This is a genomic window from Collimonas sp. OK307, assembly GCF_900113705.1.
Classification (GTDB): domain Bacteria; phylum Pseudomonadota; class Gammaproteobacteria; order Burkholderiales; family Burkholderiaceae_D; genus Collimonas.
Genome location: NZ_FOQI01000013.1, coordinates 114,339 through 165,456 on the forward strand (window position 1 = coordinate 114,339; position 51,118 = coordinate 165,456).

Annotated in this window: 47 protein-coding genes and 1 tRNA gene (1 of these 48 running past the window's edge); 32 read left to right on the forward strand and 16 right to left on the reverse strand. The window is 56.3% G+C overall.

Annotation, left to right across the window (positions count from 1 at the left end):
* Positions 1-989, forward strand: the 3' portion of a protein-coding gene (locus BM205_RS17055; RefSeq protein ID WP_092416061.1) for an N-acetylmuramoyl-L-alanine amidase. 367 nt of this gene lie to the left of the window's left edge; 989 of the gene's 1,356 nt are visible here — the last part of the coding sequence; the start codon falls outside the window, past its left edge; its stop codon occupies positions 987-989.
* A 108-nt stretch (positions 990-1,097) separates the two neighbouring features.
* Here the strand turns inward: BM205_RS17055 and BM205_RS17060 are convergent, their stop codons facing one another.
* Positions 1,098-1,742 (reverse strand): VTT domain-containing protein, encoded by a 645-nt coding sequence (locus tag BM205_RS17060; RefSeq protein WP_092416062.1) that lies wholly within the window; start codon positions 1,740-1,742, stop codon positions 1,098-1,100.
* A gap of 142 nt (positions 1,743-1,884) precedes the next feature.
* Here BM205_RS17060 and mutL point away from each other — a divergent pair, with 142 nt between their 5' ends.
* From mutL to BM205_RS17075, 3 genes are all read left to right on the forward strand, one after another.
* A complete protein-coding gene (gene mutL, locus BM205_RS17065; protein WP_092416063.1) occupies positions 1,885-3,753 on the forward strand; it encodes a DNA mismatch repair endonuclease MutL in 1,869 nt (622 codons plus the stop codon).
* A 5-nt stretch (positions 3,754-3,758) separates the two neighbouring features.
* The gene (miaA, locus tag BM205_RS17070) at positions 3,759-4,739 is read left to right on the forward strand and encodes a tRNA (adenosine(37)-N6)-dimethylallyltransferase MiaA (RefSeq protein WP_092416064.1); all 981 of its coding nucleotides are present in this window, start codon (positions 3,759-3,761) and stop codon (positions 4,737-4,739) included.
* A gap of 86 nt (positions 4,740-4,825) precedes the next feature.
* Positions 4,826-4,902: transfer RNA gene (locus tag BM205_RS17075), tRNA-Met, on the forward strand.
* Positions 4,903-5,427: 525 nt separating this feature from the next.
* On the opposite strand, the gene BM205_RS17080 is transcribed toward BM205_RS17075, so the two are convergent.
* From BM205_RS17080 to BM205_RS17110, 7 genes are all read right to left on the reverse strand, one after another.
* Positions 5,428-9,657, reverse strand: a complete 4,230-nt coding sequence (locus BM205_RS17080; protein ID WP_092416065.1) for a PilC/PilY family type IV pilus protein — start codon at positions 9,655-9,657, stop codon at positions 5,428-5,430.
* 12 nt (positions 9,658-9,669) lie between these two features.
* Positions 9,670-10,272: a pilus assembly PilX family protein gene (locus BM205_RS17085; protein ID WP_092416066.1), complete on the reverse strand. Its 603-nt coding sequence runs from the start codon at positions 10,270-10,272 to the stop codon at positions 9,670-9,672.
* Complete coding sequence (locus tag BM205_RS17090) at positions 10,269-11,564, reverse strand: PilW family protein (protein ID WP_217646054.1); 1,296 nt, start codon at positions 11,562-11,564, stop codon at positions 10,269-10,271. Before BM205_RS17090 ends, BM205_RS17085 begins: the two co-directional genes overlap by 4 nt.
* 31 nt (positions 11,565-11,595) lie before the next feature.
* A complete protein-coding gene (locus BM205_RS17095) occupies positions 11,596-12,003 on the reverse strand; it encodes a type IV pilus modification PilV family protein (RefSeq protein WP_092416068.1) in 408 nt (135 codons plus the stop codon).
* Between the two features lie 7 nt (positions 12,004-12,010).
* On the reverse strand, positions 12,011-12,631 hold the full coding sequence (locus BM205_RS17100) for a GspH/FimT family pseudopilin (protein WP_092416069.1): 621 nt from the start codon (positions 12,629-12,631) through the stop codon (positions 12,011-12,013).
* The gene (locus tag BM205_RS17105; protein WP_092416070.1) at positions 12,601-12,999 is read right to left on the reverse strand and encodes a type IV pilin protein; all 399 of its coding nucleotides are present in this window, start codon (positions 12,997-12,999) and stop codon (positions 12,601-12,603) included. Before BM205_RS17105 ends, BM205_RS17100 begins: the two co-directional genes overlap by 31 nt.
* Positions 13,000-13,193: 194 nt before the next feature.
* Positions 13,194-13,880 (reverse strand): hypothetical protein, encoded by a 687-nt coding sequence (locus tag BM205_RS17110; protein ID WP_139227302.1) that lies wholly within the window; start codon positions 13,878-13,880, stop codon positions 13,194-13,196.
* Positions 13,881-14,434: 554 nt separating this feature from the next.
* Between BM205_RS17110 and BM205_RS17115 the strand changes: the two genes are divergently transcribed.
* The 15 genes from BM205_RS17115 to gloA all read left to right on the forward strand — a co-directional run bounded on the left by BM205_RS17115 (position 14,435) and on the right by gloA (position 28,739).
* Positions 14,435-14,785, forward strand: a complete 351-nt coding sequence (locus BM205_RS17115) for a hypothetical protein (protein ID WP_092416072.1) — start codon at positions 14,435-14,437, stop codon at positions 14,783-14,785.
* Positions 14,786-14,832: 47 nt separating this feature from the next.
* Positions 14,833-16,173: a tRNA (N6-isopentenyl adenosine(37)-C2)-methylthiotransferase MiaB gene (miaB, locus tag BM205_RS17120; RefSeq protein ID WP_092416073.1), complete on the forward strand. Its 1,341-nt coding sequence runs from the start codon at positions 14,833-14,835 to the stop codon at positions 16,171-16,173.
* 59 nt (positions 16,174-16,232) lie between these two features.
* Positions 16,233-17,402: a PhoH family protein gene (locus tag BM205_RS17125; RefSeq protein WP_092416074.1), complete on the forward strand. Its 1,170-nt coding sequence runs from the start codon at positions 16,233-16,235 to the stop codon at positions 17,400-17,402.
* The gene (ybeY, locus tag BM205_RS17130; RefSeq protein WP_092416075.1) at positions 17,386-17,862 is read left to right on the forward strand and encodes an rRNA maturation RNase YbeY; all 477 of its coding nucleotides are present in this window, start codon (positions 17,386-17,388) and stop codon (positions 17,860-17,862) included. The genes BM205_RS17125 and ybeY overlap by 17 nt, the downstream gene beginning before the upstream one ends.
* Positions 17,863-18,154: 292 nt before the next feature.
* Positions 18,155-18,760: a cytochrome b/b6 domain-containing protein gene (locus BM205_RS17135; protein WP_092416076.1), complete on the forward strand. Its 606-nt coding sequence runs from the start codon at positions 18,155-18,157 to the stop codon at positions 18,758-18,760.
* A 10-nt stretch (positions 18,761-18,770) separates the two neighbouring features.
* Positions 18,771-19,544: a molybdopterin-dependent oxidoreductase gene (locus BM205_RS17140; protein ID WP_092416077.1), complete on the forward strand. Its 774-nt coding sequence runs from the start codon at positions 18,771-18,773 to the stop codon at positions 19,542-19,544.
* A gap of 75 nt (positions 19,545-19,619) precedes the next feature.
* Positions 19,620-19,904, forward strand: a complete 285-nt coding sequence (locus tag BM205_RS17145) for a pentapeptide MXKDX repeat protein (RefSeq protein WP_092416078.1) — start codon at positions 19,620-19,622, stop codon at positions 19,902-19,904.
* A 178-nt stretch (positions 19,905-20,082) separates the two neighbouring features.
* Positions 20,083-20,964 (forward strand): HlyC/CorC family transporter, encoded by an 882-nt coding sequence (locus tag BM205_RS17150; RefSeq protein ID WP_092416079.1) that lies wholly within the window; start codon positions 20,083-20,085, stop codon positions 20,962-20,964.
* An 85-nt stretch (positions 20,965-21,049) separates the two neighbouring features.
* Positions 21,050-22,606, forward strand: a complete 1,557-nt coding sequence (lnt, locus tag BM205_RS17155) for an apolipoprotein N-acyltransferase (protein ID WP_092416080.1) — start codon at positions 21,050-21,052, stop codon at positions 22,604-22,606.
* 129 nt (positions 22,607-22,735) lie between these two features.
* On the forward strand, positions 22,736-23,716 hold the full coding sequence (gene glyQ / locus BM205_RS17160) for a glycine--tRNA ligase subunit alpha (RefSeq protein WP_092416081.1): 981 nt from the start codon (positions 22,736-22,738) through the stop codon (positions 23,714-23,716).
* Between the two features lie 11 nt (positions 23,717-23,727).
* On the forward strand, positions 23,728-25,836 hold the full coding sequence (gene glyS, locus BM205_RS17165) for a glycine--tRNA ligase subunit beta (RefSeq protein WP_092416118.1): 2,109 nt from the start codon (positions 23,728-23,730) through the stop codon (positions 25,834-25,836).
* Between the two features lie 99 nt (positions 25,837-25,935).
* The gene (gmhB, locus tag BM205_RS17170; protein ID WP_092416082.1) at positions 25,936-26,493 is read left to right on the forward strand and encodes a D-glycero-beta-D-manno-heptose 1,7-bisphosphate 7-phosphatase; all 558 of its coding nucleotides are present in this window, start codon (positions 25,936-25,938) and stop codon (positions 26,491-26,493) included.
* A 65-nt stretch (positions 26,494-26,558) separates the two neighbouring features.
* Positions 26,559-27,302, forward strand: coding sequence for a lysophospholipid acyltransferase family protein (locus BM205_RS17175; protein ID WP_092416083.1), 744 nt, complete (start codon positions 26,559-26,561; stop codon positions 27,300-27,302).
* A 19-nt stretch (positions 27,303-27,321) separates the two neighbouring features.
* A complete protein-coding gene (locus BM205_RS17180; protein ID WP_371326507.1) occupies positions 27,322-28,269 on the forward strand; it encodes a M48 family metallopeptidase in 948 nt (315 codons plus the stop codon).
* 59 nt (positions 28,270-28,328) lie between these two features.
* Positions 28,329-28,739, forward strand: coding sequence for a lactoylglutathione lyase (gloA, locus tag BM205_RS17185; protein ID WP_092353637.1), 411 nt, complete (start codon positions 28,329-28,331; stop codon positions 28,737-28,739).
* Positions 28,740-28,789: 50 nt separating this feature from the next.
* On the opposite strand, the gene rsmA is transcribed toward gloA, so the two are convergent.
* The 4 genes from rsmA to BM205_RS17205 all read right to left on the reverse strand — a co-directional run bounded on the left by rsmA (position 28,790) and on the right by BM205_RS17205 (position 34,587).
* Complete coding sequence (rsmA, locus tag BM205_RS17190; protein WP_092416085.1) at positions 28,790-29,563, reverse strand: 16S rRNA (adenine(1518)-N(6)/adenine(1519)-N(6))-dimethyltransferase RsmA; 774 nt, start codon at positions 29,561-29,563, stop codon at positions 28,790-28,792.
* Positions 29,564-29,657: 94 nt separating this feature from the next.
* Positions 29,658-30,743 carry a 4-hydroxythreonine-4-phosphate dehydrogenase PdxA gene (gene pdxA / locus BM205_RS17195; protein WP_092416086.1) on the reverse strand — a complete coding sequence of 362 codons (1,086 nt, stop codon included), beginning with the start codon at positions 30,741-30,743 and terminating at the stop codon, positions 29,658-29,660.
* Between the two features lie 56 nt (positions 30,744-30,799).
* The gene (locus tag BM205_RS17200) at positions 30,800-32,224 is read right to left on the reverse strand and encodes a peptidylprolyl isomerase (RefSeq protein WP_254783931.1); all 1,425 of its coding nucleotides are present in this window, start codon (positions 32,222-32,224) and stop codon (positions 30,800-30,802) included.
* Positions 32,225-32,259: 35 nt separating this feature from the next.
* A complete protein-coding gene (locus BM205_RS17205; protein WP_254783932.1) occupies positions 32,260-34,587 on the reverse strand; it encodes an LPS-assembly protein LptD in 2,328 nt (775 codons plus the stop codon).
* Between the two features lie 182 nt (positions 34,588-34,769).
* Here BM205_RS17205 and BM205_RS17210 point away from each other — a divergent pair, with 182 nt between their 5' ends.
* The 5 genes from BM205_RS17210 to BM205_RS17230 all read left to right on the forward strand — a co-directional run bounded on the left by BM205_RS17210 (position 34,770) and on the right by BM205_RS17230 (position 39,807).
* A complete protein-coding gene (locus BM205_RS17210; protein WP_092416089.1) occupies positions 34,770-35,807 on the forward strand; it encodes an aminoglycoside phosphotransferase family protein in 1,038 nt (345 codons plus the stop codon).
* A gap of 32 nt (positions 35,808-35,839) precedes the next feature.
* Positions 35,840-36,547 carry an N-acetylmuramate alpha-1-phosphate uridylyltransferase MurU gene (murU, locus tag BM205_RS17215; protein ID WP_092416090.1) on the forward strand — a complete coding sequence of 236 codons (708 nt, stop codon included), beginning with the start codon at positions 35,840-35,842 and terminating at the stop codon, positions 36,545-36,547.
* Positions 36,548-36,609: 62 nt separating this feature from the next.
* Positions 36,610-37,950 carry a Xaa-Pro aminopeptidase gene (pepP, locus tag BM205_RS17220; protein ID WP_092416091.1) on the forward strand — a complete coding sequence of 447 codons (1,341 nt, stop codon included), beginning with the start codon at positions 36,610-36,612 and terminating at the stop codon, positions 37,948-37,950.
* 55 nt (positions 37,951-38,005) lie between these two features.
* A complete protein-coding gene (locus BM205_RS17225) occupies positions 38,006-38,638 on the forward strand; it encodes an HAD family hydrolase (protein WP_092416092.1) in 633 nt (210 codons plus the stop codon).
* Positions 38,635-39,807 (forward strand): UbiH/UbiF/VisC/COQ6 family ubiquinone biosynthesis hydroxylase, encoded by a 1,173-nt coding sequence (locus tag BM205_RS17230; RefSeq protein WP_092416093.1) that lies wholly within the window; start codon positions 38,635-38,637, stop codon positions 39,805-39,807. The genes BM205_RS17225 and BM205_RS17230 overlap by 4 nt, the downstream gene beginning before the upstream one ends.
* Positions 39,808-39,884: 77 nt before the next feature.
* Here BM205_RS17230 and BM205_RS17235 read toward each other — a convergent pair whose 3' ends face one another.
* From BM205_RS17235 to BM205_RS17250, 4 genes are all read right to left on the reverse strand, one after another.
* A complete protein-coding gene (locus tag BM205_RS17235; RefSeq protein ID WP_092416094.1) occupies positions 39,885-41,321 on the reverse strand; it encodes an NAD(P)(+) transhydrogenase (Re/Si-specific) subunit beta in 1,437 nt (478 codons plus the stop codon).
* The gene (locus BM205_RS17240) at positions 41,318-41,644 is read right to left on the reverse strand and encodes an NAD(P) transhydrogenase subunit alpha part 2 (protein WP_092416095.1); all 327 of its coding nucleotides are present in this window, start codon (positions 41,642-41,644) and stop codon (positions 41,318-41,320) included. The genes BM205_RS17235 and BM205_RS17240 overlap by 4 nt, the downstream gene beginning before the upstream one ends.
* A gap of 48 nt (positions 41,645-41,692) precedes the next feature.
* Positions 41,693-42,055: an aspartate 1-decarboxylase gene (gene panD / locus BM205_RS17245; protein WP_061541468.1), complete on the reverse strand. Its 363-nt coding sequence runs from the start codon at positions 42,053-42,055 to the stop codon at positions 41,693-41,695.
* Positions 42,056-42,154: 99 nt separating this feature from the next.
* A complete protein-coding gene (locus BM205_RS17250) occupies positions 42,155-43,270 on the reverse strand; it encodes a Re/Si-specific NAD(P)(+) transhydrogenase subunit alpha (RefSeq protein WP_092416096.1) in 1,116 nt (371 codons plus the stop codon).
* 250 nt (positions 43,271-43,520) lie between these two features.
* Between BM205_RS17250 and BM205_RS17255 the strand changes: the two genes are divergently transcribed.
* The 8 genes from BM205_RS17255 to BM205_RS17290 form a co-directional block, all read left to right on the forward strand.
* On the forward strand, positions 43,521-44,006 hold the full coding sequence (locus BM205_RS17255) for an NUDIX hydrolase (RefSeq protein ID WP_092416097.1): 486 nt from the start codon (positions 43,521-43,523) through the stop codon (positions 44,004-44,006).
* Entirely contained in the window at positions 43,999-45,138 is a 1,140-nt protein-coding gene (gene mnmA / locus BM205_RS17260; RefSeq protein ID WP_092416098.1) for a tRNA 2-thiouridine(34) synthase MnmA, read from the forward strand. Before BM205_RS17255 ends, mnmA begins: the two co-directional genes overlap by 8 nt.
* Positions 45,139-45,484: 346 nt before the next feature.
* A complete protein-coding gene (locus BM205_RS17265) occupies positions 45,485-45,757 on the forward strand; it encodes a DUF4148 domain-containing protein (protein WP_092416099.1) in 273 nt (90 codons plus the stop codon).
* Between the two features lie 169 nt (positions 45,758-45,926).
* Positions 45,927-47,438 (forward strand): efflux transporter outer membrane subunit, encoded by a 1,512-nt coding sequence (locus tag BM205_RS17270; protein ID WP_092416100.1) that lies wholly within the window; start codon positions 45,927-45,929, stop codon positions 47,436-47,438.
* A 12-nt stretch (positions 47,439-47,450) separates the two neighbouring features.
* Complete coding sequence (locus tag BM205_RS17275; RefSeq protein WP_092416101.1) at positions 47,451-49,547, forward strand: FUSC family protein; 2,097 nt, start codon at positions 47,451-47,453, stop codon at positions 49,545-49,547.
* 2 nt (positions 49,548-49,549) lie between these two features.
* Positions 49,550-49,753 carry a DUF1656 domain-containing protein gene (locus BM205_RS17280; RefSeq protein WP_092416102.1) on the forward strand — a complete coding sequence of 68 codons (204 nt, stop codon included), beginning with the start codon at positions 49,550-49,552 and terminating at the stop codon, positions 49,751-49,753.
* A 30-nt stretch (positions 49,754-49,783) separates the two neighbouring features.
* Entirely contained in the window at positions 49,784-50,677 is an 894-nt protein-coding gene (locus BM205_RS17285; protein WP_092416103.1) for an efflux RND transporter periplasmic adaptor subunit, read from the forward strand.
* A gap of 150 nt (positions 50,678-50,827) precedes the next feature.
* The coding region (locus tag BM205_RS17290; RefSeq protein ID WP_139227217.1) for a transposase at positions 50,828-51,118 on the forward strand (291 nt) is incomplete at its 3' end.

The following is a 51,118-nucleotide window of genomic DNA, read 5'->3' on the forward strand; positions in this document are numbered from 1 at the left end:
TGAAGGAAGAAGTCAAACCGCAGGTGTTTACACTGGATCCGGTGGGTGGTTACCAGCATCGCCTGGTCTTCGATTTGTATCCGGTCAACCCGCCCGACCTGATCGCCGCCATGATTGAAAAGGGTGAATGGCCGTCCTCCAACCCGGGCGAAGTCGCGCCGCCTGTCGCGCAAACCAAACCGCCAGAACAAAAACTGCCGCTGCAGGCACAACCTGAACCACCGCAACAGATCGCCCGCATCGATCCCAAAGCCGACAAAACCCCAACCCCGACATTAACGCGCATGATCACCATCGCCCTCGATCCGGGGCATGGCGGTGAAGACCCTGGCGCTACCGGGCGTGGCGGCAATCGTGAAAAGGACGTCGTGCTGTCGATTGCCAAGCGGCTCAAGGCCAAGATCGAGCAACAACCGAACATGCGTGTGATGCTGACGCGCGACGCCGATTACTTCGTACCGCTCGGCGTGCGTGTGCAAAAAGCCAGGAAGGTGCAAGCCGACCTGTTTGTTTCCATCCATGCCGACGCCTTCGTAACGCCGACCGCGCGCGGTTCGTCCGTATTTGCGCTGTCGGAAAAAGGCGCCAGTTCAACCGCTGCGCGCTGGCTGGCCAACAAGGAAAACTCGGCCGACTTGATTGGCGGCATCAACATCAAGAGCCATGATCGTCAACTGGCGAGCGTGCTGCTGGATTTGTCGACCACGGCACAGATCAACGACAGCATGAAACTGGGCAGCGCGGTATTGAATGAAATCGGCGGCATCAACAAATTGCACAAGGGTGCGGTCGAGCAAGCCGGTTTTGCGGTGTTGAAAGCTCCGGATATTCCAAGCATCCTGATTGAAACCGCCTTCATTTCAAATCCGGAAGAAGAAGCGAAACTGACTGACAATGCTTATCAGGATCAGATGGCGGATGCGGTCCTGAAAGGGATCAAGAAGTATTTTGCCCATAATCCGCCGCTGGCAAGGAATCGCTTGACCTGAACGACTGAAAACCAGGCCTTAAAGCCGGATTTTTAAACATTAAGGGCGCGCAGCAAATCTTGCAGCGCGCCCTTATTTCATGGTGCTTCGACTGTGCTTGGATTGTATTTAAGCTCCGCGCATTTTCCGGTAGAACTTCCACAAGCCGCCTAGCGCCACCGGCACCACTGCTGCGCCAACCCCGATCAACACAATCGTGTTCAGGTGATCGCGAATGATCGGGATATTGCCGAAGAAATAACCGGCCGAAACCAGGCCGACCACCCATATCAAGGCGCCGGTAATATTAAAGAACTGGAACTTGGAGAAAGTCATTTCGGACACCCCTGCCACAAACGGTGCGAAAGTCCGCACAATCGGCACGAAACGCGACAGGATGATGGTCTTGCCGCCGTGATGCTCATAAAACGCATGCGTCTTTTGCAAGGCTTTCTTGTCCAGCCATCGATAATCGTGGGTATAGACCTTATGCCCTATCAAGCTGCCTATCCAGTAATTCAACGTGTTGCCGGTAGTTGCCGCAACGATCAGCATACCCATCAGCAACCAGATATTCATCTCACCGGTTGCGCAAAACGCACCACCGATAAATAACAAGGTATCGCCAGGCAAAAACGGCAATACCACCAGGCCGGTTTCGCAAAAAACTATCAGGAACAGAACCATGTAGACCAAGGTGCCATATTCCTTGATCAAAAAGCCGAGGGATTTATCGACGTGCAGTATGACGTCCATGAATTGCATAAAGTCCATATTTTTTCCTTAGTTAGCGCGGGAATAATACACTACGAAAGACAGCAAATAATTAGATCCGACAATTGTTTGTGCTCATAATGGCAAGGCTTCCGAGAGGCAACTCGCTGCAGCAGGTGCCCGCTTCGGTATAATCCCCCACATGAATGCACCGCTCTCCCCCATCCGCGCTATCCAGCAACTCCCAGACAACCTGATTTCGCAAATTGCGGCTGGTGAAGTGGTCGAACGACCCTCCGCCGTGGTCAAGGAACTCCTGGAAAATGCACTGGACGCAGGCGCCACCCAAATCACGGTACGGCTGGAGCAAGGTGGGGTCAAACGCATCGCCATCACTGATAACGGCCGCGGTATCTCCCCGGAACAACTGCCATTGGCGCTAGCGCGTCATGCGACATCAAAAATCAGTTCGCTGCACGACTTGGAACATGTCGCCACGCTAGGGTTCCGTGGCGAAGCGCTGGCATCCATCGCTTCGGTATCGCAACTGACCCTGACCTCGCGCACCGCAGACGCCGGCCACGCCTCGGAAATCGACGGCAGCACGCTGGCCGTGACGCCATCCTCCGGCGCGCAGGGCACCACGGTCGACGTCCAGGATCTGTATTTCAATACACCAGCCAGACGTAAATTCCTGAAATCGGACCAGACCGAATTCGGCCACTGCGCCGAAGTGGTACGACGCATCGCTTTAGCGCGGCCGGATGTATCGTTTTCCCTGACGCACAACGGTAAAACTGTCGATCACTGGATCATCACAGAAATCGCCAAGCGCAGCGCCAGCATCCTCGGTAACGAATTCGCCAATGCCCGCCTGGCGCTGGATGAAGGCGCCGGACCGCTACGCCTGCATGGTTTTGTCGGTTTGCCGACCGCCTCCAAGGCGCGCGCCGACGCCCAGTATTTCTACGTCAACGGCCGCTTCGTACGCGACAAGCTGCTGGTCCACGCGGTTCGCGCCGCCTATCAGGACGTGCTGCACGGCGACCGCTATCCCTCGTACGTCTTAGGACTGGATCTCGACCCGGCACTGGTCGATGTCAACGTGCACCCGTCGAAAATCGAAGTACGCTTCCGCGACAGCCGCGCAGTTCACCAGTTCGTATTTCATGCGGTCAGCCGCGCGCTGGCGCAAACTTCCGCCACTTCGTTTGGCGCAACGCCGGCGCCATTGCCCTCGCCCAGCGGCGCAATGCCGTGGATTCGCGGTTCGCAAGAACATCTGCAGGCGATTTTGCAACCGGGCGCACAAGTGCCCCAGCAGCAAACCTCATTCGGACCGCAATTTGCGCCCTCCATCAACGGCGTGGCGCAAACCACGGCTAATTACGGTGCATTGTTTACAGATAATGATCGCGCTGCCGGCGGCGTCGCGGCAAACTATCCGTCCGCACTGCAGCCTGCCAATCAAACGCTGCCGAGCGATGATTTCCCGCTTGGCTTCGCGCTCGCCCAGTTGCACGGTATTTATATCCTTGCGCAAAACACCAAAGGCCTGGTGCTGGTTGACATGCACGCTGCCCACGAGCGCATTCTGTACGAGCAATTGAAAGGCGCGTTGGATGAGGATGCGATGCAGGTGCAGCCTCTGCTAATCCCGGTCACCTTCTTTGCCGATGCAGTTGAAGTCGGCACCGCCGAAGAAAACCAGGAAACCCTGCACGCGCTCGGTTTCGACATCGCAGCCATCTCGCCCACCACGCTGGCGGTGCGCTCGGTCCCTGCACTATTGAAGAATGCCGATGCACAGACGCTGGCACGCGATGTATTGCGCGACGTGCGTGAATTCGGCGGCTCACGCGTCCTGGTCGAACGTCGCAATGAACTGCTCGGCACCCTGGCCTGCCATACCGCGGTGCGCGCCAACCGCAGCCTGACGGCGCCGGAAATGAACGCCCTGCTCCGGCAAATGGAAGCCACCGAGCGCGCCGACCAGTGCAATCACGGCCGCCCGACCTGGAGCCAGCTGGCGCTATCGGACCTGGACAAACTATTCTTGCGCGGTCAATAAGCGGTATGCCATCACAGCCAGCAACATCTACATCGACCACAGTCAAGCCGCTGGTAGTCGCCATCATGGGGCCTACTGCATCCGGTAAAACCGCCGCTGCACTGGAAATCGCGAAACACATCCCGTCCGAAATCATCTCGGTCGATTCGGCCCTGGTCTATCGCGGCATGGATGTCGGCACCGCCAAGCCCAGCCGCGACGAACTGGCCGCGGCGGCGCACCACCTGATCGACATCATGGAGCCGACGCAATCCTATTCAGCCATGCAATTCCGCGACGACGCGCTGCGCCTGTTCGATGAAATCCATGCGCGCGGCAAGCTGGTGTTGATGGTCGGCGGCACCATGCTGTATTTCAAAGCCCTGCGCGACGGCCTCGACGCCCTGCCGCAAGCCGATCCGCAACTGCGCGCCAGGCTGGACGCCGAAGCCGCCTTGATCGGCGTGCCGGGGATGCACGCCAAGCTGGCGCAGTTGGATCCTGTTACCGCTGCCCGTCTGAAGCCTAACGACAGCCAACGCATCCAGCGCGCCCTCGAAATCATCGAGCTGAGCGGCCAGACCATGTCCTCGCTGCTGACTGACCGGCCAGCGCCGGAACTACCGTTCGATATATTGCCGATAGCGCTGGAGCCGTCAGATCGCAGTGTGTTGCATGAGCGAATCGCCCGGCGCTTTGATCTGATGCTGGATTTGCAAAGCGGCGGGCTTATAGCGGAAGTGGAAACACTGCGCGCCCGTGGCGACCTGCACCTGGGCCTGCCGTCGATGCGCTGTGTCGGCTATCGCCAGACCTGGGAGTATCTGGACGGTCTGTATGGTTATCAGGAATTGCGCGAGAAAGGCATCGCGGCTACTCGTCAGTTGGCTAAACGCCAGCTTACGTGGTTGCGTTCCATGCCGGAGCGGGTTGTGATTGACTGTATTGGGGGAAATGTTGCTGATACGGTGCTGGAAACCGTGATTACAGCCATCAAGCAACGATAACACCACGAATTTGGCCTTGAAAAGCATCCGGAACCTGTTTTTGTTGACAGGATTTGGCGAAATGCGTCATAATTTAGGGCTTCATTGGTGATATAGCTCAGTTGGTTAGAGCACAGCACTCATAATGCTGGGGTCGGTGGTTCAAGTCCACCTATCACCACCAGAACACAAGGCCGTAACCCGCATGAATAGTGGGTTGCGGCCTTTCTGTTTGTTCTTCCGTGTCCCTTGCTGCCAAGGGTTAAAACCACGATTTATCCTTCTCACTGGACAGATAGAGTTACGCTGTCCAGCACCTCATGACCACAAGATTAGTATCTAACAAATGCCCAGTGTTTACAAGTGTTCGCAGAGGTTTATTTCTATTTTGACACTTTTTATTTGAGAGAACTGTTTGACGGATAGGCGCTATCAGAGGCCGCCCCGGCCTCAGCCTAGTCATTACCTGCCGCCCTAAGCGAGGCTCCCTCCCTTAGCCGCGCCGCCTGTAAAAGGGTGAGCCGCTGACCTCATGGCTGCTTGCTGCTTGCGCTACCCTCTACGGTGTTTGCTTCGCTGACCATGACACTCATAATGCTGGGGTCGATGGTTCAAGTCCACCTATCCAACATGCTCTAGCCAGTCAATTAAGACGGTATGAAATATTGATGCATGGCCAGCTAATTACAAAAAACAACTATCAACCAGCTTACTTCGAGATGACCTCACGCCAACTGACTCGGTGTCCTGTCACCCCGCCCTTTCCAATTGGACTGAAGTTACCATTCTCAACTTGCGCTCCTGAATTGCTGCCTGTACGAATAATCACGGGCTTGCCTTTGACCCAGACCACGGTGATGCCGGTAGTCAGATCGTTACCCGTCCACACCCCGGCGCTGCTGGCACCTGGAACATAACTCCCGGACGTATAGTTCAGGTAGTTCAGGTAGCTATAGCCGCCTGCTTCGCAGACGCCGTTGGTCGGCACATTGGTGGGAACTATCAAAGTTCCCAGTACCAGAGAGATATCCACGTTGTTACGCTCGCCGCTGTCAGGGAAATCGACGAACCATCCCATGACGCTCGGTGGTTTGATAGTAACGGCGGCATTGGTTATGGTCCGGTTCGGCTTGGCGTCCGTCAGCGTTTGCTGGACTAAAGCGGTGCGAGGGGTTTTCACCGTAGTGCCATTGTCGACAATGGCATATATGGACTGGGTTGTGAATTTCGTGGAATCCAGATCGGATGCCTCCAGATATTTGCCGGTCCCGATGTATACAACGCGGTTCCCGTTTACCTTCGCCAATTCCGGCCGGGTAGTAATGGACTGGGGATTAGAGCTGCCATCAGTGAAAGCTGCAATCTGGAGCACAGTGCCGGCATTGATATCGAAACGCCACAAATTTCCTAACAGATCGCCGCCGTAAGCATAGAGCGCAGTTGCATCCAGGCTCGGATTATCGGCCCAGAAAGAAATCTTACCTAGTCCGCTAGGCGTAGTCTTGCTGCCTGTCGACGTGCCGATTTTGGAAAGGACTTTGCCGGTCAAAGGATCGAGCAGGAACAAGAAACCTTGACCGCTGCCGTCTGCATCGTAGGGATCGTTGTTGCCTAGGGCAACATTGTCATAACCCGAAGTTACTGCTATCACCCAGGTGCCGTCCGATTTTTTTACCGCCAACGGGTTGCCGAAGCTGTATCCCAGGTCGGCGTCGTTGAGCGAGGTAAATTCCCATAGCATCTTCGGGGTGGTGGGGTCGGTTACATCCATCGCGTAGTAGCCACGTCCCCCGCCGTTCAAGCCGCCCATCAGAATCGTACGCCAGTCGGCCTTGGTAGCATCCGAGCAGTTACTCACGCACACGTCAGATGTTACCAGTGCGCCATCAACATAGAAGTGATGGTTGGTTGTATAGGTGAGGTCGGCGAGCCAGTACATATTAGTCATCACCGGGCTCGGTACGAAAGCCCAGCGTTCAACGCCGGTAGCGGCGTTAAAAGCATGCAACATGCCGTCATTCGCGCCGGCAAAAATAGTCTTCGCCCGGCCCTGTTGCGTCGAGCTGTTTGCCCATGCGTCATAGCCCGGATCGGTATAGGTAAAAGTCGGAGCCCCCAGAAATGCAGGCGATGTATCCACAATATCGCCCAATATCGCTAATCGGTGGCGGTACAAGTTGGCAGTGCTGCCGGTCTGGCTCTCATATTGAGTTTGGCCGCGCAGGAAACTCACCAGCGTGTCACCGGTGGCTGCAATCTTGTCAGAGGCTGAAAAGGTGCTGCTCCACTGGCTTAGCTTGGACGGTGTGAAATAGGCTTGTTGCGCAGTCGACAGTCCGCTATAAGTGAAACTGGTAAGCGTACCGCCCTTGTTGAAGTTGATCGTCCTTGTGTCACTTGCGCTTGACACTTGGCTAGCCAGCTGGCCGGTGCATGCCGCAATGCCTTTAACTGCATCCGCGGCCACATTTTCCACACACCAGGAGGCAGTCGGAATTATCGCGCCGGTGTCGACGTTAATCGACTCGGCGACGAGATTGCCTGTCCATTGCGCAGTGGTGTAGCTGGCCACGTAGAGCGCATTATCGTTTTTGACCGGCTGCAAATTGGATACGGCAGCCGAAGAGCCGTAGCCGATCCGGGTTGCCATACCGGCTAGTGCTGAATTCAAGCTCGTGACCAGCGCCGTTGGATTCTTGGCGCTGAAATAAGTACCCCGCCCGTTGACCGCTGCATGCCACAAATCGTCGATGCGCTCAACAACCGAACTACTCGTACTGCCGTAATTTGGGCCGGTTGCTGACGTTTGAGGATCTGGCCAATTTTTGCTGCCGGTCTTGATGCTATAAAAATCCCCTGAGGTATCGGTCGCATAGGTAGGCGAATATTGCAACAAACCATTAACCCCCAGACCCAGAGTAAAGGTAGTCATGTGCGGTTTGTTATTGTTATCGACATTGTTGCCAGGCACGTTCGGTGAGTAGTTGCCATTGCTATCTGTCGGACAGAGACTTGCCCCGGTTGAGCTGCCAGACGTGCAGCTTGCCGGAAACGGAGCAGATTTAACATTGCCGGGATTGCGAAGATCCGTATTGTAGTAATACATGGCTATGTCTGCCAACGAATTCGCGTTGCCGCCACTGTTGACCGTAGTGGTTGTGGTGGCGCCCTGCGTCGGGCCGGTAACCACGGTTGTCGATGCCCCCGGCGTGGTTTTCGGGTATGTGGGATCCTGGCTAGCGCCACTTGTTACCGGAGCTGCATTAGTTACGCTAGTGGTTGGAGCACCCGCCGTCGTCAGGACCGGCGTTGCCTTGTTGTCGGTGTTGCCTGGGCCCTTGCCGCTAATGCAAGCGCCTGGAGGAGCAGATGTCCCCGTCCCCCAGCTAATAGACCCGAGGGCTGGATTGTAGCTGATGGTTGGCCCGGTGGTGCTTTGCGTCGGTACGCCAACATTAGTCCACGCCGAGGTGGTAGGACCTGAAGTAACGGTATTCACTGCGGGCGGCGCGCTTACTACAGGATTCGAAACCGTATCGTTAGTCACCACCCCATTGGTCGTGATCACGGTATGAGTGGTGGTTGAGGTTGTCGTCGCAACGTCAGTACTTCCAGTGGTAGTCAACTGCTCTTGTGTCTGAGTCGACGTCGTTCCCGATATCGTTGTTTGAACTGAATTGCCGGTATAGGTTGTCGTCGTGGGTTGGACAAAATTTTTGCTGCAGCTGCCTCTGGCCCAATTTACTGCCGTTCGAGTGTAAATGTTTGTCTGGGTCTGCGTGCTGGTCGCGGTCGTGGCAACCGTGCGCGTAGATCGATTGACTACCGTCTTCGGGGTGGTTACAACGGTAACAGTGACCGTCGGCGTAGTTTGCGTGACTTGGCTAGTTGCGCCGTCGCTCATGGGCCGGGCTGCGGTCCCGTCTTGCTGTCCGACCGGGGTGGTATTGTCCAGGCCGTAGGGGCCATAGTTAGGCGACGTAGTTTCCGAATTATTGTTCCAGTAGCCGTCGGTGGATAGGATGGTAAAGTTTTGCTGGCAGGAGTATTGCATCGGGTCAGCACCTAATTTACCGCCGTATATCTGACCCGCTTTAGCCAGTGAGCCGCGTAAAGGCGTTGAACCACCAGCACTTTGCTTATAAAGCGTTGTATAAAATTTGTCCTTCTGTCCTGGCGATGTACTTGTACCACTGGCAAAGTCATCAATATGCAGAAAATCGTTGCCATCGGTGGCGCCACTATAGCTGATGTTGGTGAATCCAACGCGGTACTTGCTGTCGATCGCCTTGAACGCCTGTCCAACCGCGGTTTTCATCATGAGGATGCGCGTGCTGTAGTAGGTATACCAGTTAGCGTAGTTTTGTGTCTCGTCCGAACCACCAGGCCCCGAGGTACTGCTCACCGTCACTTTGGTAAAAACGCTCTGGCCCGGGCTGCTGCCTATGTTGCTGTTACATTCCTGGTAAAACGTTGAGGATGTAATGACGCCGCTGCTATTGTACGTGTATGACAGCGGTGCCTGGCTGCCGCTATATTTGTAGTAAGTACTGCCGGTCAGATTTTTTGACGAACAACTACCGAAGCCATCACTGCAGGCCGCAGTAAACTTAGAAGGAGACATTGAACTACCGTCAGATTTCAGCGGAGCGGTATACGTTACTGCCGGATTGTAGGCAACTCCATTGCATTGTGCGGCGGTGAGGCCGTAAGCCGAGCTCCCAGGTACGTCGTCAGGCAGGAAGTTCCATCCCATACTACCGGAATTATCCAGAATAAATAGCAAATTGGGTTTAACCGAGGATGACGTCGTCGTGGACAACGGCGCATTGGCGAGATTGACGACCGCTGCCTGCGTCGGCAGCATCAGCAGTGCGGCGAGCAGTAGGCAGAACACTCCGGGGAAAACAAATTTCTGGGTAACGTAGTCGGTTTTCATGAGGATCTCGGTTCAATAGATGACGACTTGGGTATAAGTCACCGTGTTGCGCGGGCCAGCGACTCTGACCGTGATGCGATAATAGGGGTTGCTCCCGGCGACGCAATTGTTCCCGACGCATCTGAACTCTTGCCCTCCGACGATCCGCTGGGACGTCCCCTCGATCGAGCCTGGGGCGGTGAGGCAGTTACTGGCGGGATCGGCAGGGTCGCCAGGATTTTGGCACATGCGATGCACTACGTAGCTAACGGTGTTGCCTGCCGCGTCAATGGGAAGCGAGGATTTTCCGCTCCAGTCGAAGGTCGACGGATCGAAGACGGCCGGGGTGCCGGTAGCACCGCCGTTCCAAGTGGCGTAGTAACTCGGCGAGGCGTCGGCTGTCAGGCTGGAGGCAGACATAAGCCAGAGTCTCGCCTTCTCTACTCCAGAATCGGTAGCCTGTACGCCCGATTGACGAAAGGCTAGATTGCCCGCGATCTGCGTCGTGACATCGACTGAACGCACCAGTGCGACGCCGGCAATAATCATCGCGACCAGAACGATGAGGGCCAGAATCAACACCACCCCACGCTCACGAGCTATGCGCCGGAAAATCAAAGTCTTCTGGCTCTTCATTTCTGTTGTCCCCACATCATGTTGCGCAACGGGACGATAGACTGCACGACCTTGTAGCGATAACGAGCCCAGTCTGTACCGGAACCGCTGATATCCATGGTGATATCAGCAGTGCCGGATGCATCCTGGTGCCAGAGAGGCGCACTCGCTGTGAAGTCAGCCGCTTTCTCGTATTGGTTACTGCGGGTCACCACAGCCATACGTACGGCAACGATCTGGGCGAGATTCGCACCGGTGAGTTGCGTGGCGTCCCACGCATCAATCGAGCCGTCAAAATTGGTGTCCTTTCCGTACTGCGCCCGCAATCCGACTACGCCGGTAGCGATGGGAGCCCATACCGTACTATCCGGCGGACTCGCCACGGCAGCTGTGCAATCGTTTGCGGTGAGATCACACACTGTCAGGGCTCCGTTGCGCACCGCATATACCCGGCTGACGAAAGAACCGACCGGCCCCAGGTTGTACAGCTTGCTGCCGGGGCCGTAGCTGACTGGCGTTCCACCGGGCTGGTTCCAGGCAGCGTTAACTGCCGTGCAACCAGTATAAAAACTCAGGTAGGACATACTGTTATGGCTGATCGTATTGGCGGGGCCGGTGATGCCAGGCGTGCATTGACTGCCGACCGGGGGGGCGGTGGCGGCTAGGCCAGTGACTTCTCCGATCGTACAATCAAAAGTACTTCCGCTCGGTGGAACAGAAAGAATCATGTCGCCCTGATTGAATCCCGCCCTGGTCGTGTTGCTCGTGAGCACGACGGCATAGTCCGACAAGGTTCCGCCAGTTTGAGCGGTACCGCCAGACTGAGTGATGGGAACGCCGACACCCGTCATCCCGCCGGTACCGCTGTAATTGACCAGAATGACGTCGGTGTTGGTGTCGCCGGCCGGGTATCCTGGTGGATTGATGACTACCGGTGCGAAGGTCGATCCGGTATAAGTGAAATTTGGAGTTGTCGCCCGGTTCGCATTGTATGCACGCACGGTTCCGCATTGAGCCAGGATGCCGTTGGTCAGCACACCGGTCGGAGGCGGGGTCAACGTCGGAACGAAATCTTCGGTATTGGGGGAAAGGCCATAACCGGCTTGCCGGATATCCCGTTCCAACATATAGAGTGTCACGGCGGCATTGGTTTGCGCATCTGCGCCACCGGTAGTGGTGCGTTTGCGGCCTTCCGAGAGTGTAAATACTTGCATGATGACGAGCGTCGCCACCAGGCCGATTACCAGAGCAACCATCATCTCGACCAGGCTAAAACCGGCAGAGAGCGGGCGCACAACAGAGTGTTGTTTCAATTGATTTCTCATATCTTTATTCGTAACGCGGCTATATGGGGCCGGCGCCGTTGATTTGCGCAACCGAGACGAACGTATGTGTCGTGTCGCCAGGCAGTGTCCACGCAACAGTGACAGTTGCCCGAAGCTGCGGACTGACATTCGGATCTACAGCCACCACGACCGTCCCCGTCCCGCCGGGTAAAGTGGCCGCAACCCGATTTGCCCAGGCGGTTGGCGCAGCGTAAGAGGTGTCTATGCTCGCGCGTTCCGCCCACATCTGGCCAATCAACTCGTTGGCGAGAAAGCTGGCGTCGCTTCTATATTTGGCTTCCGAGGCTCCTTTGATGGAGACCGCTTGCAGACCGACGATGCTCAGGATACCGAAAGAAAAAATCAGAATGGCGATCAACACCTCCAGCAGCATCGAACCCTTCTGATTGGCACGGAATGTTTTCATGATGTTTTCAGCACTTTCTTGGATCACTGGTTGCCGTGACTGCCGGGTCGCACATGCGTACCTGCCCTGCTCCACTCACTTGAAGCTGCAAACAACGCATGTTTCCGCTGGCGGCGACACACGTGCCGCCGCTCGGATTTTTGATATCAATTGTGATTGTGCTCGTGGGGGCTGGCGTCACCCGCCCCAGTCCGTTAAAACTGATGCTGGACTGCGTCGCCGCAACCGTAACGTTTTTCGTCCCTTCCGCGCTGGCTTTAACGCGCGTCATGAATGGGTCTACAGTTGAATCTGTCACGTTACATTTTCCCGTGGCGTCATTGGCACTGATTACCCAGTTAGTTCCGCTGCTGGAGAGCGCACAGGTGGCGTCGGTCGTTGTAGTCAATTGAAAGCGGACTGTGGCGTTACTTCTTAAACCTTCGGCTCGGGCAAGTTGAATGCCCGACTGCATAGATTCCGCTGCAGTCCGTATTTGGGAATTCTGAATCCACGCCGAATAGGAGGGCATTCCCAAGCTAAACGCGATGGCCATTACCGCCAGCGCGATCAGGAGTTCGATCAGGGTGACGCCGCGTTGAAATTTGGTCACCCGAATCAACACGCGTCCCCCTTCTTGAGTACCCATGCATTTGTACAATTTCCCCAGCCTGTAGTTGAGGCCTGGTTGCCGCCTTGGTCAATCGTGTACGCAAATCCGGCGAGCCCCCCTATTCCGTTAGCCGTGATCGTGTAGGTCGTCGCGGTCGCCGCTGGTGTTCCACAATCGTATGTAAAATATTTGGTCGCAGCGGGACAAGGCCCGCCCACATAGGTCTGACTATCCTGAAAAAACTGCTCCATCCTGACCCGGCCGGATGCCAGGTTGGTGGTGCCGTCTTGAATCTGCCCACGCTTTACATAATCTGAGTACGCAGGCAAAGCAACTGCAGCAAGGATGGCAATGATCGCTACCGTGATCATTAGCTCAATCAACGTAAAACCTTTTTCTTTCATGGGAGGCTCCAATTTTTGTTGCATCCTAGCATGTTATAAATTGCTTGAAAGAAAGGACAGATGAGCGGTCTGTTTGGCTAGATAGGCGGCGAAATTGAGACGACAGGGGGCGCCTGACCGCAAAAAACCATGTAAAATTTGACGGAGAATAGCCCGTGGCTTGCTCTTCATTTTTGCTGTTTGGCACGGTCACCCTATTTCCCCACGATGACTTCAACACTTATCTCCGTCTTGACTGCCTTGCCATCAATTTTTCCAGGTTCAAATATCTTTTCCTGAAATGCATTTATTAATAGTTGCAGCTCTTCTTCAGAGAAATTCGAAGCACTGACGATGACATGGTCGACCTTTCCGAGCTCGTTAATTTGCAGACGAAGTTGTGCCGAACGAGCAACATTCCCCATCAATGCGGTCGCAAGTTCCATTGGGATGCCAAGCTGACCCGTTGTTTTTTCCCTGAGTTCCCACTCCTCGAAATAGTGGGCCTCCGGGGGCAAGATTGCATCAACGAACCGGGATTTCGGACTCTGTCGCGGCTGGCCAGATGAGGCCTGGTCGCTTGACGGTTCCGCTATTTTTTCCTTGCGACTGTCGATGTCAACCGGTGGCGCGGTCAATTTGTCTGTTTCGATCTGCGCTGCTTTGAGAGTGACAAAACTGACATTGACGACATTGCTCGACAATGAGGTGGATTGCCTGGATTCGTAGACCAGGACTGGTGAGATGAAAACGGCATAAATCAAAAAACAATGCGCGGCAATCGCGAGCAAAAGCACTGTCAGGCGCCGCAATTGAATCGCGCCGGGAAAAACACCTCTCTCAAATCCAGGAAAATGATAAGGATTAACTCTGGCATCGGTAAAACTTAAACGGCGAGTCATGAGGCGATCTTATTCAAAACATTGCATAACAAGGCTTTACACCGCCTCCGTAGATTTTGCCGCGGGCCAGGCAAAATACAGCGCTTTTCTCGTATAACTTCCAAAGTTTTGCGACTATCGGTGAAGTACATAAAAGGACTGCATGTGAACATCGCAGTACATGCTCACATTTTTACCGTGCAAGTCTGACAGTATTATAGACATGGAATTTCCACAAAGTAATGCTTTGCTGTTCCGTTCATCGCCACGTAAATACCGCTTATCTTGAAGGCACCAAAATTGGTTAATCAACAACTTAAAAGACGGAGCGAGATACCCGTCTTTCTGACTTGATGACTTTCGTCCCGGTGGCGCTCGTGCCAGACAAATACCGAGAATCGCAAATGCTATAATCCGCGCTTTCCTGGAGTGTTTCCCGATGCTCTCAAGAGGTGATCCAGGGTAGTGCTTCTGTGAGTCTTTAGGCCATAGCCACTCTGGCATCAGCCAATCTATGGCGTGATATTTCTCCTTTGCCACGCACAGCGCGGCTTTTACGATAATTGGAATTTGCTATGTTGACAACAATTCGGCCAATCCGCCTGCTAATGATCTTCCTGCTGGCTACGCTGGCCTTTTCCGCGATGGCCGCACAGCGCGACTTCCCCGCCTCAACCCTGCGCGGCAAGCTGATCATCACCGACTATCCAAATGTCACCGTGAGTGGCAATGCATTACGGCTATCCCCCGGCTCCCGCATCTGGAATACCGAACAGCTGACCCAGATCCCCAACTCGCTCGGCACCGATACCTACCTAGTGAATTACACCCTGAATCCCCAAGGCGATATCGACCGGGTCTGGATCCTCACGCCAGACGAGGCCAGTCAGAAAATCGAGACGCAGCGCAACGGCAACAAGTTGTAATTAAGTAGTAATCAAGTTGTAATTAAAGAGCAGTCATGGAAAAAACGATGCAAAAGAAAGTATTCATCAAGACCTTCGGTTGTCAGATGAACGAGTACGACTCGGACAAGATGGCTGATGTCTTGAACGCCTCCGACGGCTTGATCAAGACTGATCGCCCGGAAGATGCCGACGTCATCCTGTTGAATACCTGCTCCGTGCGTGAGAAGGCGCAGGAGAAGGTGTTTTCCGATCTGGGCCGCCTGCGCGAACTGAAGCGCAACAACCCCGATCTGCTGATCGGCGTCGGCGGCTGCGTGGCTTCGCAGGAAGGCGCGGCAATCGTCAAGCGCGCGCCGTATGTCGATATGGTATTCGGCCCGCAGACCTTGCACCGCTTGCCGGAAATGATCAGCCAGCGCCGTGCCACCGGTAACGCGCAAGTCGACATCAGCTTTCCTGAAATCGAGAAATTCGATCACATGCCGCCGGCCAAGGTCGAGGGTGCTACCGCATTCGTCTCGATCATGGAAGGCTGCAGCAAATATTGCAGCTACTGCGTGGTGCCTTACACCCGTGGCGAGGAAGTCTCGCGCCGGTTTGAAGACGTGCTGACTGAAGTGGCGGGACTGGCTGAACAAGGCGTCAAGGAAATCACTTTGCTGGGCCAGAACGTCAATGCGTTCCGCGGCGCCATGGCGGATGGCGAGATTGCTGATTTCGCGCTGCTGATCGAGTACATCGCCGAGATTCCTGGCATCGAGCGGATCCGCTTTGTGACCAGCCATCCGAAGGAATTCACGCAACGCCTGATCGATACCTACGCCAAGGTGCCGAAGCTGGTCGACCATCTATATCTGCCGGCACAGCACGGTTCGGACCGCATTTTGTCGGCCATGAAGCGCGGCTATACCGTGCTGGAATACAAATCGGTGATCCGGCGCTTGCGCCAGGTGCGTCCTAACATCACTATTTCGAGCGATTTCATTGTCGGTTTTCCGGGTGAAACGGATGCGGATTTCGACGCATTAATGAAACTGATTACCGATATCGGATACGACAACAGCTTCAGCTTCATTTTCAGCCCGCGCCCGGGAACACCGGCCGCCAATCTGCAGGATGACACGCCGCATGAAGTCAAACTGAAACGGCTGCAGCAGTTGCAAGCCGTGATAGAAGAAAATATCGGCAAGATCAGTGCGGCGATGGTCGGCTCTGTGCAGCGCATCCTGGTTGAAGGCCCGTCCAAGAAAAATCCAGCCGAATTCCAGGGCCGGACCGAGAATAACCGCGTAGTCAACTTTGATGCCGGCCCTGACGGCGCGCGTCTGATCGGTCAATTGATCGATGTGAAGATTACAGAAACCTATACCTACACACTGCGCGGCGAAATCGTCCTGGCAGAATAAATTAGTAATCTACGAGACCGCGCCCACCCACCACGCACACAAGATAAGCAAACCACAGCTTGAAAACTAAAACTCCTACCCAGCCGCATTACTTCATCCCGCAACCGCTAGACAACACGCGGCTGGCGCATCTGTGCGGACCGCTCGATGAAAATCTGCGGCAGATTTCCGCGGCGCTGGATGTGTCGATTTTCCGGCGCGGCGACAAGTTTATTGCCGCCGGCACCAATGCGGAACGCGCGGTGGAAATTCTCGATCAGTTTTACGCGATCGCGAATAAAGTTATTTCTGTAGATGAAATCCAGTTGGCGCTAGTGGAACAACGCGCCAAGCTGGGCATGGGGAAGAAGCCGAAAGCCACCAAAAGCAACGGTAAGGCCAACGGTGAACCTGGCGACGAGGCTGGCGTTGATCCAGCCGATGCCGAGCTGACCGAGACCGATATCGAAAGCCCGGTTCTGAAAACCCGGCGCAGCGATCTGCGTGGGCGCACTCCGCATCAAAGCCAATATATCCGTTCGATCCTGGAGCATGATGTGACACTGGGCATTGGCCCCGCCGGCACCGGCAAAACCTATCTGGCGGTGGCCTGCGCGGTCGACGCACTGGAGCGCGATGCCGTCAAGCGTATCGTACTGACCCGGCCAGCGGTCGAGGCTGGCGAACGCCTGGGTTTCCTGCCCGGCGACCTGGCGCAAAAAGTCGATCCTTACCTGCGCCCGTTGTATGACGCGCTGTACGATTTGCTCGGCTTCGACCGTACCCAGAAAATGTTTGAAAAACAGGCGATCGAGATCGCGCCGCTGGCGTACATGCGCGGCCGCACGCTGAACCACGCGTTCATCATCCTGGACGAAGCGCAAAACACCACGCCGGAACAAATGAAAATGTTCCTGACCCGGATCGGCTTTGGCAGCAAAGCCGTAGTCACCGGCGACGTTACCCAGATCGACCTGCAGCGCGGCCAGAAGAGCGGCTTGATCGACGCCATGAACATCCTGAAAGATGTGCGCGGCATCGCCTTCACCCGCTTCAATAGCAGCGACGTGGTGCGCCATCCTTTGGTAGCTCGCATTGTCGATGCCTATGAAACCGCATCGCAGGCCGCACCGGTTGCATCCACCCATGGTGTAATCGAAGCGGCCACGCCGCAACCAGTCAAACCCGTCAAGCCGGTGCAAACCGGCATTACCAAAACCGCCCGCAGCCGCCATGCCGTCAAAAAATAAACTCTCCTTGTCGGTGCAATATCCCGACCCGCGCCTGCAAGACAGCGTACCGCGCCCGCAGCTGAGGCGCTGGGTGCAGGCAGCTTTATTGGCGCCGGCGGAGCTGACGATTCGCTTTGTCGACGCCGAAGAAGGCCGCACCCTGAACCGCGACTATCGCGGCAAGGATTACGCTACCAATGTACTTACTTTCGCTTACTCCGAAGATGAGGAAGAAGGTCCGGGAGAAGATAACGGCATCACCCAGGCCGATATCATTCTTTGCACCGATGTATTGGAGCGTGAGGCGAAAGAGCAAGGCAAGACGCTGGTCGAACACGCCGCACATCTGGTGGTGCATGGCGTCCTGCATGCGCAGGGCTATGACCATGAAGACGATGAAGAAGCGGCCGAAATGGAAGACCTGGAAATTGAGATATTGGGCAAGCTGGGCTGGTCCAATCCCTACGCTGACCGATAGTTTTCTTCATCCCCGACAAAAACGCCGCCCTTGCGGCGTTTTTTATTTCCGTAATCACTCCTACATTTTATTGCTTAAAATCAATGACTTGCAATCAAAATGTTGCGATTAATTTATCAAAAATCTTCTCTTATCTTTTTAATTAATAAGATTATGATGAATTCATGTAATGAACCGGTTCGGCCTGCGACTAAGCCACATGAAAACCATCATTACACAGCTCCCGGAGACAAACGTGAACCAAATCATGTTGCCCCAGTTGATCGTCGTCCCTCATGTACAGGCGGCCTAAATGTCATCCTCTACACTCAAGCAGCCGGTCGTTCATCCAATCTGGCTACGCGTCACCCACTGGCTCAACGCGCTCGCCGTGGTCATCATGATCCTGAGCGGATGGCGCATCTATAACGCATCGCCGATTTTCTCGTTCCACATTCCCAGTGAGTGGACCTTGGGCGGGTGGCTAGGCGGCGCTTTGCAATGGCATTTTGCGGCGATGTGGCTGCTGCTATTCAACGGCCTGGTCTATCTGCTGTTCAATACTGCTAGCGGCCGCCTGTGGAAGAAATTTTTCCCGCTGCGTCCGTCCGAGGTGGTCCAGGATCTGTTCAAGGCGCTGCGCGGCAAGCTCCAGCACGACGCGCTCGACCACTACAACGCGGTGCAAAAGCTGGCGTATGTCTCGGTCATCCTGGATTTGATACTGCTGGTGGTCTCTGGCCTGGCGATCTGGAAATCGGTGCAGTTCCCGTTCTTGCGCGAACTGATGGGCGGCTACGACACCGCCAGGATCGTGCATTTCTGCGCGATGAGCTTCCTGGTCGCATTTATTGTGGTGCACATCGTCATGGTGGCACTGGTTCCACGCACGTTGCTAGCAATGCTGCGCGGCCGCTGAGGAGATCACCATGTTCAAGAAAACGCTCAACTCGACGCTCGACACTGAATCGATCCTGAAAGATGCTCGCAGTGAACTGGCCCTGCCATCGCGCCGGTTATTCGCAAAGCGGGCACTCACCCTCGGTGGCCTGTCGCTGCTGACCGGCTGCAATATTACCGATGAACCCTCGGTCAATCGCATGCTTGAGCGCATCTCGCGCATGAACGATGGCGTGCAAGGATGGCTGTTCGAACCGAAACGCCTGGCGCCGACTTACACTCAGGCCGAAATGACCCGGCCCTTCCCGTTCAACGCGTTTTACGGCATTGAGGAAGTGCCGGAAATCGACGGCAGCGATTATCAGCTGGAAGTGACCGGCCTGGTGACCAACAAACGCCCCTGGACGCTGGAGCAATTGCACAAGATGCCGCAGAACGAGCAGATAACCCGCCATATCTGCGTCGAAGGCTGGAGCGCCATCGGCCGTTGGGGTGGTATCCCGTTCTCTTATTTTCTGCAACAGATCGGCGCCGACCTGAGCGCCAAATATGTCGATTTTCAATGCGGGGATGATTATCACACCAGCATCGACATGCCGACTGCCTTGCATCCGCAGACCCAGCTGACCCTGACTTACGACGGCCAGATCCTGCCGCCGAAATACGGCTTCCCGATGAAGTTGCGGATGCCGACCAAGCTCGGCTACAAAAATCCGAAACACATCACGTCTATCGAAGTAACGAACAAATACCCTGGCGGTTATTGGGAAGACCAAGGGTACAACTGGTTCGGCGGGTCGTGAATGCTGGCCCTGCAACCGTATTTATTGATTTATTGATTTTTTTGGCGCTTTTGCCACTTTTACCTGGAGATTGAAATGAAAAAAAGCCTCACTACCCTGTTGGTTACTTGCCTGATGATGACTGCCGGCGGCGTTTATGCGCAAGATGCAATGAAGAAGGACGACATGTCCAAAGACGCTATGTCGAAGGATGCAATGACCAAACCGGCGATGGAAAAAGATGCAATGGGCAAGGACGCCATGGGACATGACGAAATGGCGAAGAAGAAAACACACAAGAAAATGCCTATGAAAAAAGAAGGCATGGCCAAAGATGAAATGAAGAAAGACGACATGGGAAAAGATGAAATGAAGAAATAATTACCATTTCCCCAATACGGCGAATATTGCTACATGGCATTATTCGCCTTTTTTATGTAAGAAAATCGCCTTCCGGAATCACGATATAAGCTTTCTGACACATGCGTTTCGTCGTCCTGTCACATATTTGTTGTATGCTATTGCTTCCAAAACAATGTGAAACCAAGGCTAACGCCATATGCCAGAGCACCCTAGTAGCGTCAAATCATTTGACGCTAAACCCCACCGGTCATTATTTGAACGCCTGACCGCACTGATTTCTCCCGAACCTGAAAATCGCGCCGAACTGCTCGATGTGCTGCAAGATGCACACGATCGCAACCTGATCGACGCCGACGCACTGTCGATGATCGAAGGCGTTTTCCAGGTCTCCGATCTTTCCGCCCGCGACATCATGATCCCGCGCTCGCAGATGGACATGATCGACGTCACCAAGCCGATAGAAGACTGGATGCCGGAAGTCCTGTCGACCGCCCACTCGCGCTTCCCTGCCGTCGATGGTGAGCGCGACAAAGTGATCGGCATCCTGCTAGCAAAAGACTTGCTGCGCTACTACGCCGAAGATTCTTTCGATGTGCGCGACATGCTGCGGCCGGCAGTTTTTATCCCTGAATCGAAACGCCTCAATGTCTTGCTGCGTGATTTCCGCGCCAATCGCAATCATATGGCGATCGTGGTCGATGAATACGGCGGCGTCGCCGGCCTGATCACGATTGAAGACGTGCTGGAACAGATCGTCGGCGATATCGAAGACGAGTACGATTTCGATGAGGAAGAAGACAATATCCTCGCCATCCGCGACGGCGACCACGGCAGCCGCTGGCGGGTCAAGGCGCTGACCGAGATCGAACAATTCAACGAGACGCTGGAAACGGCGCTGGTCGATGAAGACGTCGATACCATTGGCGGCCTGGTCGCCAATCACCTGGGACGGGTACCGCGTAAAGGCGATGAGTTCACGATCGACAATGTGCGCTTTGAAGTATTGCGTGCCGATGCCCGCCAGGTACATGTCCTGCTGGTCGAGAAATTATCGGGACCGGCTCACGAAGAAGCCTGAAAAAAGAGTAGGCCGTAGCGGCGTGGCCCCACGCTGTTACGGCCTACCTGCCTAAGAGCAAGAAAGAGCAAAATCGCCGCTGCCTATGAGTTTTCGCCCCACCTCGTTTTTTAAACTTCCGCTGCCGTTGGCTGCCTTATTGGCGGCCTTGACCGGCGCCATCAATGTATTCGCCTTCGCGCCGTTCGGGCTGTGGCCGATTCAATTGCTGACGCTGGCGCTGTTCGTGTTCTGCCTGCTCCGCGTTCCTGCTATCAAATACGGCGCACTGCTGGGCTGGGCTTATGGCTTCGGCTGGATGGCGCATGGCGTTTACTGGATTTATATTTCGCTGCACGATTTTGGCGGCTTGCCGGCTTGGCTGGCGATGTTGGCGGTCGCGTTGCTGGCAGCTATCCTGGGGCTGTACACAGCCATGTGCGCCGCTGCTGCGCTCTGGTTACGGCAACGTTGGACGAGTTCGCCGCTGCTGTTTGCCCTGGCAATCTTCCCGGCCCTGTGGGCGCTGTCGGAATGGGTGCGCGGCTGGTTGTTCACCGGCTTCCCCTGGCTGATTTCGGGTTATGCCCACACTGGCAGCCCGCTGGCAGGTTTTGCGCCGTTGATCGGCGTGTACGGCATAGGCGGCATCTCGGCATTGATCGCGGGCTGCCTGGCTTTGCTGCCGCGCTACAAGCTGCCGGCTGCGGCGGCCCTGCTGATACTGGTCGCCGGCCTCGGTTTGCACCAGATTAACTGGACTGCGCCGCACGGCAAACCGATCACAGTGCGCCTGCTGCAGGGCAATGTGCCGCAGGAAGAAAAATTCAATACTGCGCAGATTGTGAATTCTCTGCGGCTTTATATCGATATGATCCGCGCCGCGCCGGCAGACCTGATTGCCACGCCAGAGACCGCGATACCGGTCCTGCAAACCGAGCTGCCACCGGATTACTTGCCTGCCTTATCAGATTTCTCGCAGCAAACCGGCAGCCACATTGCGCTGGGAATCCCCTATATCGACGGCCCCTACCGCTACTCGAACAGTGTGATCGGCATCGCGCCCCAAGCCAAGGATCCCGCCGTCCATTACTTTCGTTACGATAAACAGCACCTGGTGCCGTTCGGCGAATTCGTGCCGTTCGGTTTCCGCTGGTTTGTCGACATGATGAACATCCCGCTTGGCGATTTCAACCGCGGCGCCGCCATTCAGGCGCCATTCGCGGTGAAAGACCAATGGATATTGCCCAACATCTGCTACGAAGATTTGTTTGGCGAAGAAATTGCGGGTCAACTGGCCGCCACCCGCGCCGCCGGCGAGCCGACCGCCACGCTGCTGCTGAACATGTCGAATATCGCCTGGTTCGGAAACACAATTGCATTACCACAACATTTACAGATCTCGCAAATGCGCAGCCTGGAAACCGGCCGCCCGATGCTACGCGCAACCAACACCGGCGCCACCGCCCTGATTGATCCGCACGGCGTTGTCAGCGTCAAGCTGGCTCCGTATGAGCGCGCGACACTGGCCACATCCGTGCAAGGCTATAGCGGCACCACGCCGTATATACTGCTGGGCAACCGCCTGCTGGTGATCCTGGCCTTGCTGATGCTGGCGGGCAGCTGGTACTGTGGCCGCCGCAAAGCGCGCAAGCAGCCCTAAATCACTCAAAACCCGCTAAAATCGCTGGTCTTAGCGCTCGTCATCACCAGCTTCAGTGGGCCGCTGTACCTGATCCGCCATACTTAATCGATTAACCGGCATTTAGCCGTATGGAAAAGCAACAAAACGATGCTTACATTTCAACAAATAATTCTTAAATTACAAGATTACTGGGACGCTCAGGGCTGCGCCCTGCTACAGCCCTACGACATGGAAGTCGGCGCCGGCACCTCGCACACCGCGACCTTCCTGCGCGCAATCGGCCCCGAACCCTGGCGCGCCGCCTACGTGCAACCGTCGCGTCGTCCCAAAGACGGGCGCTATGGTGAAAACCCTAATCGCTTGCAGCATTACTATCAATATCAGGTCGTCCTCAAGCCTGCGCCGGAAAATATCCTGGATCTCTACCTTGGTTCGCTGGCCGCGCTCGGCCTCGACCTCAAGCGCAACGACGTGCGCTTCGTCGAAGACGACTGGGAAAACCCGACCCTGGGCGCCTGGGGCCTGGGCTGGGAAGTCTGGCTGAACGGCATGGAAGTGACGCAGTTCACGTATTTCCAGCAAGTCGGCGGCCTCGATTGCAAGCCGGTGCTGGGTGAGATCACGTACGGTATCGAACGGCTGGCGATGTACCTGCAGGGTGTAGAAAATGTCTACGACCTGGTATGGACAGAGCGGGTTGAAAACGGCGTCACCAAAAAGCTCAGCTATGGCGACGTGTTCCATCAAAACGAAGTCGAGCAATCGACCTACAATTTCGAACACGCCAACACTGAATTCCTGTTCCCGCTGTTCAGCAACTATGAAGCTGAAGCCAAGCGCCTGCTGGAAGTGCCGCTGGCGCTGCCAGCGTATGAAATGGTATTGAAAGCAGCGCACACCTTCAATCTGCTGGATGCGCGCGGAGCGATCTCGGTCACCGAACGCGCCGCCTATATGGGCCGGATCCGTAACCTGTCGCGCGCAGTGGCGCAGGCATATTACGATTCACGGGCCAAGCTGGGCTTCCCGATGTGGGAGATCACCAAGGAAAATGGCGATCTGTTGTTGCAAGAATTTGGAGATGAATACATGGCGGCAGTAGCGCAGCGCGCAGGGGAAAAGGCATGAAGGACACACTCATGAGCCGCACCCTGCTGATCGAAATTTTTACGGAAGAACTGCCACCGAAAGCCCTGGCAAAACTTGGAGATGCGTTTGCCACAGGTATTTTCAACGGCCTGAAATCACGCGATTTCCTGGATGATGGCGCCATCGCCACCGCGTTCGCTACGCCGCGCCGCCTGGCAGTTTCCATTAGCAATGTACGCGCCGTTTCGCTCGATAAAACCATGCGCGAAAAAGTGCTGCCGGTGTCGGTAGCGCTGGATGCGGATGGCCGGGCAACTGCGCCGCTGGTGAAGAAACTGTCCGCCATGGCTTCCCAATGCGGCAAGGTGATGATCACCCCGACCGAACTGGAACGTGCCCCCGATGGCAAAGCTGAGAGCTTTTTCTTCAGCTACACCGCTAAAGGCGTGGCGTTGCCTGTCGGTTTGCAAGTGGTGCTGGAAGATACGGTAGCCAAGCTGCCGATCCCGAAAGTGATGAGCTATCAGCTGCAACATGGTCATGCCGCCGGCCACACCGTACGCTTTGTGCGGCCAGCGCATAGCCTGGTGGCGCTGCACGGCGACCAGGTGTTGCCGCTGACTTTGCTCGGACTGGATGCCGGCCGCCAGACCGAAGGTCATCGCTTCCTGTCGCAAGGCCGCATCAAGCTGGGCGACGCCGACGGCTATGCGACTACCTTGGCAGAGCAAGGCAAAGTCATCGCCGGTTTCAGTGAGCGCAAGGAAAAAATTCGCGCTGCCTTGTTGGCAAGCGCTGCGGATGATCAGGTACTTATGCCGGAAGCGCTGCTGGATGAAGTCACGGCGCTGGTCGAGTGGCCGGTCGTGTATGCCTGCAAATTCGAAGATGAATTCCTCAGCGTTCCTCAGGAATGCCTGATTCTGACGATGCAAACCAATCAGAAGTATTTTGCCTTGACCGATAGTGCAGGAAAATTGCGTTCGCGTTTCCTGATTGTCTCGAATCTGCAAACCAACGAGCCGCATTACATCATCGAAGGCAATGAGCGCGTGGTGCGGCCGCGCCTGTCCGACGCCAAGTTTTTCTTCGAGCAAGACCAGAAAAAGAAACTGGCCGATCGTGTGCCTTTGCTGGCCAACGTGGTCTATCACAACAAGCTCGGCAATCAGCTGCAACGTACGGACCGGGTAAAAGCCCTGGCGGCGGCGATCGCCACACTGCTGGGCAGCGACGCCGTATTGGCTGAACGTGCCGCATTGCTGGCCAAGGCCGACTTGCTGACCGACATGGTGGGCGAATTCCCTGAGCTGCAAGGCATCATGGGCAACTACTACGCACGCCATGACGGCGAAGCGGAACACGTCGCGCTGGCAATCTCGGAGCACTATCAACCGCGCTTTGCCGGCGACGCCTTGCCGACCACCGATACCAGTGTGGCAGTCGCCCTGGCAGACAAACTGGAAACGCTGATCGGTATCTGGGGCATCGGCCTGCAGCCAACCGGCGACAAAGACCCGTTTGCCTTGCGCCGCCATGCGCTAGGCATCTTGCGCATGCTGCTGGAAAAACGCCTGCCGATATCGCTGGCGCAATTGTTGAGCAGTGCAGCGCAACAGTTCACCGGCAACGCCAATTTCAAGGATCCTGGCAGCGACGTACTGCCGTTCCTGTACGAGCGCCTGCGCGGCCTGCTGCGCGAACGTGGTTATTCGCCGAACGAAATTGAAGCGGTGGTAGCGCAGCAGCCCGACCGTCTCGACAACATCATCGAACGCCTGGATGCGGTGCAAGCGTTTGCCGCGTTGCCGGAAGCAGAAGCACTGGCTGCGGCGAACAAACGCATCACCAACATCCTGAAAAAGACCGAAAGCGTTGGCAACACGGTACAGCAGGATTTGCTGCGCGACAGCGCCGAACAACAGTTGTTCGCGGCAATGAATACGTTGAAACCAGAGGTTGACGGTGCCTTCGCAAAAGGCGATTTCAGCACTGCGTTGAAAGCTTTGGCGCGGCTGCGGGAAAACGTCGACGGCTTCTTCAACGACGTGATGGTGATGGCGGAAGACGAACAGTTGCGTAACAACCGTCTGGCGCTGCTGGCGAACCTGCATGTGATGCTGAACCAGGTCGCCGACATTTCGAAGCTGGCTGCTTAAAGTGACATCCACTACGTCCTTGGTGACCCAATCGTTCCTGCGTTCGCGGGGATGCCGGGGTCGCCAGGGACGTAAATTTTAGAGTGCCCACCAGCCTATATGAAATTAATCATTCTAGACCGCGACGGCGTCATCAATCACGACTCCGATGCCTTCATCAAATCGCCAGACGAATGGGTGCCGATCAAGGGTTCCCTCGAGGCGATAGCTCGCCTGAACCAGGCCGGTTACCGGGTAGTTGTAGCGACCAACCAGTCGGGCATTGCGCGTGGGCTGTTCGACATGCAGGCACTGATGGCGATTCATCTGAAAATGCATGAAGCGGCGCAACTGGTCGGCGCCGAAATCGATGCGATCTTTTTTTGCCCGCATGCGGCCGACGACAACTGCGATTGCCGCAAACCCAAACCGGGCATGTTCCAAGACATCGGCAAGCGCTTTGAAATCAGCCTGCGGGGTGGCGTGGCGACGGTAGGCGATTCGCTGCGTGACTTGCAGGCAGGTTTTATCGCCGGTTGCGCGCCTTATCTGGTACTCACCGGCAAAGGCGAAAAAACCCGCGACAAGGGCGGCCTGCCACCGGGCACGTTGATTTTTCCGGACCTGGCGGCAGTGGTTGAATTCTTGCTGAAGAAACCGGTGGAGCTGTCAGTTTGATTGACAGGCGCTCCGCCTAGTAAAAATAAAAAGATAGCTTGTTTAGAAAAATTCCTGGAGTTTGCATGTTGCGTTTTTCCTTGTTTTTGCGTTCCCTGTTGTTCTTCCTGCTGATGACCGTCTTGACGGTAGTCTGGTCCTTCGCCTGCATCTTGTTTGCGCCCTTCCCTTACGCCCGGCGTTATTACCTGACGGCGCGCTGGAATGTCATGGTGGTCTGGATGGCCAAGGTGATTTGCGGCATTCGCTATGAGGTCAAGGGTTTTGAAAATTTTCCTGATGCGCCAGCGGTTGTGCTGAGCAAACACCAGTCGGCCTGGGAAACGATTTTCTTGCTGCAGATGACGCCGCGTCCTTTGGTGTTCGTGTTCAAGAAATCGCTGACCTATATTCCGTTCTTCGGCTGGGGCATCGCCCTGCTGCGCATGATTCCGATTGACCGCAGCAAAGGCCGCGACGCCTTCGCTCAAGTTGTGATTCAAGGACGCAAGCGGCTGGCTGACGGCCAATGGATCATAATGTTCCCTGAAGGCACGCGGATTCCAGTCGGCCAAACCGGCAAATACAAAGCCGGCGGCACACGCCTGGCGGTAGAAACCAACACACCGGTAGTACCGATCGCGCACAACGCAGGTGAATGCTGGCCGAAGAATTCCTTCATCAAGAAACCGGGGCTGATCACCGTCTCCATCGGCAAGCCGATTTATCCGGAAAACCTGGATAGCAACGAGCTGATGGCTAAAGTCGAAAATTGGATAGAATCTGAAATGCGCGTGATTTCACCGCATGTTTATTCCAAGAAACAATAATTCCCACATCTGGTCGCCATTGAAACTATTGCATCAAAAGCCAGTAAAGCCGCGTCTGGGACCACATAACCGGCCCCACGGCAAGCTAGTGCAGCAGCAAGCGTTGCAGCTGGATCTGTTTGCCGACGATTTGACTACCAGTAGTGCTACCAATACCCCACCTGTCCAGGCACCGCCGGCAGGGCCGCAATCAAAAGTACAGCCGCCGGCCCTGCCGCCGAGCGAATCGACAGCGCTGGCACCCGGCAAGCGCCGCTTGCACTTCGGCGAACATGTACTCGATTACACCCTGCTGCGCTCCAAACGGCGCTCCATCGGCTTTCTGATCAGCGACGACGGCTTGCGCGTAACCGCCCCAAAATGGGTCACGCTGGGCGATATCGAAATCGCCATCCGTGAAAAGAAACGTTGGATTTTTACCAAGCTGAGCGAATACCGCGATCGTTCGACCCGCCGCATGCAGCCGCAAATGGCATGGCGCGACGGCGAGATGCTACCCTACCTGGGCCGCAACATCACGCTGCGCATTCACGCTACCCAGAGGGCGGGAATTCATTTTGACGAAGCCAACGAAGAATTGATCGTCTGCCTGCCGGCCGACGCCGGCGAGCAGCAGCTGAAAGATCGGGTATTGGGCTGGCTGCAGCTGGAAGCCAAGCGGGTGTTCGCTGAACGGTTACCGATCTATGCGGAAAAGCTCGGTGTCACGTATCAGTCGTTTGCACTGTCGTCGGCGACTACCCAATGGGGTTCTTGCACTTCTGAAGGCAAGATTCGACTGAACTGGCGGCTGATGCATTTTGCTCTGCCGCTGATAGATTATGTGATTGCGCACGAGTTGTCGCATTTGCGCGAGATGAACCACAGCCCGCGTTTCTGGGCCACGGTGCAATCGATTTTCCCCGAATTTGAAACTGCCAGGAAAACCTTGCGCGACAGCGCCCAGGAAACCCTGCCGGTATTCTAGTAGGTGGGCACGTATCGTGCCCATGCGTCGTCAAGACAACCCAACCATCGAGATAAACCATGCGAATCCTCCACACCATGCTGCGCGTCGGCAATCTGCAACGTTCCATCGATTTTTACACCAAAGTGCTCGGCATGAAACTGCTGCGCACCAACGACAATCCTGAATACAAATACACGCTGGCTTTTGTCGGCTACGGCAGCAATCCCGATCATGCCGAACTCGAATTGACTTATAACTACGGTGTCGACAGCTACGATCAGGGTACGGCGTTCGGCCACCTCGCAGTCGCTGTTGAAGATGCTTACAAAGCCTGTGAGGCGGTCAAAGCACAGGGTGGCAACGTGACACGGGAAGCCGGGCCGGTAAAAGGTGGCAGCACGGTTATAGCCTTTGTGCAAGATCCGGATGGCTACAAGGTGGAATTGATAGAACGCAAAGCGGGACATGGCGCCGACGCCGCTTTATAGGTTGCTACGGCGGGCGCCGGCTCTACTTGGCAACCCGCCTGGTCAGATTGTCATGGCAGACGATTTGCCAGCGCCACAAACAGTTCCATGGAGACGGTTTCAGGCCGCGCTTGCGGATCGACGCCGGCATCGATCAACTCATTCTCCGTAAACATGCCGGCCAGGCAGTTGCGGATTACCTTGCGTCTTTGCGTGAACGCTTTCAGGACTACCTGCTCCAGTTTTTTCTGGTCGCAAGCCAGGGGCTGAGCAATCGGAATCATCCGCACGATGGCCGATTCAACTCTAGGCGGCGGATCGAACGCAGTCGGCGGCACGATAAACATCAGCTGCATGGTGTAACGCCATTGCAGCATGACGGACAGGCGGCCAAACGCTTTGCTGCCCGGCGTGGCGACCATGCGCTCCACCACTTCCTTTTGCAGCATGAAATGCTGGTCTTGCACCTGCGGCGCGATCTCTGCCAGGTGAAACAGCAAGGGACTTGAGATGTTGTAAGGCAGATTCCCGACCACACGCAATTTGCGATCGCCGGCCAAAGGAATACTGCTGAAATCGAACTTCAAGGCGTCAGCGGAATGCACGTGCAAACGAGCTGGATCGAAATTTTTTTGCAGCCGCGCCACCAGATCGCGATCGAGTTCGACTACGTGCAATTGTTGCAGCGACTCCAGCAGCAGACGCGTCATGGCGGCCAGGCCAGGTCCGATTTCAACCATGTTGTCGTCGGCTTGCGGATCTATCGCAGCGATGATGTTGTACAACACGGTGTCGTCCGTCAGGAAATTCTGGCCGAAGCGCTTGCGGGGGATGTGGTTCTTCATTTTTTTCTTTATGTGCGGGACGGACAAGCTAAAACAATTGCGGGAGATTCGGCCATCGATACAACGGGCAGCGGGGCGGCGGGATAGCGACCGCTTATGCTGCCGCCAATTTGCTCTGCCGCACCATTTGCGCCGCGACGTTCAACGCCGCCAGCATGCTGCCGTGGTCGGCCCGGCCCAAACCGGCTGCGGCGAGATCAAGTGCCGTGCCATGATCTACTGAAGTGCGGATAAACGGCAAGCCCAGCGTGATGTTGATGCCGTGTCCAAAACTGGCATATTTCAATACCGGCAAACCCTGGTCATGGTACATCGCCAATACGCAGTCGGCGTCAGCCAGATATTTTTGCTGGAACAGGGTATCGGCCGGATAAGGGCCGCTAACGTCGATGCCGAGCGCTTTGGCCGCTTGCAGGGCCGGGCTGATGATATCGATTTCTTCTCGCCCCAGGTAACCGCCTTCGCCTGCGTGTGGGTTTAAACCCGTCACCAGGATACGCGGCTGCGCCAGGCCGAATTTCTTCTGCAAATCAGCATGCAGGATGGCGATGGTCCGGCTGAGGCTGTCAAAGGTCAGTGCTGCCGCGACGTCTTTCAACGCCAGATGCGTGGTCGCCAGCGCTACCCGCAACGGTGGCGTGGTCCGGTCCGTAGCCAACATCATGACGACCTGCGCAGTTGCACTTTTTTCGGCTAGATATTCGGTATGGCCGGTAAACGGCACGCCGGCATCGTTGATCGTACTTTTTTGCAGAGGCGCCGTGACCATGCCATCGAAAACACCTTGCTGCGCACCGTTGATGGCGATATCCAGCGTGCGCAACACGGCGCGGCCGTTACGCGCATCCAGATGGCCCGGTTGCACATGCGCATCGAGCGGACAATCGATCACTGCGATCTGATCTTGTGAAAAATTCGGCAAGCCGTTGTTGCGCAAGGCTTGCTGCGACAATGCCACGAGGCGGATTTGCGGATCGATCTCCGCCGCGATCATCGCCAGGAAAGCGGCATCGCCAATCAGCACGCTATTGATTTCAGCGCGCAGCTGCCAAGCCGCCTTGATCGCGACTTCAGGGCCGATGCCGGCCGGCTCGCCACAAGTGACGGCCAATACCGGCCTCGGCCGCGTTGGCGATTTCGGCGGCGCTATAGCTGACTGCGCAGCGGATTGATCAGACATGTACTACTCTCGATGCAGGCTTGGATACCGGCTTAAATATCGGCTTAACCCCGTAATCAACGGTCGTCGCCACGGTATTCCACATAAGTCCGGTCGCGCAACTGGCGCAACCATTCGTTAGTAGCTTCTTCCGTTTTACGCTCACGAATCGCCAGCCGTGCTGTCAGGCGCTGACGTTCCTTGGACACATCGTTGGCCTTGCGCTCCACCACCTGGATCAGATGGTAACCAAACGGCGATTCGATCGGATCGCTGATCTGTCCCGGCTTCAACGCATCCATCGCGCGTTCGAATTCAGGCACTGTATCGCCAGGGTAGACCCAGCCCAGGTCGCCGCCCTTGGAGGCCGACAAATCGTTCGAATACAACTTGGCCAGATCTTCAAACGTAGCAGCCTTGTTATCTATGCGCTCCTTCAGGTCAGCCAGGCGACGGCGGGCATCAGCTGCCGTCACGGTTGGCGTCACCTTGATCAGGATATGGCGCACATGGGTTTGCTGGACTGGCGCTGCCGCGGTGTCGCCCGCAGCGGCTGGCGCAGCACGCTTGCTGACCAGTTTGATGATATGAAAACCATTCGCGCTTTTCACAATGCCCGATACCTGTCCCACGTCCAGATTCGCGACGGCTTCTACAAACAGCGCCGGTATGCGATCTTGCGCGCGCCAGCCCATGTCGCCGCCGGTCAAGGCATCGCTGGCATCGGAAAAAGCAGCTGCGACGGTAGCGAAATTACCACCGGACTTGATTTGCAGCATGGCTTGTTCAGCACGTTTGGCACGCTGAGCAATCTGTTCGGCTGAGGCATTTTCCGGCACCCGGATTAGAATCTGCGCTAAATCCAGTTCCGGCACGGTTTGCTTGTTGTTTTTGTCCGCGGCGATGTAATTGTCAACTTCCGATTCCGAAATCTGGACCTTGTTGTCGACTTCGTGCTCACGCAGACGTTGCAATAACATTTCTTGTCGAATTTCCTCGCGGAAGGACGCGTAAGGGATTTTTTCCAGCGCCAGCTGCTTTTGGAAATCCGGCATCGACATCTTGTTCTGCTCGGCAATCCGGCTGATTGCGCGATCCAGCATGACGTCGTCTACCGACAAACCGTTTTCTTTCGCCAACTGCACTTCCGCGCGCTCCAGAATCATGCGTTCCAGCAACTGCTTTTGCAGCTCAGCGGCAGGCGGCAACTGAATTTTTTGCGCCTGCATACGTTGCACCACGTCGGTCATGCGCTTGTTCAATTCCTGCTGGGTAATCACGTCGGTGTTCACTACAGCGACAATGGCATCGACGGTCTGCGGCGTTGCTTTGGCTGCAGCTGGCTTGGCAGCCGTGGCGGTAGCAGGCGCAGCGGATGTTGCAGGCGCAATCGCAGGCGGCGCCGGTTGATTCGACGCGGCTTGAGCCCAGGCGCCGCCAGCAGAAGCTGACAACAACGAGAATGCGATTGCAGCGAGTTGGGTTTGATTGGTTTTACGCATAATTGGAAAAACGTTCATAAGTAAAAATGACGGATTCAACGGCTAATGAAAGAGTCGGGTTGATTAACATTCTGATAACCTGGAACACCGCTACGCAGGGCTTGTATCGGATTCGACCCGATGCTTGATAAACCATTCAACTCAAGTTGCACGAATATACCTGTAGTCGAGCGGGTTGACGATGTCGGCGTACGTTGTCCCACCACACGGAAGACCCAGCAATCGGCTTTGTATTCCAGTCCAAGCAGGCTTTGTCCGACTGTTTTTTCCTGCAAAGAGTAGCTGACGCGGCCCACACCATACCAACGGCGGCTGATTGGCCATTGGGCGGAGACATCAAACTGCTTCAGGTATTTGCTGTCCAGCAGCAGCGGATCGACGTTGTTATGATCCAGCTGATAAGAGAAGTTGATGACTTTTTTCGGACCCGGCTGCCATTTGATGCTGGAATTGGCGCGCACCCACTGATTATTGCTCTGGCTGTACTGGATTGTATTGTCGACACCCAGTGCCTGCGTTATCTGTCCGCCCGCCATCAACAGCAAATCCGAACGGCTGCTGGTGATTGTATCGGTAGTGCCTCCGAGCGTCACGCGTGGTTCGGTAAAGTAAAAACGCTGACCGATACCCAGGCGCAAACGTTCCACGCCGGATTCCTCGATAAAACGCGAAGTCACGGCAGCGGTCAGTTGATTGGCGTCACCGATACGGTCATGGCCGCTGTAACGGTTTTCAGTGAAAATCTGGGCGAAATTGAAATCTGCGACGCCACTGTCGAACAGCGGGAACTGGCTCTGGTCACGGTAAGGCGTACGCACGTAGAACAGGCGCGGTTCCAGCGTCTGCGTCATCTGGTTGCCGAAAAACTTTGCGTCGCGCTCGAAAATCAAGCCGGTATCGAACGAGAAAGTCGGCAGTACCCGGTTATAGCTGTTTCCCAGCGATGTTTGATCTGCCGAAGTTGGCAGAGTTGGCTGATTCGGTATGCCAGCCTTATTCGGCGAGATGTTGTATGCCGTAGCATCCAGCTGGATTTTCGGCGTAATGAAATAGCCCGGTCGAATAATCGGGTAAGAAAGCTGCGGGTTGATGTAGATGCGGTCGCCACCTAGTGGCAACAAGGTGTTTGTTGAGGAATCGTATTGGCTATTCCTGAAACGGGTATATTGCGCGTTCACGCTCCAGTCAAAACCATAAATATCCTGTTTACCTGCGTTCACGGTAACTTGGGGCAGGCGATCATACGGACGGCTAAGCGTTGCATTTCCATTAGCGTCAAAATCCTGCAATAGCTGATAGCGCGAAGCCAGCGCTGCCACGCTCCAGAACGAGCCGGAGTAGTTCAAATCGAATTCCCGATTCAATACGCGCGCTGAACTTTGGGTAATCGAACGCGAAAAATCGTCCGGATAACTATTATCCGAAGCAAAGTTAACATTCCAGCCCATGGACCAGCCAGGCGCCAGCGTCTGCGCATGAATCGATTGCACGGCGTAGCGGTTGCTCTTGGTCAGCTTGTCGTCCGGCAAAAATTCAACCTTGGTCTGCCCGCTGTACCCATCCCCCATATAACGGGCGTCAGCCCCCATTTGCAAACCGCGCTGGGTGATGATGTTGGGGTACAGCGTCAAATCGCGATTAGGGGCGATATTGAAATAATAGGGAAGATTGAACTCGAACCCGCCGTTGTTGGTGCTGCCGATTATCGGCGGCAACACGCCGGACTGGCGTTCGTTCGACAACGGGAAGGACAAGACCGGTGAACCAAGGATAGGCACGCTCTTGAAGTAAAGAATGCCGTTATGCGCCACGCCCTCGCCCAGGCCGCTATCGACATCCAGCGTACTCGACTTGATATACCAGTCCGGCTTGGTGCCGGGACAGGTAGTGTAGGTGCCGGTGATGATTTTCGACTTGTCCTCATCGATAAAATCGATGCGCTCAGCGTTGCCGTGACCGTCATTGGCTTTAAACCAGTAAGTCGGGTTGGTCAGGAAACCTTGCCCGGAATCCATATTCAGCTTGAGATCATCGCCGGTGTATTTGTCGCCATAGCGATTCATCCGCACGCAACCATGGGCTTCTGCCTCGTTCTCGACGATCCGGTAAGTCGCCTTGTTGGACTTGATCTCGGTTTGACCGCGTGTCATGTCGACATCGTTATCCAGGTTGATCACCCGGTCCGGGCGGCCGGTCATCTGCTCAGCCTCTACCGTGGTCGGCGCATCGGAATCGTTGACGCGCGGCGGCTTGACATTGTTTTGCGTGGTGGGAACGACTGGCGTGACCGGATCGACCGATTGCGCCCACACCCACATCGGCATGGATATCGCCGCGATAACCGAAGCTACCATGACGGTCATGCGCCGCAATGCGGGCAATTGGGACGTGGTCCGACCCGAATGTGACTGGAATTGCTTAGGTAGCGCTGAGGAGGACCGGGTCATGAAATGAATTTGGCAAACACCATAGCAGGCGATTTTTTGAAATTAATCCCTTATTATATGGGAACTCACTACCGACAACCGTATTACTGGAATGCTTAATGTCTTTATCACAGTCTCCCCCCGCTGTACCCGATCTGCGCCAGACCCAAATTGTCGAATGGCTAACTACGCTTAGCGCCATACCCACTCTGCCTGCAACGCTACGCCCAGCCTCTGCCGACGCCAGTTTCCGGCGCTATTTCAGGCTCGATGCCGTCGATGGCAAAACCCTGATTGTGATGGATGCACCGCCGCCGCAAGAAGATGTCAAACCCTTCATCGAGATTGCCGGGCTGTTCGCCGGTATCGGCCTGTCGGTGCCAGAAATCCTGGCGCAAGACGTTGAACGCGGCTTTTTGCTGTTATCCGACCTGGGCTCTACAACTTACCTGCAGCAATTGAACGACGACAGCGCACCTAAATTGTATATGGACGCCATCGATGCTCTGGTGTTGCTGCAAACCAAGAGTCAGCCAGGCGTGCTGCCTGAGTACGACCGTGCCTTCCTGTTGCGAGAATTGCAAATATTTCCAGAGTGGTATCTCGGCAAGCATCTGAAAGCAAGCCTGAGCGACCAGCAAACCAGCGACCTGAACAAGGTTTTCGACGCCATCCTCGCCAACACCTTGGCGCAGCCGCAGGTATTCATCCATCGCGATTATCATTCACGTAACCTGATGGTGCTGCCAAACGGCAATCCTGGAGTGCTGGATTTCCAGGGCGCGCTGTTCGGCCCGATTACCTATGACATCGTATCGCTGCTGCGCGATGTCTACATCCAGTGGGATGAAGCGCAGGTGCTCGACTGGGCGATCCGCTACTGGGAACGCGCCAAACGCGCCGGCCTGCCGGTTAATCCCGATATCGACATTTTCTATCGCGATTTCGAATACATGGGCTTGCAACGGCACCTGAAAATACTCGGCCTGTTCGCGCGCCTGTATCACCGCGACGGCAAGGAAGCCTATTTGAAAGACATCTCGCTGGTCATGGAGTACACCCGCAAGACGGCGCTGCGCTACCGCGAACTGATCCCGCTGGTACGCTTGCTGGATAAGCTGGAAGATAAAGCGGTGCAGGTCGGCTATACGTTCTGATCCGTTCCAATTGCAAATCGAATAGAGTATCCATGAAAGCAATGATTTTTGCCGCCGGCCGCGGCGAGCGCATGCGTCCGTTGACCGACACCATTCCCAAACCTTTGCTGACGGTCCGCGGCCGGCCGCTGATCGTCTGGCACATTCTCAACCTGGTGCGTGCCGGCATCACCGACATCGTCATCAATCACGCTCACCTGGGACAGATGATTGAAGATACGCTGGGCGACGGCAGCAAATTCGGCGCGAAGATTACCTATTCGCCGGAAGTCGTGGCGCTGGAAACCGCAGGCGGCATCGCCAACGCCCGCCATCTGCTCGGCGAGGCGCCGTTCGTGGCGATTGCAGGCGATGTTTACTGCCCGCATTTCGACTTCGGGCAAGTCAAGAATACGCTGGAAGACAACGACATCTGGGGTCAGCCGTATGCGCTGGACAAGCGCGACAATGCCTGGCTGTTTCTGGTAAAAAATCCGCCCCACCACCCACAGGGCGATTTCGGGCTGCACAGTTTTTCGGTCAGCAATGAGGGGGAACCCGGCCATACCTATACCTTCTCAGGGATTGGCGTTTATCGGCCTTCGATGTTCGATGGCGTCAGCGCCGGCCAATCGGAAAAACTGGTGACCCTGCTACGCGAAAACGCGGCGCGCGGCCAGATCGGCGGCGACGTGTATCGTGGCGAATGGACCGATGTCGGCACCATCGAACGCCTGAATCAATTGAACGCGCCGCTGTAGTTGCCAATGCCTTCGATAACGCCTAGCTGCAGCACACTAACCTATTCCAGAAAGACGCCAGCATGACTCCTTACAGCACCCGCCGCAGCAAACTGATTGCGCAAATGCAGGCCATGGGCGGCGGCGTCGCCATCATCTCGACAGCGCCCGAGGCCGCGCGTAATGCCGATTCCGATTTTCCGTATCGCCACGACAGCAGCTTCTATTATCTTTCCGGCTTCACCGAGCCGGACGCCGTGATCGTCCTGATCGCTGGCAAAGATTCAAAGGCGATCCTGTTTTGCCGGGAAAAAAACCTGGAGCGGGAAATCTGGGACGGCTATCGCTTCGGCCCTGACGCCGCCCGCAAGCAACTCGGTTTCGACGCCGCGTTTGCGATCGACGCCATCGATACCGAAATGCCGAAACTGTTGGCCGATGCGCCGGCGATTTTTTACTCGCTCGGCAAACAGGCAAATCGCGATAGCCAGTTGCAAGGCTGGCTCAACAAGCTGAGCGGACAGGCCCGCATCGGCGTTAGCGCACCGGCCACCATCCATAGCCTGGATCCGCTGCTGGCTGAAATGCGCCTGTTCAAAGATGCGGGTGAACACGCCATCATGCAGCGCTCCGGGCAGATTGCCGCCGGCGCCCATTGCCGCGCGATGCGTATGGCGCGGCCCGGCTTGCGCGAATATCATCTGGAAGCCGAATTGCTGCATGAATTCCGCACCCAAGGCGCGGAGTCGCCGGCCTACACCTCTATCGTCGCCACAGGATCGAATGCTTGTGTATTGCACTACCGCGCCGGCAACACCGAGCTGAAAGACGGCGACCTGGTGCTGATCGATGCCGGCTGCGAGTTCGAGAGCTACGCCTCCGACATCACCCGCACATTCCCAGCCAATGGCGTATTCTCCGGCCCGCAAAAAACCTTGTATGAAATCGTATTGGCGGCGCAGCACGCAGCGATCGCGGCAACTCGCCCGGGACAACGCTTCATCGATGGCCACAATGCGGCGCTACGGATACTGGCGCAAGGCATGCTGGATACCGGCCTGCTCGACAAGAACAAAGCCGGCACGCTCGACGACGTGATCGCCAATGGCGACTATCGCCAGTTCTACATGCACAGCACCGGCCACTGGATCGGCCTTGACGTGCATGACGTCGGCGCTTATCGCGAACCCGGCGACGCAGCCCCGGAAGGCCAGCAAAAGCCGTGGCGCAAGCTGCAGCCAGGCATGGTCACCACGGTCGAGCCGGGCATCTACGTGCGTCCGGCCGAGGGTGTGCCGAAACAATTCTGGAATATCGGCATCCGCATTGAAGACGATATTCTGGTTACTGCAGACGGCAACGTCAACCTGACTAGCGACGTTCCTACCTCGGTAGCCGAGATCGAAGCATTGATGCGCAAATGAAGCAAGCGCGCCCCAAGGAAGACGTCGTAGTACAGACACGAGTATCATGATATCCATGACAAACGCATCTCCCACCATCGTCGTCTTCGACCTCGGCGGCGTACTATTCGACTGGAATCCGGACTACCTGTTCCGTAAGCTGATCACCGATGAAAGCGAGCGGAAATGGTTCCTCGCCAACGTCTGTAACAGCGAGTGGAATCTCCAGCAAGATGCCGGCCGCCCGCTCAGCGAGGCAACCGCCATCCTCAGCGCCCGCCATCCTGAGCACGCCCGTCTGATCCACGCTTTCTATGCGCGCTGGACCGAAATGCTTGGCGGCACACTGGCAGAAGGCATGGCGATTTTCGAGGCGCTGGAAACCGCCGGCGTCCCGCTGTACGCTTTAACCAACTGGTCGGGTGAAACTTTCCCGTACGCGCGCGACAACTATCCATTCCTCCATCGCTTCAAGGATGTACTGGTTTCCGGTGATGAAAAACTGGTCAAGCCGGATGCGCGCATTTACCAACGCATGCTGGAACGCATCCGCAAACACTATCCCGATGCGCAACCGGAACAACTGGTGTTCATCGACGATATCCGCAGAAACGTCGATGCGGCGCACGCGCTCGGCTGGCGCGCCATTCATCATACCGACCCCGCCGCCACCGCGGCCCAGTTGCGCAGCTGGGGCTTGCCGACATGAGCAGCCTCACCCATCCGCAGCACCAGACAGAAGTCGACATCGCCATCTGCGGCGCCGGTCCGGTCGGCCTGAGCCTGGCTGCATTACTGGTCAAACGTGGCGTTGCAGCTGCGCGGATTGCACTGATTGACGCCAAGACAGTTGAACTGGCACGGCAAGATCCGCGTTCCCTGGCGCTCTCCTACGGCAGCCGCCAGATCCTGCAAGAGATCGGCGCCTGGCCGATTGCCGCCACCGCCATTCATCAAATCCATGTATCGCGCCGCGCGCATTTCGGCCGCACCCTGATCCAGCGCGAGGAATTCCAGCTGCCGGCGCTCGGCTATGTCACGCGCTACGGCAACCTGATAACGGCTTTGGCAGCACTGCCGGCGCTGGCTGGCATCCACTTGCTGCGGCCGCTGCAAGTCAGCGCCAGCACCGAACAAGATGACCATGTGGAATTGCAATTGTCGGATGGCAGTTCGCTGCGGAGCAAATTGCTGGTGCAAGCTGAAGGCGGTGTATTCGGCGCCCAGGATGACAAATCGCTGCAACGCGATTACCAGCAAATCGGCATCGTCGCCCATGTCCAGGGCAGCGCACCGATTCCACACCGCGCATTTGAACGCTTCACCGATCAAGGACCGCTCGCGCTGCTGCCGCAAGACGACGAACACGGGAACAACTACGCCTTGGTATGGTGTGTGCGTCCCGATACTGCAAGCCAGCTGCTGGCGCTGGATGATGGGGCATTCCTGGCGGCATTGACACAAGCCTTCGGCGGCCGGCTTGGGCGCTTTCTCAAAACCTCGAAGCGCAACAGCTTTCCGCTAGGCTTGAATGCTCGCCCTGCAGCCACGCTCAGGACCGTGGCCATTGGCAACGCCGCGCAAACCCTGCACCCGGTTGCCGGCCAGGGATTGAACCTGGGCTTGCGCGATGCTGCGGTGCTGGCGCGTTTGCTGGCCGGCGACATCACCCCGGATACCCTGCAACGGTTTGCCGCCGCCAGACAGGCAGACCGCAGCTTGACGATCCACCTGACCGACGTCATGGCGCGGATTTTTGCCAGCGCCCCCGACGGCGCCGTATCGCAAACCCTGCTCGGCTTGTCGTTGGGACTGGTAGATATTGTGAAGCCGGCCAGGCGCTTGCTGGCCCGGCAAATGATGTTCGGACGACGCTAAACTGCGCATCGCTCGCACCATAAAAAAAACCGCGGCGGTTTTACCCGACGCGGTTTTTTCATAGGAATGGCCAACGCTTATTCGATCGCCTTCGCCATATCTTCAATCACCTTCTTGGCATCGCCGAACACCATCATGGTTTTATCCATGTAGAACAGTTCGTTGTCCAGCCCGGCATAACCGGATGCCATGGAACGCTTGTTGACGATGACTGTCTTGGCTTTGTAGGCTTCCAGGATAGGCATGCCGGCAATCGACGACTTCGGATCCTTGGCAGCCGGATTGACGACGTCGTTGGCGCCCAGCACCAGCACCACATCGGCCTGGGCGAATTCGCTGTTGATGTCTTCCATCTCGAACACCTGGTCGTACGGCACTTCGGCCTCCGCCAGCAGGACGTTCATGTGACCAGGCATGCGCCCGGCCACCGGATGAATCGCGAACTTGACGGTGACACCCTTGTGCGTCAGCTTTTCAGCCAGTTCCATCAACGCATGCTGCGCACGCGCCACCGCCAGGCCGTAGCCGGGAACGATGATGACAGTTTCGGCATTTCCCAGCAGGAACGAGGCATCGTCAGCGGAACCGGATTTCACCGGGCGCTGGGCTTGTGCTCCAGCCGATGTTGCGGCAGCAGCATCGCCGCCAAAACCGCCCAGGATCACGTTGAAGAACGACCGATTCATCGCCTTGCACATGATGTAGGACAGGATCGCGCCGCTGGAACCGACTAGCGAACCGGCGATGATCAGCATCGAGTTGTTCAGCGAAAAGCCGATACCCGCTGCAGCCCAGCCGGAGTAGCTGTTGAGCATCGACACCACCACCGGCATGTCAGCGCCGCCGATCGGGATAATGATCAACACACCCAGCGCAAACGCGATGATGGCCATCAAGATGAAAGGCAACCAGGACTGAGTCAGCACAAAGATGATTCCCAGCCCCAGCATCGCCACGGCCAACACCAGGTTGAAGAAATGCTGGCCACGGAAACTCACCGGCGCGCCCTGGAACAGGCGGAACTTGTATTTGCCCGACAGCTTGCCGAACGCAATCACCGAACCCGAGAAGGTAATCGCGCCAACGAAGGTACCGATGAACAGTTCGATACGATTACCGGTCGGCAGCAATTCGCCATGTGCGGCGATACCGAAAGCCCATGGCTCCGACACCGCAGCCACCGCGATACATACCGCCGCCAAACCGATCAGCGAGTGCATCGCCGCGACCAGCTCCGGCATCTTGGTCATCTCTACCCGCTTGGCCAGGAAGGCGCCGATGCCGCCGCCCACCACCACGCCGCCGGCCACCAGCCAGAAACCGAGGCCGGCTCCTTGCGATTCCGCTTTCAGCTTGACGATCAAAGCAATCGTAGTGACGACAGCTATCGCCATGCCGGCCATGCCGAAGGCATTACCGCGCCGCGCCGAAGACGGATGCGACAAACCCTTGAGCGCCTGGATAAAACAAACCGAGGCGATCAGGTACAACAAGGTCACCAGATTCATGCTCATTGGTGCGCTCCCTCTTTAGCTGCCGGCTTGGCCTTGGGCTCTTTTTTCTTGAACATTTCCAGCATCCGCTGCGTAACCAGAAAGCCGCCGAATACGTTGACAGCCGCCAGCGCCACCGCCAGCGTGCCGGCGACCTGGCCGACGATGCCTTCGGTCAGGCCGGCCGCCAGCATGGCGCCGATGATGATGATGGCCGAAATGGCATTGGTGACCGCCATCAGCGGTGTATGCAAGGCAGGTGTAACAGTCCAGACCACGTGGTAGCCGACGTAGATCGCCAGTACGAAAATGATCAGGTTGGTGATGGTGTGCGTGACTTCCATGATTTCCCCTTTATAGAAGGACAGCGCTGTTGAGACGCGCCGCTAGCCTTAGATTTTCTTCAGGCCGGTGATACGGTTGTTGTCATCGACAAACACCACTTTCGGCACATAGCTGCTTGCCTCTTCATTCGAAAGCGGGGCATAAGTACAGATGATCAGCAAGTCGCCCAGATGCGCGCAACGTGCAGCGGCACCGTTGAGCGAAATCTCGCCGCTGCCGCGTTTGCCGCGGATCGCGTAGGTCGAAAAGCGCTGGCCGTTGTTGACGTTGTACAGTTCGATCTTCTCGAACTCGCGAATGTCGGCCGCTTCCAGCAGGTCTTCATCAATCCCGCAAGAACCCTCGTAGTGCAGGTCGGCCTGGGTAACGGTCGCGCGATGAATTTTCGCGCGCAGCATGATGCGTTGCATATCTTGATTCTCCAGTTTACGAAGCCTCCGGCCTTAGCCGGATGCCCCTTTACAGCTATTAATGAAATCGGTATTTATGTCTGACTTATGTGGTGCGGCTTATTTGCGCAACACTTCGCCACCGCTGCACAACAAGGTGCCCGCAACGATATCGTCCTCGCGGTTAATCACCAGGCCGCCTTCGGCATTGATAATCAGCTTCAGGAAATCGAGCACGTTGCGCGCATACAACGCCGAAGCATCTGCCGCCACCAATGCTGCCAGGTTGCCTTCGCCGATGATGTGGACGCCGTGCCTGATGACGGTTTTGCCACTTTCGGACAACGGGCAGTTACCGCCCTGGTCGACCGCCATGTCGAGAATCACCGAACCCGGCTTCATCGCCTTGACGGTGTCTTCGCTGATCAGCACAGGTGCTTTGCGGCCGGGAATCAGGGCCGTGGTGATAATGATATCGGCTTGCTTGGCGCGCTCATGCACCAACTCGGCCTGACGTCGCATCCAGTCGGCCGGCATCTGCCGTGCATAACCGCCGACGCCTTGGGCGATTTCCCGTTCTTCATCCGTGATGAAAGGCACATCCAGGAATTTCGCGCCCAGCGATTCGATCTGCTCTTTCACAGCCGGCCGCACATCTGAGGCCTCGATTACCGCGCCGAGACGCTTGGCAGTGGCGATTGCCTGCAAACCGGCAACGCCCGCGCCCATGATCAACATGCGCGCCGCCTTGACGGTACCGGCGGCGGTCATCAGCATCGGCATGAAGCGCTGATACGTATTGGCCGCCATCAGCACCGCTTTGTAGCCGGCAATGTTGGCTTGCGACGACAGTACATCCATCGATTGCGCGCGTGAGGTACGCGGCGCCGCTTCCAGCGCAAATGCTGTCAAGCCATGACTTGCCATAACAGCAATATTGTCGGCATCAAAAGGGTTCAGCATACCGACCACGACCGTACCGCTTTTCAGCAGGGGCAGTTCGTCAGCGCCGGGGGCGCGTACCTTGAGTACGGTTTCCACGCCGAATGCCGCCGCCGCAGTAACCATCTCTGCGCCTGCAGCCGCGTAGGCTTCATCGGTAATGCTGGATAAAATGCCGGCGCCAGACTGCACCAGGACCTGATGCTTCGCTGCCACCAGCTTTTTTACCGTTTCCGGAGTCGCTGCAACCCGTGTCTCGCCAGGCCGCGTCTCGGCGGGGATGCCGATTTTCATGTACTTCTCCCATTAGTGTTAAGAATTCTTTCTGGAATCTTACACGGAAAAATTGCGACCCAACAACCAGACGTCTTGATGCAGGTTATTTATCCTCAAATTAATCATTAGTTGCGTGTATGACTACAATCACATCCTCGCTATGTGCTAAGGCGTGTTTTCAATTAATTTAGGAGTGCGCTCGCCTTCCTTGCCGCTTTTCATCCAAAACCGGCAGGCAAGTTAAAATATCGGATTAACCGAGGAATTTATGACTGACGTTTGGAAACCCTCTGTCACAGTTGCCGCAATCATAGAGCGCGACGGCCGCTTCTTGCTGATTGAAGAAGCGACCAGTGAAGGCATCCGCATCAACCAGCCAGCCGGCCATCTCGATCCCAACGAGTCGCTGCTGGAGGCGGTCGTGCGCGAAACGCTGGAAGAAACCGCGCATGATTTCACGCCAACCGCGCTGGTTGGCATGTATATGGCGAGTTATGTATCGGCGCGGACCGGAAAAGCGGTCACTTACTTGCGTTTTGCCTTTTGCGGCGATCTCGGCGCACAACACGATCAGGCGCTCGATCATGGCATCTTGCGTACCCTGTGGATGTCACGCGACGAGTTGGCAGCCTGCCCCGAGCGTCATCGCGGTTCGCAAGTGCTGCTTTGCATAGACGATTACCTGCGCGGCCAACGCGCACCGTTAAGCATGCTGAACACTCATCCAAGCGCTTACGGAGTAGCTAATGTCTAGTAAAAAACGCGTTGTCATCGGCATGTCGGGCGGGGTTGATTCCTCCGTTTCGGCCTGGATGTTGAAACAGCAAGGTTATGAAGTCATCGGCCTGTTCATGAAAAACTGGGAGGACGACGACGATTCCGAATACTGCTCGACGCGGCAGGATTGGATCGACGCGGTCAGCGTGGCTGACGTGATCGGGGTCGATATCGAAGCGGTGAATTTTGCCGCCGAATACAAAGACCGGGTTTTCGCCGAATTCCTGCGCGAATACCAGGCCGGGCGTACGCCCAATCCGGACGTTCTGTGCAATGCCGAAATCAAATTCAAGGCCTTTCTCGATCACGCCATGAAACTGGGCGCCGACCTGATCGCTACCGGCCATTACGCCCGGGTGCGGCAAGCCGACTCGGGGCGTTTCGAGTTGTTAAAAGCGATCGACGCCAGCAAGGATCAAAGCTACTTCCTGCACCGCCTGAACCAGTCGCAGCTATCGCGAACCTTGTTCCCGCTAGGTGAAATCCAGAAAACCGAAGTGCGCAAGATCGCCGAACAGATTCAGTTACCGAATGCCAAGAAGAAGGATTCGACCGGCATCTGTTTCATCGGCGAACGGCCATTCCGTGAATTCCTGAACCGTTACCTGTCGTACCAGCCGGGGCCGATGAAAACTCCGGACGGCGATGTAGTGGGCGAGCATGTCGGCCTAAGTTTTTACACGCTGGGCCAGCGCAAAGGCATCGGCCTGGGTGGCATGAAGACGCACAAGAATGCCGGTGGCGATAGCGATCCCTGGTATGTCGCCAGGAAAGATGTGGAAAACAACACTTTGTACATCGTCCAGGGACATGATCACCCTTGGCTGCTGTCGTCGAGGCTGCAAGCCGGACAACTCAGCTGGGTGTCGGGCGAAGCGCCCGATAGTGCGCATTTATCGGCTAAGACGCGCTATCGGCAGGCCGACATGGCATGTACATTTGACAGCCTGACGTTGCCGGGAACGGGGGTGGGAACGGGTGTGGAAAATTTCGCCCTCAAATTCACCGATCCGCAATGGGCCGTCACGCCCGGCCAATCTGCCGTGCTATATGACGGCGACATCTGTCTCGGTGGCGGCATTATCGAGTCATCCGGCAGCATCGTCTGATTACTGCCTCGTTACTGCCTGATACTGGTTTTGCGTCCCGATGATGCAAAACCAGTTCAGTTCCGACTAGCTGTTCTTCCCTGCCTTATCGTCATGCCCCTTAACCTCGATTTGTTGCCGTCGGCAGCAAAAAGTTTCCGATTATTATTTCCATTTCAGAAATAGTTAATTTCCAATAAGGCCATTTATTGTTGATCGTGAAGTCTCTACACTGAGCTTCATCGATGGGCGCAACACACAAGCAATATCAACAACGCAAGTGCGCCGCTCACCGAGGCAGGACCCGACGGGCTGCAATCTCGCCTGTTCCGCCGAGCCCGGTGCCATCAACTTATTGGAGAAAAACATGAACGCCAAACAACTTATCGCAGGTCTGACAATCTTAGCCGCCGCTGGCAGCGCTATGGCAGTTACCCCATATCCACCTGAAACACCGTTCGTCTCGACCAAGTCGCGTGCCGACGTCCAGGCTGAACTGTTGCAAGCTCAGAAAGATGGTTCGCTGAATGTGGCGAGTAATCAATACCCGGTGATTGCAGCCGCAAACAAACCAGTTAGCCGCGCTGAAGTCGTGAGCCAGATCAACAAAGCTGAGCCATCGGTATACAACGGCAACTAAGCTGTAAAGAAACGTCTGATGTGACACTGATTCAACGAGATTCAGCGTCACGTAAAAACGCCAGCAATGCTGGCGTTTTGCTATTATTGAATCACATCCTCGTGCGCCGCAAAACCCGGGGTTTTAGCAGATAGAAGCGTTCAAACCAGTCATACTATTTTGGGTTCACATGCGGTTATTTCCCCTCTCCTGGCGTTCCCCTCCGGTCAATCTGCTGCTGGCCTGTTCCCTGACGCTCCTGCTAAGCGCCTGTGCTGATTTCTCAGGTATCAATCCGCAATCCAAATTGACGGATAGTAATTCGCTCTCTGCAGGTAAGGTGCTGACAGATATCGCCAACACCCAATGGCCCAAAACTGCGTGGTGGCAAAATTATCGCGACCCGCAACTTGATGCCCTGGTACAACAAGCCATCGCCGACAGCCCTAACCTGAAGATAGCCCAGGCGCGCATCCGCCAGGCTTCGTCATTGGCAGGCGTGGCGCGCGCCGCCACTTTGCCGACGGTAGGCGCCGAAGCCAGCAGCACACGCGGCTTGTACTCATCCGAATATATCTTTCCGCCACCGCTCGGCGGCAGCTGGAACTGGGACAATGAAATTACCGTCAAGGCCAGCTACGATCTTGATCTGTGGGAAAAGGATCGCAGCGCGCTGGAGTCGGCGCTCGATACAGTCCACGTCAGCGCAGCCGAAGCCCGCAGCGCCCAGCTGAACCTGGAAGTCGCCGTGGTCCGCGGCTATGTGCAGCTGGCCACCCAATACGCGCTGCGCGACATCGCCAGTGCGACGCTGGCACAGCAGACTTTGATCTTCAGCATCGCGAAACGAAAATTGGCGGCGGGCCTCGGCACCAGGCTGGAAGTCAGCCAGGCCGAAACCGCATTGCCTGAGGCGCGCGCCAACATCGAAAAAATCGACGAGAACATCGCCTTGCTGCGCAACCAGATTGCCGCCTTATGCGGCAAAGGCCCCGGCAGCGGCGATGCAATTCAGCGGCCGCAACTGGCTGCCCGCCTGGTCGGCGCTGACAACCAGGCGCCGCTGGCGATTGGCTTGCCCGATAATGTACCGGCACATCTGATTGGCCGCCGCCCGGATGTCATTGCGCAACGCTGGCGGGTTGAAGCGATGGACAAGAATATCGACGTCGCCAAGGCGGCGTTCTATCCCGATATCAATATCTCCGCCTTCATCGGCTTGCAAGCACTCGGCTTCACCAACTTCCTGAGTTCGTCTGCCGGGGTGCGCGGCGCCGGGCCGGCCATTTCGCTGCCGATTTTTGAAGGCGGCCGCCTGCGCGCCAATCTCGGTGCTCAAACCGCCGCACTCGACGGTGCTATCGAAAGTTACAACAACACCGTAGTGCAAGCGCTGCAAAACGTGGCCGACCAGATCGTCAAACTGAAGTCGCAGCAACAGCAGCGCGGACAGTCGGAACAGGCATCGGCGCTGGCGCAGCAATCCTACGATCTGGCCAAGCGCGCTTACCAGGCCGGCCTGACCGCCAATATCAATGTCATTCAAACCCAGTTGACCCTGTTGCAACAGCAGCAACGCGTGGCGCAAATCCGCGCCAGCTACCTGGATAGCTGGGCGCAACTGATGCAAGCGCTGGGCGGCGGCCTGGGTGACGATTTGCCACAACCCGCTGCCACGGCAACAACCACTGCAGATAAATAAGCGACGCCAACCATGAGCGAGATTGCAGATAATCGGCACAGCTGGCTGGACCATCTGAAACATGCTGCCGTCGGCTGGGTAGAAGGTCATGGCCAGGATCTGCTATATATCAGCAAAATCCTGCTGGCGACTTTGCTGGCGCTGGGCCTGTCGCTGTTATTCGACCTGTCCAAACCGGGCACCGCAATGGTGACCGTCGTCATCGTACTGCAGCCGCGTAGCGGCCTGGTGCTGGCCAAGGGGTTTTATCGTTTCGTCGGCACCGGAGTCGGAGTCGTCATGTCGATCATCCTGGCGGCTTCGTTTTCGCAACAACCCGTCTTGTTCCTGGCGGCCGGCGCCTGCTGGCTGGCTTTTTGCACCGCCGGCTCGACCGTATTCCGCAATTTTCAATCGTACGCCTTCGTACTGGCCGGATATACCCTGGTCATCGTCGGCTTACCGGCAGCGCTGCAACCTGATCAAGCCTTCGATATCGCCATGACGCGCCTCAGCGAAGTGATGTTGGGACTACTCTGCGCCGGGCTCGTCAGCGACGTGCTGTTCCCCAAACAATTGTCCGACGTCCTGCTGCAGATTGCACGCAAGCGTTTCGCCGACTTCAAAAATTTCATCGCGCTGGATGATGTTGCCGACGGCTCGCGTCCGGTGCGTGAACGGATGGTGCTGCGCTTTATCGGCGAAGTCGTTTCGCTTGAAGCCCTGCGCACTTCATCGGTATTTGAAAGCGCCGCCGGACATCTGCAAAGCCTGCGATTAAGGCAGTTGAATAACGCCTTCATGACCGCCTCTACCACCTTTCATTCATTGGACCAGCTGTTCGGCCGCCTGCAAGCCAATGGCAAACTGAGCACGCTCAACGCGTTGTTGATGGAGTACAAAGCGATCGTGCGCGCGCTCTCCAGCCAGGATCGCTCGCTGCTTACACAAGTGCGCAGCCAGCTACCGCAACGCCTGGTCGCCTTGCGTCGCGGCCTGGCTGCAAGCAGTAACAGCGCCAGCAGCCATCTGCTCGATTTCGATTCGGCCACCGAATTGCTGACAAGGTTTGCCGACGAACTGCAGGTTTACGCAAGAATCCATACCGTCGTGATACAGAACGAAATGCACAGGCCGGACGACGTCCAGCTGATCTCGCATTATGTGGCGCGCACCGACCCGACGCTGGTCGTGACATCGGCCTTGCGAGCGGCGATCGGTTTTGGCGTATCGTCGCTATTCTGGATAGAATCCGGCTGGGTTTCCGGCACTGACGCTGTCGTCATGGCGACCGTCGTCAGCGCCCTGTTTGCCGCAGCTCCATCTCCCTCCAAGATAGTCAAGCAGTTCATGATCGGCGCTGCGCTGGGTGGATTTTTCGGCTTCTTATCGGCCTATTATCTGCAATCGCAAGCAGAAAATTTCATCATGCTGTGCCTCTCGCTGGCTCCATTCATTCTGATCGGCGCCTGGCTTAGCACCACTCAGAAATACGCTGGCATCGGCACCGGCATATTGCTGTTCTTCTTGTCCTACGCCAGCATCGGCAACAACTATCAGTTCGACATGCCGGCGCTGCTCAACGGCATGGCCGGCGGTTTGATCGGGGTTGCCATTGCCCTGGTCATGTATCAGATCATCGATCCATCCGATAGTAGCTGGATCAAGCGCCGCCTGGCGCGCGCACTACGACACCAGGTGATAGAGGCTTGCAGCCGGCCGTTACCCGGATTGGCGGCGCGGTTCGAGAGCGGCACACGCGATCTGCTGGCGCGCTTTGCGGTTACCCACTCGCTGGAAAATCCGGATGACCGCGATATCATGACCTGGTTATTATCCGTATTGGAAATCGGCCGTGCCGTGATCCAGTTGCGGCAGGAGACGTTAAGCGTCGAAGATCCTGCGGCGCACGAAAAAATCGAACAATGCATACGCAGCATCGCCTATCTTTTTGCGCGACCCAACCAAACCAGCCTGCGTGCTGCGCTGGATGCTGTGCTGGCTGCGATTGCCGTTTGCGGCGAGCTGCCGTCCGTACTCGCCAATTTGCATCTGATGCGCGGCGCGATGCTAGAGCGCGTCACCGTGCTGACGCCTGCCGAAACCTCACCTATCATTTCGGAGACTTGACCATGCCGCGCGAAATCGCATTATTCGATGCGCTCATACCGACTTTGCTGCTGGTATTTATCGGCTGTCTGTTTTTGCAGATGGCGATCGATTGGGTATTCACCCGCCTCGGCTTGTTTCGTTATGTCTGGCATCCCAACCTGTTCCGGATCGCCCTGTTCTTTTGCATTTTCGGCGCTGCCGGATTGCTGTTGCACACCGCATAATTTGCCGTAAAAATTTGTTCTAAGGCCGACATGAAATCATCAACCATTTTAAAAACCCTGCTGCAGGTAGCGATCACGCTGATCGTAGTGCTGATCGCGTTCTTGCTTGCGCGCGCGCTGTGGGACCGCTACATGAATACGCCCTGGACCCGCGATGGCCGCGTGCGCGCCGACGTCATCAGCGTCGCCGCCGATGTCTCCGGCATCGTGGTCGCGGTTCCAGTAGCCGACAACACCTATGTGCACAAAGGCGATTTGCTGATGAAGATCGACCCGGCGCGCTACACGTTGGCGTTAGCGCAAGCTGAAGCGGTAGTAGCCGAACGCCGGATCGGCCTGAGCACCAAACAACGCGATGCGGCACGCCGCGCCAAGCTGGACGGCGATGTAATTTCCAGTGAAAACCGCGAAAACTCCAGCGCCGACGCCTCCGCCGCCCAAGCCTCGTATCAAGCAGCCCTGGCAGCGCGCGACAGCGCCAAGCTGAACCTGGACCGCACCGAAATCAGAGCCACGGTAGACGGCTGGATCACCAACCTCAACGTCCATGCCGGCGACTTCGCCCAGGCCGGCACGCCGAAGCTGGCGGTAATCGACGCCAATTCGTTCTGGGTGTACGGTTATTTCGAAGAAAACAAACTCCCTCTGATGAAAGTCGGCGACGCCGTCGACATGCGCCTGCTCGGCAGCGAGCAGATCGTCAACGGCCACATCGACAGCATCTCACGCGGCATCACCGACCGCGACAATGCGTTGGGCAGCAACGGCCTGGCCAATGTGAACCCGAGCTTCAACTGGGTCCGGCTGGCACAGCGGGTGCCGGTGCGTATCCATATCGACAAGGTGCCGGATGGGATAACGCTGGCTGCGGGTATGACTTGTACGGTGATTGTGAAACCGGGGCAGCGTAGCGATAAAAAATAAGAGCTGCCAGCTGCATGCTATGGCATGCACTCCGTGGCTCGTTAAATGGGGTCAGAGTAATTTTCGCAAAAGACGCGAAAAAAAACTCTGAGGTAGCCCGGGTTTGATGGACATCCCAAATAGGGGACAATATGTCCTCGAGAGGATCCCATGAAAGCAAAGCTACCTTCCCCGTTACCAACGACTAAGTCTGTCGCCCCTGAACAGCCAAAGCGCGCCACGTTTACAAAGGCCTTCAAGCTTCTGGCTGTCGAGCGCATGCGACAAGGCGAGAAGAGTCCAACTGAACTAGCCCTGGAGTTGGGGATTCGCCGAAATCAGCTCTATAAATGGGCCAAGGCATTGGATGAACGTGGCCAGGCTGCCAGTTTCAATGGCGCTGGCCGGTTGCCGAAAGAACAGGAAAGCGAAGTAGTTCAGCTACGCCGTGAACTAGCGCGC

Excerpts from the sequence above, each read along its gene's own strand:
- BM205_RS17060 (WP_092416062.1), bottom strand. The coding sequence starts at position 1,742 with ATGGACTTTATGCAATTCATGGACGTCATACTGCACGTCGATAAATCC.
- mutL (WP_092416063.1), top strand. The coding sequence starts at position 1,885 with ATGAATGCACCGCTCTCCCCCATCCGCGCTATCCAGCAACTCCCAGAC.
- miaA (WP_092416064.1), top strand. The coding sequence starts at position 3,759 with ATGCCATCACAGCCAGCAACATCTACATCGACCACAGTCAAGCCGCTG.
- BM205_RS17080 (WP_092416065.1), bottom strand. The coding sequence starts at position 9,657 with ATGAAAACCGACTACGTTACCCAGAAATTTGTTTTCCCCGGAGTGTTC.
- BM205_RS17085 (WP_092416066.1), bottom strand. The coding sequence starts at position 10,272 with ATGAAGAGCCAGAAGACTTTGATTTTCCGGCGCATAGCTCGTGAGCGT.
- BM205_RS17095 (WP_092416068.1), bottom strand. The coding sequence starts at position 12,003 with ATGAAAACATTCCGTGCCAATCAGAAGGGTTCGATGCTGCTGGAGGTG.
- BM205_RS17100 (WP_092416069.1), bottom strand. The coding sequence starts at position 12,631 with ATGGGTACTCAAGAAGGGGGACGCGTGTTGATTCGGGTGACCAAATTT.
- BM205_RS17105 (WP_092416070.1), bottom strand. The coding sequence starts at position 12,999 with ATGAAAGAAAAAGGTTTTACGTTGATTGAGCTAATGATCACGGTAGCG.
- BM205_RS17110 (WP_139227302.1), bottom strand. The coding sequence starts at position 13,880 with ATGACTCGCCGTTTAAGTTTTACCGATGCCAGAGTTAATCCTTATCAT.
- BM205_RS17115 (WP_092416072.1), top strand. The coding sequence starts at position 14,435 with ATGTTGACAACAATTCGGCCAATCCGCCTGCTAATGATCTTCCTGCTG.
- miaB (WP_092416073.1), top strand. The coding sequence starts at position 14,833 with ATGCAAAAGAAAGTATTCATCAAGACCTTCGGTTGTCAGATGAACGAG.
- ybeY (WP_092416075.1), top strand. The coding sequence starts at position 17,386 with ATGCCGTCAAAAAATAAACTCTCCTTGTCGGTGCAATATCCCGACCCG.
- BM205_RS17135 (WP_092416076.1), top strand. The coding sequence starts at position 18,155 with ATGTCATCCTCTACACTCAAGCAGCCGGTCGTTCATCCAATCTGGCTA.
- BM205_RS17140 (WP_092416077.1), top strand. The coding sequence starts at position 18,771 with ATGTTCAAGAAAACGCTCAACTCGACGCTCGACACTGAATCGATCCTG.
- BM205_RS17145 (WP_092416078.1), top strand. The coding sequence starts at position 19,620 with ATGAAAAAAAGCCTCACTACCCTGTTGGTTACTTGCCTGATGATGACT.
- BM205_RS17150 (WP_092416079.1), top strand. The coding sequence starts at position 20,083 with ATGCCAGAGCACCCTAGTAGCGTCAAATCATTTGACGCTAAACCCCAC.
- lnt (WP_092416080.1), top strand. The coding sequence starts at position 21,050 with ATGAGTTTTCGCCCCACCTCGTTTTTTAAACTTCCGCTGCCGTTGGCT.
- glyQ (WP_092416081.1), top strand. The coding sequence starts at position 22,736 with ATGCTTACATTTCAACAAATAATTCTTAAATTACAAGATTACTGGGAC.
- glyS (WP_092416118.1), top strand. The coding sequence starts at position 23,728 with ATGAGCCGCACCCTGCTGATCGAAATTTTTACGGAAGAACTGCCACCG.
- gmhB (WP_092416082.1), top strand. The coding sequence starts at position 25,936 with ATGAAATTAATCATTCTAGACCGCGACGGCGTCATCAATCACGACTCC.
- BM205_RS17175 (WP_092416083.1), top strand. The coding sequence starts at position 26,559 with ATGTTGCGTTTTTCCTTGTTTTTGCGTTCCCTGTTGTTCTTCCTGCTG.
- gloA (WP_092353637.1), top strand. The coding sequence starts at position 28,329 with ATGCGAATCCTCCACACCATGCTGCGCGTCGGCAATCTGCAACGTTCC.
- rsmA (WP_092416085.1), bottom strand. The coding sequence starts at position 29,563 with ATGAAGAACCACATCCCCCGCAAGCGCTTCGGCCAGAATTTCCTGACG.
- pdxA (WP_092416086.1), bottom strand. The coding sequence starts at position 30,743 with ATGTCTGATCAATCCGCTGCGCAGTCAGCTATAGCGCCGCCGAAATCG.
- BM205_RS17200 (WP_254783931.1), bottom strand. The coding sequence starts at position 32,224 with ATGCGTAAAACCAATCAAACCCAACTCGCTGCAATCGCATTCTCGTTG.
- BM205_RS17205 (WP_254783932.1), bottom strand. The coding sequence starts at position 34,587 with ATGACCGTCATGGTAGCTTCGGTTATCGCGGCGATATCCATGCCGATG.
- BM205_RS17210 (WP_092416089.1), top strand. The coding sequence starts at position 34,770 with ATGTCTTTATCACAGTCTCCCCCCGCTGTACCCGATCTGCGCCAGACC.
- murU (WP_092416090.1), top strand. The coding sequence starts at position 35,840 with ATGAAAGCAATGATTTTTGCCGCCGGCCGCGGCGAGCGCATGCGTCCG.
- pepP (WP_092416091.1), top strand. The coding sequence starts at position 36,610 with ATGACTCCTTACAGCACCCGCCGCAGCAAACTGATTGCGCAAATGCAG.
- BM205_RS17225 (WP_092416092.1), top strand. The coding sequence starts at position 38,006 with ATGACAAACGCATCTCCCACCATCGTCGTCTTCGACCTCGGCGGCGTA.
- BM205_RS17230 (WP_092416093.1), top strand. The coding sequence starts at position 38,635 with ATGAGCAGCCTCACCCATCCGCAGCACCAGACAGAAGTCGACATCGCC.
- BM205_RS17235 (WP_092416094.1), bottom strand. The coding sequence starts at position 41,321 with ATGAGCATGAATCTGGTGACCTTGTTGTACCTGATCGCCTCGGTTTGT.
- BM205_RS17240 (WP_092416095.1), bottom strand. The coding sequence starts at position 41,644 with ATGGAAGTCACGCACACCATCACCAACCTGATCATTTTCGTACTGGCG.
- panD (WP_061541468.1), bottom strand. The coding sequence starts at position 42,055 with ATGCAACGCATCATGCTGCGCGCGAAAATTCATCGCGCGACCGTTACC.
- BM205_RS17250 (WP_092416096.1), bottom strand. The coding sequence starts at position 43,270 with ATGAAAATCGGCATCCCCGCCGAGACGCGGCCTGGCGAGACACGGGTT.
- BM205_RS17255 (WP_092416097.1), top strand. The coding sequence starts at position 43,521 with ATGACTGACGTTTGGAAACCCTCTGTCACAGTTGCCGCAATCATAGAG.
- mnmA (WP_092416098.1), top strand. The coding sequence starts at position 43,999 with ATGTCTAGTAAAAAACGCGTTGTCATCGGCATGTCGGGCGGGGTTGAT.
- BM205_RS17265 (WP_092416099.1), top strand. The coding sequence starts at position 45,485 with ATGAACGCCAAACAACTTATCGCAGGTCTGACAATCTTAGCCGCCGCT.
- BM205_RS17270 (WP_092416100.1), top strand. The coding sequence starts at position 45,927 with ATGCGGTTATTTCCCCTCTCCTGGCGTTCCCCTCCGGTCAATCTGCTG.
- BM205_RS17275 (WP_092416101.1), top strand. The coding sequence starts at position 47,451 with ATGAGCGAGATTGCAGATAATCGGCACAGCTGGCTGGACCATCTGAAA.
- BM205_RS17280 (WP_092416102.1), top strand. The coding sequence starts at position 49,550 with ATGCCGCGCGAAATCGCATTATTCGATGCGCTCATACCGACTTTGCTG.
- BM205_RS17285 (WP_092416103.1), top strand. The coding sequence starts at position 49,784 with ATGAAATCATCAACCATTTTAAAAACCCTGCTGCAGGTAGCGATCACG.